Source organism: Chryseobacterium wanjuense (assembly GCF_900111495.1).
GTDB classification, from domain to species: domain Bacteria; phylum Bacteroidota; class Bacteroidia; order Flavobacteriales; family Weeksellaceae; genus Chryseobacterium; species Chryseobacterium wanjuense.
The window spans coordinates 1-57,671 of the sequence record NZ_FOIU01000003.1; the positions used below are offsets into that span (position 1 = coordinate 1).

Sequence of the window (57,671 nt, forward strand, 5' to 3'; positions counted from 1 at the left end):
TTTTGATAATTTTTTGTTGTGTTGTCATAATACTTAATCTGTTTTAAAGTTATTTAATTTGATTATAACTGTCAGATTAAGTATTGACTAATTCATATAAATAGATATTAAAGTTTGCTCTCTTTATAGGTTCTGATGTTCCTTATTTTACTGTTAAAGCTGATTCCAATTCCATAAATGTCAGGATTATCAATTCTAAACTTTTCTGCATAATCTTTAACTAAAATTTGGTCTAAAGCTTCTTGAGAATCATCAGAATCCTCTGAAAATTTGAATTCCATTATATATATTTTACGACTAAATCGTATAACTGCATCTATCCTTCCAATATTTGTTGATTCCTCCGGAACAATATCAAATCCAAGTAGTTTCAAAATCAAAAAGACATTTGCATGATAATAGCCTTCTGTCTGTTTAACAATCTCGTAAGAAACGTTTGCAAAAATGGATTTTAGATCAGTAATGAAATCGTCTATATTGTGTTTTATTAATTGATATCTCAACTTTTGATATAGTAAAACATTTTCATCCTCTAGATCATAAATTTCAATGGCATATTCAAAAGCTGATAAGATCTTTTCTATATACATCACAAAGCTGGAAATAATCCAATCGGTATCTTCACCGTCATAAAGGCTATCTACAAGATGCCTGTCTCCATTAATGTCATCAATAAATCTTTGTAAATAAAAAAGTAAGTTTTGCGGTGTAGCAAATCTATGAGGTATTAATTGTTCGAAGTTGAGATTTTCCTCAATATTGGAATGAATATTATTCAGAAAATTAAGAATTTCATCTCCCTTTGGAAGCCTATAAATCCCAAATTCTCTCTGTTCGTTTACTGCCCTGTAAAAATCAGTGAACTCAAAAATATTATACGTGAAAAATTTATGTAGATACTGCTCTACCCTTTCAATTTTTGTCATTGGTTTATTAGCTTATTAGTAGATTTAGATTTTACCAGTCCATATTTGCTGCATTGTCAAAGATTCCCTGCAAATGATCACAAAATTTTTCCATTGTGTCATTATCATGCATAGCAGATTCATACATCCCATTGCTTGCATAAGGTAAAATTGTGACCAACCCATGGCCTTGTGTATAGGTGAGAGCCGGTTTTAAATTGGAGCTATTTACATCAGAGATAAAAGATTCTATCAAACCTATCACTTCATGGTCTTTAAATTCCAGTGTACCTCTAAAAGAAAACCTATTTTTGGTCTTATTGAAATCCATTCTTACAGGTACAGCACCTGCACCGGAATGAAAATAGAATGCATTACCTTCTTTTCCAAATGCACCGTGAGCCACAAAGTTCCTAACTTGATTTCTAATTAAAAGTAATTCATCATAATATTCTTTTAGCTTATCGTCAGATATGACCGTATTAAATTTAGTTTTCCATTCAGCATCAATTAATTTTGTAACCTCCTCACCTGTTTTTATCTTTTGTGTAATGACCGCAAGATGAATGAACAAATGTTCTGTCCAGCTAAAAAAGGATTCAATTGTAGAAATTGCTAGCCATCTGACATTTGGTCTTACTTTATGATATTCTTTCGAGGCAAGTATCAAATGATTATCTTTCCAAATACTTTCCTTCGATAATTTACTTAGTTTTTTATTTGCTGCTTTATAAAGCTTCAAAAAATAATTAAACCTTTCAAATAAATATCCATTGTTATTTACAATATTTATTGCAGAATTCCTGATAGCCTCTTCAGCTAAATAATTAAAGTATGGTCTGGAGGATTTTATAGCGCCATTAATTTTCTTAGTAATGATTCGAGCATCCTCTTCATCTTCTTTATTTTGAATAAAAACACCCACTCCCATTTTCCTATGCTCAATTAAAAATGCTTTTCCATTGAAATCAATTGGAATAGACCAAGCAAGCTTCTCGAATCTTCCTGCATCTCTGAAACCTAATAAATTTACAAATAAAAAATAAACTAAGTAGTAATCATGAATCTCTCTTCCTGCATCACTTCTTTCAGCAAAAAATAAAAGTTCTTCGTTTGCTTTTGTATTTACATCGACTGGCTTTATGGGAGATAAAATCTTTAAGGCATTTTCTTTATATTTTTCAATATCCATACTCTATTTTATGTGTAGTTAAGTATTTTCAGCTTTCTGCGATTTTTTATTCTATTGCTACATTTATATAATCAAATTCAAGTTTCAAATTCTGTTTTAAATATTCGATATATTTTATATCATTATCGTTTGCCGGGTACTGTCCCACGATAATATGCTTCCTAGGTCTTTCATCTCTATCATTGAGTGAATAAAGTAATATCTGCCCCAGTGCTTCCTTTACGCATTGAGAAGCATATGATGATGATTTGACCTCATAAAAAGAAACATAATCCGGCTGGATGAGTTTTACATCAATGAAATTCTCCTCAATTAGAACATTTTTCCTACCATACGTGTCGGAGAGTAATTTTACTAATGCTTCCTGAATTTTGTTATGCTTCTGCTGTGCCACGTATGAAGCTCCTCCCTTTCTTACCTGCGTTTCAATATTTCTCGATCCTGTCGCCCTCCTCTTTGTCCTCATTTCTTTTATTCGAATGGTTCTTCCTGCAATTTCAATTTTATCATCTTCAGTACCAAACTCGTCGTATAACTTTCTCATAAAACTATATACATCAAGATCTGCCGGTTTATTCAACATCATTACATTCTGAATGTCTGAAATTTTGGTATTACGATCTGCTTTTAGACCAAAAAAATGTGCTATTTTAAGCAAAACATCACGTTTAAATATTGGGATAAGCCTTTCATTAGAGTACAAAAACGCGACTTTCCATTTAAACAGGTCAGGTAAAAGGATATTATCAATCAGATCAAATTTCCCGCATTCCGAAAATTTTATAATATTAATCAGGTCATTTCTAGTATTCTCAAATGCAGTTTTTCTACTAACCCCATATGCCTTCAGCCAGGAATATTTTTCATCATTTTTATAGTTTTTTGGTCTTTTAGTTAAATCTTTCCTTTCATATATTCCGAATTTAATAGAAGTCATTCCTTTAATGCTTCCAAGTATTCTCGTTCTTGTTTCTATCCACTGACAAAATGTGTCTTTATTTCCAAGCCCTACATATTCTTCCAAAGTCATATCTAAGACATTTTCAACAGTCCATCTTGCTAAAAAGAGATCAAGAAGTTCTTTACATTCCTCTATGTTCATGTTTCTAATTTTAAAATAATGCATCGCTTTAAAACCTAAGAACGTTCCAATCTAAAGTTATATCTTTGTTTTTATTTAATTTTTCTACCTTATTAATTATTGATTTTCGATGGGCAACGCCACACATAAACACTGCCTTGTCAAATTGGTTGGTTTTACAGTATGAATAAATATTGTCAAGCATCTCATCTTCGTACAAATCAATAGAATTGATTGCATCTTTGTTTAATGCGGTATCACTTAAAATAATGTTTTCCAATTTGCGCATATCTTCCTGAAGCTGTATACTTACATCACTATTAAGGAACTGAAAACCATATTTTGCCGATAATACATTAAAGTTTTCTATTTTTCTTTGTAACTCTATATTTTGAGTTGCTATTTCATATTTTTCATTAAATACGTCGGACATTCCACTATCCAGCACAGGAACATATTTAAAGGTAGATTTGTACTGATATTTTTGGATTGCTTCGATCTCAAGTTTATTATGCAAAATCCCAAAGTCGGAAAATAAATGTTCTTGATTGTTCGAATAAGTTTCTCTTAAGGCTTCTAAAAAAATAACTTCAGGATGTATTTGTTCAACTATTTTACAAAGTTCATCAGCATTACACTGTCCATTTTGTTTATGTGTGGTACTGATGTAAATAATTTCATACATATTCTCCAAGGTTATAATAATGTAAATTATATTCTAATTAATAAAAAAAGGCCTCGAATGTCTCGAAGCACTAAACAGCTACTACTTATGAAAGCTATTGCCAACAAAAAGTTAATTTAAAAGAAACTATTTCAAAATATCAGAATTTGATTTGTTTACTTAGAATTCAACAGATTACTGTAAAGATCATTATCAATTGTATATCCTAAATCTTCAAAATGTTTTACATAGTTTTTCGCAGTATCAATTGTATGCATATTCACTTCTGGAAATTTCTTTTGTATTTCTGCAACATTCATTGTAATGTCGTTTTCATAATCTCCCGAAATTCCGATAAAGAATTGGCAGATTTTATTCTTGTTGTCTCTAACGACAATATCATAATTTGGCATATGGATATTTTTTTAGTTATATATCAAACTTAAGAAATATTATAATAAGTCAATTACGGTTTTCCGTAAAAGAGAAAATGTTTAACATGAATTTTTTAAAAATCACAGTTTAGCCGAAGGCAAGAATCTTTATTGTTCCAAGCCTAGTAACGCAAGAAAATCGGTCAACTTTATAGCCTTACCGTCAAAACCACACTTATTGAAAGAATCAATTATATTTTGATCTTCTGTTACTAAAACAACATCCTCACCCTGTGGATTATAAAGAGTTCCAAATATTAAAGAAATATCTAGGATAGTATTCCAGCGTTTATCTTTCAAATCACTAATTGCAATAACTCCGTTTCCGATGTTGTCCAATAATAATTCATTCATTACAAGAGCCGGACAAAAATCTTTCATGAACTTAACAACCGTTCGAAAAAACCCTTCATCCTTTTGATAGGTTTCTTTTACATTAAAATATGCTCGATCAATCATACTTTGTGCAACTAAAAATGACAATTCCCCTTTTCTCAAACTAGCCAAAAATTTTCGCCTTTGTTCTCTCTTGACTTTGCCTTCAAAGTAAGCCCAATCCACATTTCCTTCATTGATAGATTTGATGTAGTTTTCGTAGTTTTGTCTAATCATCTCTTTTTCAAAATCTAATTGATTGCCAACCGCTTCAATGGCATCATCAATATTATCTTCAGGTGTAATTGGATCATTTCCTGCAAGTTTTTGTGCTAGTGTTATCGTTTGGGAATACATTTTCAGAAAATTTTCTTCTTTTCCAAAAAGATAGTTCCCTAGAATTACATCCATTGGCGGAGTAAATTTAACGTGTAAATTATTGTTTGTTTTTTCGGTAGACAAGTTAACTAATAGTGTCAGACCTTTTCTACATTCATCTTTTTCAATTGGATGAGCATCATTATAATGATTTATAAGTTCCATTGCTGGAATTATAGGAAATGTTATAATTATTGATTTATCTTTAGCTGCCTCGATTATTTCTTTTTGTAATGAATCAATTTCCTCTGGGGGTTTTATCTCTAATCAAGTTTCGATAAATGTTTGTATCTAGTATAATTTTCATAGTATATTAATTGTTTTGTTAATTCTAAAATTACAAAATATTACTTTATAACGAGCATACAATGAAAGCATTAAATAAGTGGAGAAGAAGTTATCTTTTACTAATTTACCAAACCTGCTAAAGAAGAACAACATCACTTGGCATTTACTTAAGAATATTAGTATTCCAAACAAAAATTACCTAAAATTTGTATTGAATAAATGTTGATGAAGCCAAAAATTTAGTTAAGATCAGAACTGTCATCTGAATTTAAATAACAGAAAATGAATTTATCCATTAAATAAATCATAACTTTTATTAATTCAGATTTAAATAATACTTTGTATCCGTTAAAAATTTGTTTTTGAGAAAACATACCTTCTTTTGCCAAAGAAAAAACAGTGTAAATAAAATCTGAACAGTTTTTTCTCTCTAATTTAAAAATAAACTTAGAAAAATCCATCTCAAATAATTTTGAAGATGGATTTTTGTTTTAAATATTAAAATTTACATAAAAAAAAACTATAAACCTATGAGTAGTATTTTCTGTTTTAAGAAAATACATAACTTTCATTAGATTATCTATTAATATCAAACTATTAATTAAATCTTCATTAAACAGTAAAAATAGTTGAAGCCAACTAAGATCTAAATATATCTATTTGATTATTACATTTACCAAAAAAAAATTATATTGCAAAAAACTTTACCACTGTAAGTGATTAAAAGTTAAAATTGGAATTACCAATTCTTGTTTAATTTGGCTAAAAACGGATTAAATCATTGACAAAAATATTTTTATAGAAGCTCGTCAAGGTCAGATGACAGGATTATTTAATTCTACAATTCTTTCTAAATCTCCCACCAAATGTTTCGATATATCTTCGGTTATGGGTACAAATTCATTGCAAACCCTCATCCACAAAGGGTTTGCAGTTTTATATTTTTAATTTTCCTTGAGCGTTAAATTTTAACCGTGTAAAAATTCGTGTAAAATGAAAACGTATCACTCCCCCTTAAAAGTATATCCTATGTCGTGGGATAAAAGAAATGCTACCAACTTAAAAAAGATTGGGAAATAAGGTACATTTACTTCTGTGATGAATATCCACAAGGTAAAATTATCAGATTCAAAGGTATAAATCACTGTAAATCCCTTTCTGAAAAGCAGGATCACACTAGAATGTTAATGGAAAATGAAATTCTAGCACTATCTTGTAGAATTAATGATTGACGTTTATGCAGGTGATAATCTGTGGGATTTTAAATAAAGGGCAGTACGGTTCAGATAGGGAAAAAGAAGAATCAGCAACAGAAATGCTGCCAGTAGCCATATCATCATTTCATAATAATCCATGGCAAAACTTACATGATTCTGGACATTCATTCTTCCCACCAACAGTTTATTGGAAGCCTTTACAGCATGGTCTTCAAGCATTCCTCCGGCCGAAAGCTTAGAGCCTGTTTATGAACAAAGTCTTTTACAAAAGGATCCACAGCACTCAAGTGATCCTGAAAAGCATTGTAATGACTGCTCTTTTCATAAAGTTCAAAAAAATTGATCAGCGCTATACTGATACAAAATTCAAAATATCGTATTGCCGTTGCCGAAGAGCCGATGGACGCCGGAACTAATGATATGATAAAAATAATAGATGCTTACCAAACCTTTTCATGATCTTTATCAAGCCTCATTAAAATAAAAGAGTTTTTTATCTTTTATTAAAAATAAATTTATATATTTGCCCTATAAAATCAGTTACAATGTTTTCCAAAACCTGCGAGTATGCTTTAAGAGCTTTAATTTATATTGCCCAGCAGTCTAAAAATGACAGCAGGGTCGGAATTAAAGACATTTCAAAGAGCATTAATTCTCCTGAGCATTTTATCGCGAAAATCCTTCAGGATCTGAGCAGAAAAGGATTTGTACAATCTGCAAAGGGACCGAATGGAGGTTTCTATATGGATGAGAAAAACCTGGGCACCAATATTGCTGATATTGTTAGGGAAATTGACGGTGATAAACTGTTTTCCGGATGCGGACTCGGGCTCGATCAATGCTCTGAAATTCATCCCTGTCCTCTCCATAACCAGTTTAAAAGTATCAGACAGGATCTTCGCATTATGCTTGAAACATCCAAAGTACAAATGTTTGTAGATAACCTGGATTTAAAATTGACCTACCTTAAGGCATAAAAAAATTTAAATCAATAAAAGATAAAAAGGTATTAATATATTAAATAATCCAAAAAAATGAAACTCTATCTTAAAAACCCTGTTATACTCATGTTATTCTGCCTTATGGCAGGAATGTTTATAACAGTAAGCTTTGTAGAAACTCCTCTGAAGTTTCAGGTAGAGGGAATAACACTTTCAACAGCTTTGGGGTTGGGGAAACTGATGTTCGGAATCTCTACAAAAATACAGGCCCTATTTCTGACCCTGATTCTGATCTTCATGACAATCAGCCAGAGCCACTATACAAAATTGGATTTTACAATCACCATTGTTTTACTTTCTATCCTGGTCTTAGAACAGTTTTGGATGCTTCCGGTTTTAGATGAACGGGCAGATCTCATTTCGTCCGGTAAGCCACTGGCTCCTACTCCGCTGCATGATTATTTTATTTATGCCGAAACAGCAAAAGCCATCATTCTGATCCTGGCTGTTGTATTACAATTTAGAACCCAACCCAATGAAAACAGATCCTATTGAAAAAATGTCCGCCCACTGGCTGCTGGCCAAGATCGGTAAAAAAGTCCTTCGTCCGGGAGGTTTAGCGCTTACCCTAGAGATGCTGGCTATGCTGAATATTACCCCCGATGATCGTGTAGTCGAATTTGCTCCGGGTCTTGGTTTTACCGCAAAACTCACTCTGGAAAAAAATCCGGCATCTTATATAGGCATTGATGCCGAACAGGAGTCTGTAAACCTGTTGAAAAAGAATTTCAAACATACTTCTGCACAATTTCAACTGGGAAATGCGGCACAGAGTTCACTAGCTGATCAATCCGCCGATAAAGTATATGGTGAAGCTATGCTGAGCATGCATGCCGATCACAGAAAATCTGAGATTATTCAGAAAGCTTCAAGAATCCTGAGACCTAAGGGCTTTTATGCCATCCATGAGCTGGCCCTCGCTCCTGACAGTCTGGATGAAAATGTAAAATTACAGATTCAGAAGGAGCTCGCTTTAACCCTGAAGGTAAATACCCGCCCACTCACCATTCCTGAATGGACTCATTTACTGGAAAAAGAGGGATTTAAGGTTTTAAAAACAGAAACAGCACCGATGCACCTGTTGGAAATTAAAAGAATAATCAGCGATGAAGGCTTTTCCGGATTCCTGAAAATCGCGGGAAATGTAGTCATGCAGCCTAAAATCCGTTGCAGGATAATGCAAATGAGAAAAACATTCAAAAAATTTGAGAACAACCTTTGTGCGGTGTCCATTCTTGCACAAAAAGTATAAATCATTATCAATTATTATGAAAGCACAACTTATAAATATAGCAATGATTTTGAGCGTATTAGCAATAAACTTATCATGCTCTGACAAAAGCGGAACAACTCCTATACCAGTACCTGGACCTTCCACAGGACAGGCGCCGTCTCAACCTGTCAGTACCCTCGAACCGGCTGTTGCCCCAAACACTTCCGGTGATCCCGGCCTTACATTGATTAAAAGAGCTGATTGCCTTGCCTGTCATAAAATAGATGCCAAATTAATCGGGCCTTCTTACCAGGATGTAGCTGTAAAATACACCGAAAAAGATATTGATCAGCTGGCTCAGAAAATCATTGACGGAGGAAAAGGCAACTGGGGGGATATTCCGATGACGCCTCATGAAGGATTAAGCAAAGACGACGCTCAACAGATGGTAAAGTACATTCTTTCGCTCAAAAAGTAATCAAAAAAATTTAAAATAATAAAAGACAAAAAAGTATTATATTATGAATACAAGAACAGATTTAATAGGAAATATGGTAGCAGAAGACTTCAGAACCGCTGCTATCTTTAAAAGACACGGAATCGATTTCTGCTGCAAAGGCGGAAGAACGATAGAAGAGGCCTGCAGCAACAAGAAACTCGATCCTGAAAAAATTTATGCAGAACTGGAGGCAATCCCAAAAAACGAAGGCTCTTCCATCGATTTCAACAGCTGGCCACTGGACCTTCTGGCAGATTATATTGAGAAAACGCACCATCGTTATGTAGAAGAGAAAACTCCTGTCTTGCAGGCCTTCCTGGATAAACTATGTAAAGTTCACGGGGGCAGGCATCCTGAATTATTCGAGATCAACACCTTATTTAATGAATCAGCCCACGACCTGGCCGCTCATATGAAAAAAGAAGAGCTTATTCTGTTTCCTTTTGTAAGAAATATGATTAAAGCTAAAATATCAGGCAGCCATCTGTCACAACCAGCGTTCGGCACCGTGGAAAACCCGGTGAATATGATGCAGCATGAGCATACTGTGGAAGGAGAACGCTTCAGAAAAATAGCGGAGATCACAGATGAATATCTTCCCCCTGCCGATGCCTGCAACACATACAAAGTAGCCTTTGCCATGCTCCAGGATTTTGAAAATGATCTGCACAAGCATATTCATCTGGAAAACAATATTCTTTTCCCAAAGGCCATTCAGCTGGAAAAAGAATTTACTGTTGAATCTTAAAAACTTCTCCGAATGACACCTAAAAAACTTTGGATAGGACTTGCTATTGTGATGATTGCCTCATTTGCAGTTCTTATATTTTACGGAACCGAAATCTATAGAAAAGTTCCTCCGATTCCGGATCAAATAGTAAGTGCGGACGGTACAGTGATTGCCACGGGGCAGGACATTAAAGATGGTCAGAATGTATGGCAGTCTATTGGAGGACAGACCGTGGGAAGCATCTGGGGACATGGCGCTTATATTGCCCCTGACTGGACTGCCGATTATCTTCATCGGGAAGCGGTTCTTCTGCTTGACGAACTGGCCAAAAAGGAAGGTAAGACATACAAAGAACTTCCTGATGATGAACAGGCAAAGTATCAGGTACTGCTGAAAAAGGAGCTCCGTACCAATACTTTCAATAAAAATAAAAATGAGATCGTCTTTTCTCCTGAAAGAGCAAAAGTACAAAAGCAACTTTCTCAATACTACTCCAGATTATTCATGAATGATCCTTCCATGTCGGAACTGCGTGATCAGTATGCCATTCCCAAAAATACCATCAAAGATCGCGGAAGGATGGCCAGAATGAATGCCTTTTTTGCATGGAGTACCTGGGTTTGCATCACAGAAAGACCCGGAGATGATGTCACCTATACCAACAACTGGCCTCATGATGAGGCTGTAGGAAATGTTCCACCTCCATCGCTTCACCTGTGGTCAGGATTCAGTGTATTGTTACTGTTGGCTTGTGTTGGACTTCTGGTATTTTATCACGCAAGGAATAAAGAGGAAGAAATCAACGAAGCGCTTCCTCTTGAAGATCCTCTGCGGAATATGAAGCCTACTCCATCTATGAAAGCTACTTTAAAATATATCTGGGTGGTTGCCTTACTAATCCTAGTTCAGATGCTTGCCGGAGTCATTACAGCCCATTATGGAGTCGAAGGAAGTGGTTTCTACGGCATTCCTTTAGATCAGTTTCTTCCTCAATCTGTTTCCAGAAGCTGGCATGTCCAACTGGCAATATTCTGGATTGCTACCTCATGGCTGGCTACGGGATTGTATATAGCACCAGCGGTTTCAGGATATGAGCCCAAATATCAGAAATTGGGTGTCAATGTATTGTTTGGAGCGTTACTGATCGTTGTGTTAGGATCTTTAACCGGGCAATGGCTGGGAGTGATGCAAAAATTAGGGTTGGTAGATAACTTTTTATGGGGACATCAGGGATATGAGTATGTAGAACTGGGGAGAATCTGGCAGATTTTATTGCTGATCGGGCTGATTCTCTGGCTGATTTTGATGGTAAGAGCATTACTTCCTGCTTTAAGACGTAAAGACGGAGACCGCCACTTACTCCTTTTGTTTACTCTTTCTTCTGTAGCAATTGCCATGTTCTATGGCGCCGGTCTGATGTATGGAAGGCAAACTCATATGGCTATTGCCGAATATTGGAGATGGTGGGTTGTACACCTTTGGGTAGAAGGTTTCTTTGAAGTTTTTGCTACCGTAGTGGCGGCATTCTTATTTACAAGATTGGGATTATTACGCCTGAAATCCGCTACCAATGCCGTATTATTTTCTACTATTATTTTCCTTGGCGGAGGTATTTTAGGTACTTTCCATCACCTGTATTTCAGCGCTACGCCTACTGCTGTGCTTGCTTTGGGGGCTACCTTCAGTGCATTGGAAATTGTACCTCTTGTCCTGATTGGTTATGAAGCCTATCAGAATTATCAGCTCAGCAAATCTACAAAATGGATTCAGGCTTACAAATGGCCAATATATTGTTTTATCGCCATGTGCTTCTGGAATTTCCTAGGAGCAGGAATCTTCGGATTTGCCATCAATCCTCCGATTGCCCTGTATTATATCCAAGGATTAAACACAACGGCCGTTCATGGCCATGCTGCCCTGTTCGGCGTATATGGAATTTTAGGAATCGGATTAATGATGTTTGTCCTCAGAGGTCTGTACCCGGACCGCCAATGGAATGACAAATTAATTGGTTGGGCTTTCTGGCTGACCAATATCGGATTATTGGTTATGGTGACGATAAGCCTTCTTCCTATAGGTATTATGCAATCGGTAGCCTCTATTAAAGAAGGATACTGGTATGCCCGTTCCGCAGAATTTATGCAGACGGATATCATGCATTTCTTAAGATGGATGCGGGTTCCCGGGGATATTTTACTAGCTGCCGGAGAATTTTTGCTGGTTGTTTTTATCATCGGGTTAAAATTCGGCTGGTCACTGAAAGAAAAACGATAATATAATCTTTACTTTAAACCTCATAAGTTTCTGAAATCTATGAGGTTTAGTTTTCTTTTTTATTTTAATTAAAAAATCATGAAACGTAACCAAAATATAATTCTTCTTTCACGGGATCATCATTTCGGATTGCTTTGCAGCTGGAAAATCAGACAAGGACTGAAGAAGGAAATTGAAACGGACAGAATTAAAAAGTATATTCTTCACTTCTGGCACAATTATCTGGAAGAACATTTCAGAGAAGAAGAACAGATCCTTTGTGCTTATCTTGAGGATGAATATACTGAACGCATCCGGTCAGAACATGCTCAGATAAAGGTACTGGCTTCTCAAATCGAACACTCGGAAGATACCCGTCTGCTTTCTGATTTTGCGGAACTTCTTGAACAACATATCCGTTTTGAAGAACGGAACTGGTTTCCCCATTTGGAGGAAAAACTTAACAATGCTGTTCTGAACTGGATCGGAAAAGAACTGGATCATATTCACCCTGAGAAAAAAGAGGTGTATGCTGATGAGTTCTGGAAATAACTTCTATTAATATTATATCTTTAAACTATAATTCCGGAAAAAGTTTTAAAGCAGTATGGATGCATTATTGAGGTAATGGTATTTATTTGAACTGCTTTCTAAAAGTGATGGGTGAGACCCAGCGCTTTTTGTAAAAAAACGGATAAAATAGGCATCATCCTTGTAATTCAGATTATAGCAATTTCTTTACGGTAATTGAGATGTGAGCCAGAAACCTTTTACTTTCAAGAATAATATGATTTTTTATAATTTCATTGGGAGTTTCCTTACTGACAAATCCTATTTTTTACTTAAGTTTTTAAGAGTAATGAAAAGCAGGTCTGCATAATCAGCAACTGTATGGAGTTCTTTGCTTCTCGATCAGCTTACTGAACTTTCTCAAAAACTGTACATTTGCCTGCTGCTCAACATCAACCAATTGATGCCGCTCCTTTCAAATTCTTGTAGATTTCAATATAATCATTTTTAAAAGTATTCACAACACTTCCTCCGTATTTGAATCTTCAAGCTCCATTTCAGACTAGATTTCCCCTATGATCCTTTGGATGTCAGCAGACTGCTCTTGATTCAAATTAATAGATGGGATTTCAAAGACATTATTGTATAATATTCCATCACAGGCTACTTCCTGGTCATGGATTTCTACACAGTAAAAGTCTTTATTAAAATTCATGAGTTGCCCTCCAATTGTTTCGAAAGGTTTTAATACCACATTTGGATTGATAAATAACAACGAATCAGTTTGCATTTATATTTCTTGAAAATCAACCTGTATGATAGCATTTTCAGGAATAAAAAGAATTTTGATATGATCAGCCTATGGCTGTCAATAATTGGTCTCCTAAAAATGATTGCTAAATTCTACGTTGCCAAATTGTTTGTAAGAAAATTCTTTGATCATTTAATAGCTAAAAAACAATGGTAATTATAATTCCCAAAAATTGAGTCTTCCGTTACTCTCGTTAATTCTTCCAAGGATTTCATTCCTCTGTACGAGTTTCCTTTTAAATTTAATTTTGGAAACCATACCGAAACGATATAATGTTTAAGCATGTTGCTACAATTTCGCTCCGTACGCCACTTTTTCCAGGCAAACCAACTCGGAAGGCAAATTCTCCTGATTCGTCATAAAACCCGCATGTTTGCATAAATTATTTGTTTAATTTACACACTTTTAAGAAAAGAAAACAGACATTATTAGCTTTTAATATCATATGAATATACATTATAGGGTATAATTCTCCTAGCTAAGTTTTGCGAAGCCCAACATCCTAATAATACTGGAAAGAATAACACATATCCGTTAGGTGCTAGATTACACACCAGGAAAAGTGCAGTTAAAGGAGCATAAATAGATGCTGATAAAGTAGCGGCAGCCCCAACCAACACAAAATTTACATAAATTAAAGATGTTCCAAAAAAAGTATTGCAAAAAAGAGCAAAGGTAAGTCCCAAGAATGCACCTGCAACAATACTAGGCGCAAAAACACCACCATCTCCTCCAGCGCCAAGAGTTAGAGCAGAAGCTAATGGTTTTAATAAAATTAGAAAAAGAAGAAAAAGAAAGGAGTAACTCTTGGGATGGTTGAGAATTTCCGATAATGAATGATAACTATCGCCATACAAAAACGGAAAACAAAATATTAGCCCACCTACAATTAAAGCTCCTAAATTTACCCTCAAAAAATTATTGGAAATTCCTGAAAAAAAATCTTTAATCTTAATAACTAAAACTGTAAAATAAACAGATAAAACACCTCCTAATAAACTTAAGATTACAAAAAACGGAAGCGCAGTCCATTTCCATCCAGTAATTTCAAAAGAGAGTAATGGTTCACTTTTTATAAAACAAAGAAAAATAGCGGAAATGATAGCAGATGCAGTACAGCTTATAAAAAGTGTTTTATTAAACTTTCTTGCAATTACTTCCATAGCAAAAAGCCACCCAGCAATTGGACTTCCAAATAAAATACTTACCCCAGCAACAACCCCAGCACTAATAAGTTCCAATTTATAAATATTTGCAGAAAAATGTTTTTCGTATATCGTATTTCCTAGAGTTGCTGTTGCAACGACCGTAGATACTTCAATTCCTGTGGAACCGCCGAAGATTACAGTAAGAAATCCATTAAAATAATGTGATGGAATCTTGAAAAGAGGTAGATGATTTTTTCTTTGATCAAGAGTTTTGTAAATTTCGGTGATTCCTTTATTTTTTCTATTCAAAAAAAAGTATTTTCTTAAAAAGTAGATTGCTGTAATCCCAATCGTTGGCAGAAAAATAAAAATTAAGGTATTTTCTTCTTCTGCAAAATGAAATATGAGCTTTTGAAAATATTCAGTAATTAACTTTAATGAGTATCCTAGAAAAGAAGCGCAGATACTTATTATGATAGAAATTAAAATTAATCTGAAATAATGGTGTCTTTGTATGCTTTTTCTTTTCATTACCAATATAAATTCAATTTTTTCACAAAATTAGGTGCTGGATAGATGGATTCAAAAAGAAATCTATCATATTTTATCATTTAAAATCAAATTTTCTAAATATTTTTTTAAAATCAAAGGATGGCAATGCTGCTCATCTTTAGCACCATAGACCAAAGTGATGATATCTTGTTTTTTATTTCGATTTAGAAATTCTTTTCCGGGATCTTTTTCTTTGAGCTCGATTTCGTATTTTTCTGAAAAGCTCTTCCAAAGTTTTGGATCGTGATGAAACCACTTTCGGAGTTCCGTGGAAGGAGCAAGCTCTTTATTCCATTCCTCTATATGGGCATTTTCTCTAGAGATTCCTCGAGGCCATAACCTATCAACTAATACACGGTATCCATCTGTAGGGGAATAAGTTTCATAGATTCTTTTAAGTTTTATTTTCATTCAATGTATTATTAATGTTAGGTAGATTTTAAAATTATCATAAAATTTCTTTCTTGAGAAGACTAATAAAATTGGACAAATACAATTATCTAAAGACTAAAATTTGTAACAATATAAAAAGCGGCCCAAGCTATAAATACCAAAGCAATAACCCAAACCCAAACTGGAATCGTTCGTGGATTTTCACTTCCTTTTATAATGAAACTTTGATTTCTACCTGTATCATATGCATTGAGCATTAATGGCAATGTCCCGTTGACAGTTTCATTGTCAGATAACCCCTCCATATGAATAATCGGTCCATTGCGCACATTAAAATGTATGATTTTCAGACCTTCTTTATTATCAAATCTGCTAATAATTTTTAAAGTATGTTCTCCGTCCGACAATTTCGTAGTATCGAGATTGAAAACAATAGGAGTCTGAAGTTCTGCAATAGGATTCGATTCCTCATCTATATATATAAAGACTATGGCATTATGTTTAGACATTTTCTAAGATTTAAAAATCCAATATATTATTTTTGATATGCTTTTTGTTATTCTCGTTTGGTTTGATTAAAAATTTGAAAGAATAAAAAAATGTTCCTAGGGTAATTATTGCAATAATTATTACAATAGCCCAATCCCAGTTTGATTCCGGGCCAGTACCATGTGTAAAATCCTGTGTTATTTTGGGTTGCTGAAGCTTACACGCATCGCAAGCCTGAAAATATCCAGTCCAAAAGACAAAAACAGGAAATATAAGCTTTAATTTTTTCATTTTATTTTATTTTATTTTATTTTATTTTATTTTATCCATGATTATTTTTATTTCCTCAACTGTTACTTTCTTCCCATTATTTCCCCAGCTTGTCCTTTCATGGTTAATGAGAGCAGTCACATCTTCAGGTTTGAAATTAGCATTGGTTCCTACCGCTGGCATTTCTCCAAATTGAGGAGCCAGACCATTATATCCTTTCATAATAATCGTAACATAGAGTTCCAGATTATCTCCTAACACTACTTTGTCGCCTTTCAATGGTGGAAATGCTCCTGGAACTCCTTCCCCAGTTGCTTGGTGACAGGTAGCGCAATTGGCTATGAATAAAGCTTCTCCATCAGGAAGATTATCTCCTCCTGCATTTCCTTCAGCTTTTTTCTCTTCTTTTTTGTATAGAAATTCTCTTGCAGGAATACTCTTTGGAAGTTCGGTCTGTTTAAGACTGAGAAGATATGCAACAAGATCACTGGCATCTTTTGATGGAACAATTTTTCCTTTAATTCCTTTTTTAAATGCATCAGGAAGACTTATTTCCTTATCTCCAGGATCAAGCTGATCTTTAACTATAAATAGCCATTTATAAGAAGGCATTATAGATTGAGGAACTACAGCTCTGGGATTGAACAGATGAGAGTATTGCCAATCTTTACTGGATTGCCGGGCTCCAATATTGGTAAGGTCGGGACCTGTTCTTTCTGTTCCCATGAGGGTAGCAGTATTCTGAAAAAGATTGATCCTTTTGTTTCTGGCATAATCTACAGCCAGGCTTGGACGGTTACCGAATACCTGATCCATGTCTACATTACGAACCTGCTGGGTATGACATGCTACGCAGCCTTCACGGATATAAATTGATTTCCCACGGCTTTCTTCTTCTGTAAATGGTTTACTTCCTTGTAAAGGTTGATATACTTTTTGGTTATTCAACGCAGGAAATATGCATATAAATAGGGTCAGAAAAAGGAAAAACGCCAATGCTGAGGAAAAAAGTTTCTTATGGTCACTAAAAAAATCCATTATGCTTTTACTTGTTTATTGTGAATGATTTCTAAAATATCGCCTGGTGTCTGAGGTAGTTTTATTTCTTTTTTGGGCTTTATCATTCTGTAAAAATTATATGCGAAGATGATATGTGACAACCACATCATTGTTCCTCCGATTGCTCTCCACAACCAAAAGGGTATCATATGTACAACCCCTTCAATAAATGGTTTCTTCTCAATCCACATCACTCCTTTTTCTGTAGAACCTATCATTAATGAAACGGTATATACTAAAACACCAACCAAAGCTAACCAAAAATGTAATCCTACAGTAATACTTGGTGGTTCATAAGAAGTAAGTCTCGGTACTAAGGTATAAGTGAAAGACCATAGCATGAACGTAATAATCCCATACATCGTTAAATGCGAATGGGCTACTGTAAAATCAGTAAAATGCCATAATAAGTTGGTTGTTCTAAACGCCTCTGCTGTACCTTGTAGTGAGCCTGTAAAATAAAAAATAATAGAAACTACATAAAAAGGTAACACATAGCTCAATTTAAGGCGATGCCAAGATCCTCGAATAGTCATCATAAAATTAATGCTCCCTGCAGCTACGGGAATCACCATTCCCACGCTCGCAACAATAGCAATGGTTTGCATCCACCAAGGAATGGCACTAAAAATAAAGTGATGAGTTCCAATAAGAGTATAAAATAAAATCTGTGTCCAAAACGCAAGTATACTCAAACTATAAGAATACACCGGACTGTTCAACTCTTGTGGAAGAAAATAATACATTAATCCCAAATTGAAAAACATAAACCACATCCCCACTCCCTGATGCATAAAATAACCCTGCGTTATGGTTTCTCCCAAACCGTCTTGCCAAAATGGAAGATAAGCAACCACCAATATGACTACAACAAACATCATAGCCGAGACTACATACCAATTGGAAACATAGATTTCTTCTGTTTTTCGGAACGCGATCGTATTGATATGATTATAAATACTAATTATAATTCCTGTAGCAAAAAGTAACATAACTGGCCAGATATATTCCCTGTACTCTCCGCCACTATTATTGATTCCCGCCATTAAGCAAACGCTACCAAGAAATACAGCAGAATTCATTAATATTAAAGTCACATATCCTATCTTAAGATTGAAAATTTTTGTATTTCCCACCCTTGGAATGACATAATATGAGAAACCTACCATTGCCATAGATGCCCATCCCCAAAAAACCATATTGGTATGTACGGGTCTAAGCCTTCCGAAACTCAACCAGCTGATATGGTCAGCATCCGGAGCGACAAATTTTATTCCAAGATATTCACCAACCGTGGTTCCCATAAAAAGCCAGAATACACTAGTGCCAAGAAACCAAAGGATTAATTTTTTTTCCTCATCCGGAATTTTAATATTCCTTCCCTCCTCTCTTTTGGTTTGCAGAAAACGGATTTCATGAATTTCATTTGCTTGGTCTATTAACCCACGCGGGTCTTTTACTTGCTTATTTGCGGAAAGTTCGTTTCCTGAAAGTTGGAATTCAAGTTCTTTTTTTCGTTCCTCCAACGCAGAAATTTCGCCTGGCTGCAGATGACTCAGATGCTCATATATCCTTTTAAGTTCTTTTTTTTTCAATGTATCAGAAATCATCCGATTTACTCTTATTAAAATAAGAATAAGTGCAAAAATGATGGGAATCAAAAAAAGAACAATTGTAATTTGTAAACCAGGCTCATTAAGAAGTTCGTTCATAGTATAAGTTTTAAGAAACAACTTTATTTACTTAAAACTACTTTGAATGCTTAATTTTCTATTATGATTGAAATCACAACTGGTTAGTTTATTTAATAGTAAATTAATCCTTTTTTTATCTTCAGCAGATTATTTTTTTCCATTAATTTAATAGTTCGTATAACAGTTTCTACACGCAATCCGGTTAGATTTGCCATCTGTTGGCGGGTTAACGGAACAATATATTCGGAATTTAAACCATTTTCTATGCAATAGATATTCTTAAAATAATTCATTAAAGTTTTAAGTCTCGTAGTAGGGTCATTAGAAAATATATGTTGAGACATGATCATTTTATAATATAACCTGCGTGAAAGGCTTTTGTTAATTTCTATCGCATATTTAGGATATTCAGTCAACAGTTTAAAAAAATCTTTGGAAGAAATCTGTATAATATCACAATCTGTTAAGGCTATGGCATTAGTTGGATACTTTTCATTAATAAATAATAAGACTTCGCCAAATCCTTGTGGTGCATTGATAATATTCTGAATGAATTCTTTTCCATCTTCACTGTAATTATTAAGCTTGACCGTTCCTGATATAATTTGAAAATAACTCTTACAGGTTGAATTTTCCTCATAGATAAAATCTCCACTACTATACTGCGTGATATTGTAATTATAATCTTTTATATGTTTTTCAGAAATCATTTCTATTAATCGTAATTTATTAAATTTATAATACTATTGAATGATTTTTAATACTTATTATAATATTGCTTTCGGAAGGCCTCGGGGGTAAATGATGTATATTTTTTAAAAAATTTTACAAAGTAAGACGGGTCTGAATAATTTAATGCTTCAGCAATATTTGTAATTGATAAATCAAAATTCACCAAAAGTCTTTTAGCTTCCAGAATAATCCTATTTCTAATAATTTCACCAGCTGATAGGTTAATTTGTTGCTTACATATAAAGTTCAATTGGTTAGGTGTTATATTTAGAGAAGTTGCATAATCTTTGGGTAATTTATATTGATGAAAATTAGTTTCTAAAATCTCTATAAACTGCTTTAATATTAAAGAATTATAATTCGTGTCAATAAATATAGTTTTGGAGATAGTATCTTTTCCAGCAAGTGCACAAATTTGAAGTATTAAGGATGCAATCATTATTTGTGACCAAGATTGAATGTCTGTCATTTCTTCAATAATATCTTCAAAACAAACTTTCAACTTACGTTGGTTTTCCTTTGAAATATTTACCATCTGGTCACTTTCAAATAAATTAAAAAATGGAAATTGATCAATTAACGAAGAATTGATCTTCAACTGATCAAAAAAAGTAGTGGAAAAATTAATTACATAACCTTCTGCATTTTCATCCAATCTCCAACTATGAACCTGTCCCGGACGCATAAAAAAAATCTTTTCTGGAGCAACGTCGTATGTTTTGAAGTCGATTAAATTTTCACCATATCCTTTTACAAAATAGGTAACATGATAAAAAGAATGGCGATGAACTTTTGTTGTTCCAGGATTTTGATCTAAAAATTCTGAAAATCTATCAATGGTAAATACTTCATTAATTGAATTACACGTCGACAGACCTTCAATTTCAAATGTTGGATAAACCTCCTTCATACTTTATTGCTGTAATATTTTAATCATCATAAAAATAGCTATTTTTTCGATGATTAACACCATAAATAAATGATAGTGGTATATTAACTTTGAACATAATGGAAACACAGAAATTTTACTATGATAACACCATAGTACGTGCATTTTTATATGCAACAATAGTTTTTGCCTTAATAGGATTCGTCTTTGGACTGACTGCGGCTCTGCTTTTGTTTTACCCTGAACTGCCTGAATTCATTTTTGGGACAGATGACCAATCTATCCATATCTTGAGAGACGGAGGTATCCAAGCATTGATAGATACTAATGGAGCCTTCGGATTTGGTAGAATAAGAATGTTGCATACAAATACTGTAATCTTTGCATTTGTTTGTAACAGCTTTTTTATTGGGGTATACTACTCTGTACCTCGCCTTTTAAAAACAGAAATGTTTAACAAAACATTAAGTTGGATTCATTTTTGGACGTGGCAGTTAATGGTCGTAGTAACCTTTATTACTTTCTTCATGGGAATCAATACATCAAAGGAATATGCGGAACATGAATGGCCAATCGACATACTTCTTACTTTTTCATGGGTAATTTTTGGACTTAATATGTTCGGAACCATCACAAAAAGAAGAGTTAGACATCTATATGTTGCAATTTGGTTTTATTTGGGAACTTGGATTGCAGTAGCAATGCTTTACATATTCAATAACCTTGAAGTTCCCTTATCATTTACGGGGTGGAAATCATATTCTGCGTATGCTGGAGTAAAAGATGCTATTGTACAATGGTGGTATGGTCACAACGCAGTTGCATTTATTTTAACCACTCCAATTTTGGGATTAATGTATTATTTTCTTCCAAAAGCAGCCGAACGGCCTGTTTTTTCGTATAAGCTCTCAATTATTCATTTCTGGTCGTTAATTTTTGTGTATATCTGGGCAGGACCACATCATCTTCAATATACAGCAATACCAGCATGGGCACAAGCTGTAGGTACTGGTTTTTCAATTATGCTGATTGCCCCATCATGGGGAGGAATGCTGAATGGACTATTGACTCTGAGAGGATCTTGGGATAAAGTACGAGAAAATCCTATTTTAAAATTCTTTGTCGTTGCAGTTACTTGTTATGGTATGGCAACTTTTGAGGGACCACTACTGGCGACTAAAAACATCAACAAAATTGGTCACTTTACCGATTGGGTGATAGGTCATGTTCACCTTGGAGCATTAGGATGGAATGGTTTTATGGCTTTTGGAATGATCTACTACCTTATTCCAATCCTATGGAGAACAAAAATATGGTCTGTTAAGCTGGCGAACTGGCATTTCTGGTTGGGAACTTTGGGAATTATTTTCTACGCAGTACCAATGTATATTTCAGGATTTACACAAGGATTAATGTGGAAACAATTTAACCCAGACGGGACATTATTATGGAAGAACTGGTTAGATACAGTAACAGCAATTATCCCTTATTTTAAAATGAGATTTTTAGGTGGGTTATTTTACTTTTCAGGTGCTATCTTAATGGTCATTAACCTTGCGGCTACTATTAGAAAAGGCTCTTTCCAAAAAGAAGTACCGGCAGAAGCACCAGCCTTAGCTAATATTAATAATAAAAGAAAAGAAGGAGAAGGTATACATCTTTGGTTGGAAAGATTGCCCGTCTTATTCACAGTGCTATCTTTTATTGCAGTCTCAGTTGGAGGGGCTGTAGAAATTATACCAACTTTAATGCTTAAACAAAATGTACCGACAATTTCAGCTGTAAAACCATATTCTCCTTTAGAATTAGAAGGTAGAGATTTATACATCCGCGAAGGCTGTAATGCCTGTCACTCTCAAATTGTAAGACCATTCCGAGATGAGATTGTAAGATTTAACGGCAAAAACGGCCAGTATTCTAAGGCAGGGGAATTTGTTTATGACAGACCATTCCTTTGGGGGTCAAAAAGAACAGGGCCAGATTTACATAGAGAAGGTGGTAAAAACCCAAGTTCTTGGCATTATAAACATATGTATAATCCTAGGTCCACATCGGCCGGTTCTATTATGCCTCGTTATCCATGGCTAATAGCCAATAATTTAGACCGATCTAAAATGATCGATAAGCTAAAATTCATGAAAAATACATTTGATGTACCTTACACAAAAGCCCAAATTGATTCAGCTGATAAATGGGCCGACAATCAGGCATCTATAATAGTGAAAGACATTTTTTCGGAGGCTACAGACTTGAAAGAAGCCTACGCCAAAAGGCCACAAGGTGAACTAGAAAAGAAAGAAATTATAGCCCTTATAGCCTATCTGCAAAGATTAGGTACAGATATAAAAACAAGCGATATAAAAACAGCTGGTAACAATTAAATATACATGAAATGATTCCTCAAAACTTTAAAGACATTTTAGCAAATACTGATTATGCAGGATTTTATCAAACGTTATCCATGATTATTTTTTTATTATTTTTCGTTATTCTCATACTTTATGTTTTCACAAGACCAAAAAAATTCTATCATGAAGCAGAGCGTGCTCCCCTCCGTGATGATCAATAAAAATTACAATTTATATATACTAACACTGAAATGTCAGAAATAAATGAAGAAGTCGTTCGCGGCGGACAGGGGCAAGTTTTAAACCCTGAGACCTATAGAGATTCTATAGGAACAATGGAACAATCAGGGAAGAGAAAATGGGTTTTTCCCAAAAAACCAAAGGGTAAATACACTAATTACAGAGATTTAGTAAGTTATACTCTTTTGATTATATACTTTGTCATTCCATTTATTAAAATTAATGGAAACCCTTTCTTTTTGTTAAATGTCATTAATGGAGAATATTTTATTGCGGGGCAACCTTTCTATCCGCAGGATTTTTTTATTCTTACCCTAGGTGCTATTGCTTCTCTTATTTTCATTATTGTTTTTACTATTGCCTTTGGAAGAATTTTTTGTGGTTGGATATGCCCTCAAACAATTTTTATGGAATCGGTCTTTCGAAAAATAGAGTTTTGGATTGAGGGTGATCGCAATAAACAAATGAGACTTGAACGCCAGGAGTGGAATACTGAAAAAATTTGGAAAAGGACTCTAAAGTGGTCTATTTATATTATCATTTCTCTCATCATCACTCACGTTATGTTTATGTATATTGTTGGTTACGAAAAAGTGTTTAAAATTATCTCAGAAGGACCATTTGAGAACATCACCAACTTTATTGTTATGATTCTTTTTACAGCCACTTTTTATTTTGTATTTGCATGGTTTCGAGAGCAGGTTTGCACACTGGTTTGTCCATATGGAAGGTTACAAGGTGTACTAATTGATAAGGAAACTATTAATGTATTTTATGATTTCAAAAGAGGTGAAAACCGCTCTAAATGGAGAAATGGGGAAGACAGAAAAGTTACAGGAAAAGGTGATTGTATCGATTGTTATCAATGTGTTTCAGTTTGTCCTACCGGAATCGATATTAGAGACGGACAGCAATTGGAATGCGTAAATTGTACTGCATGCATAGATGCATGTGACGAAATAATGGAAAAAGTAGGTTTGCCCAAAGGTTTGATCAGATACGCATCAGAAAGAGAGATTGAGACCGGGACTCCTTATAAGTTTACTAGCAGAATGAAAGGTTTTGCAGCAATTCTGATATTGCTGATCGGGTTCCTTGGATTCCTTCTGTCAAGTAGAGGTGATATGGAAGCGAAGTTTATCAAACCTGCAGGTAGTACATTTTTTGTAAGAGAAGGAAAAATTATCAATACGTATAATTACACATTTCTCAATAAGACAAATAATAAAAAAATTGTTACTATAAAAGTTATCGAACCGGCACATGCTGAAATTAATTATAGTGCTTCTAGTAAAATAGTCGTAGATCGTGATAAAATATCAAAAGGAACCATCAACATCAGCTTTCCAGAATCACAAATGAATCTTTCCAAACAGAATATTACTATAGGTGTATATGATTTAAATGGGAAGTTAATTGATTCTTATCAGACTTACTTTGAAGGGCCATTTAAATTACAAATACCTTAAAAGTCATCATAGCAAACACAGCTAATATTAAAAGTGTTTTAAACTATAGCTTTAGTTATTAATTTATCACCTATTCAGACATACATTTAAAAAGATGAAACTGGATAGGTGCTCTTTTTTAATAAACTACATTAATTTAGTTTAAAATGTTTCAACAACTTGATGTAATTGTCAGATTGAACAAATCGTATTTTCTCAACATAAAAAAACTTGTTTTAATCACAATATTCCATACTCATCAACAAAGAATTAGATACTTTTTTTAAGATAAAACATATTCGCATTGTTTATAACTGTTAAATTACAATTCTTTACCAGACAACCTGTTCAGTAATTTGTTTTAAAGAATCAAGACTATTGTTCAGTGTACAAATTTATTTGTGTTTTGTCATAAACGAAAAAGAAATTTTGATCATTGTTTCGATTGATAATGAAAAAATAAAAGTCAAAAGAATTAATACGCAAATAGAATTTTGATATAATAGCAGAATCTAGATCTTTATGCAAGATCGTGATTGAAAAGTCAAAATTTTGTTTACAATATCTACAAACTATTGTTTCAAAGGTCAAAGACTTGATGGAAGATGAAAATCCGTTTTTACGAACAAAAACACAAGAAAATTGATTCATATAAAAACTATAACCTGTCTTCTTATATGCCTGTTTACTATCTTAGATTTTTTTTGAAAAGTAGCCCATAGTAATCCACCGAAAAAATAATAAAAGCTATTCTAAAAATTTCTTAAGCTATTAAAGGCTCAAAATATAGAATAACTCTTAATTTATTCACTTTCGGTCATAAGATTGTATTACGTAATCTTATGATTAATTTTAATTAATTTGTTGAAAATTAATCATAAGTGATAAAATATTTTATTATTATTTATTCCAAAAACATAATTTCCGAATTTCTCTATTCCTTTTCTAATTTTCTTGAACAATTCCGAGAATTCAATAATGTTTTCATCTACGCGAATTGAAGTAGTTATTCCTTTTATATTGTTATTTGGATTTGATATTGCAAAAACATAAATTATTTCAGAATTATCGTCATAACATTTATATATTTTATCAACTTTGAACCCAGAAGCTGGAATTTCAGAACCTTCTGTTTTAATATTTTGTATTAAATTTAAATATTCCGTTAGTTCATTTTGTAAAAGATACCCACTGTCTAGGAGTTCTGATATAGTTTCACTAAAAATTCTTATTTCCTCCATACTTGTTTTATTCTTAGTCCCAGGTGCCTTGCATCGAAATACTTAAACTATCGTTTTCAATTTCCATATCAATAGGGAAAACAATTTTATAGTCATCCATATCAATATCACACCTTCCAATATATCCTGAAATCCCGCCCCAAAGCTCCAGGTGGTAATTTTTCCCGTATAGGTTCATGCTTGGCGAAGGATACATTTTTAGAGTTGCCGGCAATGGTAATGTACTTGGATATTCTTCAGTTTGCGCAATCGACTCTGGTAAATCATCAGAAAAAGCTTTTATATACAGCTTTTGTTCGGGTAAATTCTTTGAATATTCAAGAAGCTTCACTGTTTTCAGATGAAAAGTATTGTCATCATTATTACAGGAAAAAAGACCATTTAATATCAAAAGAATAATTAATATATGTTTTAATTTCATAATATAAGTATTGATTAAAAAGTTTAAGCCGGTGAAAGTCTTCGGGATCTAAGATATACACGAGTCCTATTAACATACGGGAATATTGCAATAAGTACCATAATGATTAATAAGAAAATAGCCATCATCTCATAATAATCCATAGCAAAACGGATCTGTGTTTGCATAGTAAGATTTTTAATAAGTAATTTCTCAGAAGCTTTAGAAGATATTCCCTCCAGCATACCTTTGGTACTAAGTTTTGTATTTTGCTTATGCAAAAAGTTTTTTACCATAGGATCTATTTTTGTTAAATGATCCTGAAAAGCATTATAATGCATACTTTTTCTGAAAAGCTCGAAATAATTTATAATAGCAATACTTACAGCATAACCAAAATACCTTATAGCTAATGCAGCAGCAGCAGCAGATGGACCTAACGAGACTGGTACAGAGGCAATAATATAAACAATTGTGGGTACCATAATAAAACCTACACCCATTCCCTGAAGAAATAATGGTAGAAAATAATTAAATTCATCAGCTTGTATATCAAAAAGATAATACATCCTTACGTGGAAAACAAACAATAAACAAAATCCTAATAACCAAATATTTCTGATTCTTTTTTTCTGCAGAATCATCGCAGCAGAAATAATAACTCCAGCTATTATCCCTAAAATATTAAAAACATTCATGTAAGAGAGGTAAAAAGGATCAAACTTCAATACTCCCGTGAAATAGCTATTGGTAATACCTGACGCAAACCGACAGATATACATAACAAAAAGCACAACTAAACCTACTTTACAATTTCGATAAGAAAAAATACGTAAATTGATATAGGGTCGCTTCAATGATTTCTGACGAAATATAGAAATAATTAACAGAATTATTATAGCTAATACACTACCGGAAATCCTGACATCATCAAGCCAATAGTACTCTTGTCCAAATATGGTAATATAACCTATAAGTGACAGAATAGCACTGTACATTACAAAGCTTTGCCAATCCAATTTGTATAAAGGAAATTTAACGTGTAACCGAAAAGAATTCATTCCTGTTATTATAAACAGTAAACCCGGAAAGAAGGAGAATATTGCAGACTTAAAAACGATGTTAAAGTTGTAAGAATCTATTAATTCCGCGGTAACCAAATTGTTGAAAGGCAAAGCACAGAGCAAAGTTCCAAAAAATACTGAAAAACCAATTTCTCTCGCACGTTCACTTTTCAACCTTGTAAACATTAAAGATAAAGAGATATTCACATTGGATGCAAACAACATTCCTTGTATAAACCTTACGGGAAATAATATATAAACATCTTTTGTAATGTAACATACCAAACAAGCAAGCATTTGCAGAGTAGTAAAAATTATAAAATATTCTTTCGCAGCTAGAAAAGTAAAGAACCTTCTTTCCAGAGAATAAAATCCTACGTATCCGGCGTAAAAAAGAGCTACTGCAAACTGCATATCTGCGGGTTCACTTCCATAATAGCCTGCTGCTGCATTGATGTTAGCTAGAGGAAGAAAGAAAATCACAATTCCAGGTAGGGTCATACTGAAAAGTACTATTTTCACCATCCAGTCAGGAATCCAAGATTTAAATATTGGGATTGCTGTCTTCATTTAACTATGCTTTTTAGACGCGAATACGTTAACATTCATACCTACCTTTAAAACATCTATTTCTTTCCTCGAACCATCTACTCGTATTCTTATGGGTATACGTTGAACAATTTTAACATAATTACCTGTAGAGTTATCAGGTGGGAGTAACGAGAAACTAGAACCCGTAGCAGGTGAAAGAGAAATAATAGTTCCTTTAAACTCTTTATTAGGATATGCATCTGCGATAATTTTTACTTCATCACCTATTCTCATATCTTTAATTTGAGTTTCTTTATAGTTTGCAACGACCCATTTATCTGTATCGTCATTTACAATAAAAGCAAGAGTTTCTCCTGCATCAATCATTTGACCCACTTCAACTGTACGTCTTCCCATTCTGCCATTATAAGGAGCTGTAATATACGTATAAGTAACATCTAATTTATGTCTATTTAGCAATGATTTCAACCTTTGAATTTCAGCTTTTACAACATTTCTTTCTGCGCGAATATCTTCTATTTTTGAAACTGATGCAGCGTAGTTTTCTTGAGATGATCTATATTCACTTTTATCTACATCAAGTTGTGCCTGAACTTTTTCGACTTGTTGTTTAGTAGCAGATTCTTCATTATATAGTTTCAGATATCTATCATAATCCAATCCTTGTTTCCATACCTTCGCTTTATTTGCAGCAATCTGTGCTTGAGAAGAAGAAGCTTCATTTTCCAATGTATTAATTGTACTTCCTAAAACGACAAGCTGAGCCTCAGCTTTTGCAAGAGATGCTTGCGTTTGTTCTTGTTGAAGAACATATTCTCTATTATCAATCACCAAAATTGTGTCTCCCTTTTTTACGTTTTGATTTTCTTCAAACTTAACATCAACTATAAAGCCTCCAGCCCTAGAAATAACAGGATTAACATACTCTTGTATTTGTGCATCATTTGTTTGCTCATATTTATAATAATCCATTAAGGATCCTCCCCCCCAAACTATAAGCCCCAAAAGAATTAAACTTGCAATCCACCCTGTAATTTTAGTAACAAATCTATCAGTTACCGTATATTTTTTTTTCATGATTTATAAAATACCTATAATGTTTTGTAGTAAGTAATATTTGTTCTGTGCCATTATTTTTGCTGCTTCAAGCTCGAACTTTGTCTGTAGAAGCTGTACATCTGCATCTAACAAATCTGTAATTAAAGAAGTCTGATTAAAGTAAGTATTTTTAATAATTCTTGCATTTTCTTTCGCATGAGCCTGATTAGCCTCAGCAACTTTTATCTGTTCTAAAGCCTCCTGATACCTCAGGTAAGCTTCTTTTACTTGTTGTCTTACCTTATCTTCGGTATTTTTATAACTTTCTTCTTCTTTTTCAAACTCTATTTTGGCAGCTCTTACCTTATGGGTATTATGATAAAAAGATGATAAATTGAAAGATGCTCTTAACCCTATTACCCCCAAAGAATACCAATATGGATTGTAAGGAAATAAGAAAATTTGTGGATTTGCATAATAAAATTCTCCATACATTCCAATTTTGGGTCTTACATTAGCTTTAATTTGATCTATTTTTATTTTACTGAGCTCTGTTTTGTGTTCTGAAATGTGATAATCAAATGAATGTTCTAAGGCCGTTTTTAAATATTCTTCGTAGGAGGTGGTATTGTTCCAAATGTAAGCCGGTTCGTCTGGAACTACAATTTGTTCGTCAGGAGCTCCCATAATAATATTCAGTTTTTGAGTAGCAATAAGAATATCATTTTCTATCGTAATTAATGCCATTTCACGTCTGGAGAGCTCAAGCTCTATTCTCAAAACGTCACTCTTTAGTACAACACCGTTTTTTAATAAGCTACGTATTTCTTTCAGCTGTTTTTTTTGGTCTTCAATATCCTCTTTTATAAGTTTTCTGAAAATTAATATTTTTTGTAAGTCTAAATACAAAGCAGCCGTCTTGTAGTGAATATCAGAAACAGTTTGCTCTCTGTTAATTTCAGAAATCTCGTGAAGTATTTTTTCTTCTTTAATTTGTAGATTAAGTTTATTTCCATTATAGAGATTAAGATAAAAATCAGCACCTGCTCTGTAGAGTGTATGTATTACTTCATGTTGACTTGGTTTTGAAAATAAGCCATTTTCATAAATCGGTATATTGCTTGCTTTTTCTGCACTTCCTTTTATCTGCACTTCGGGAAGCCGCTCCGCTCTAAGATCTTTTACTTCTTCAGCAGAAATACCCACTTCCAAATGTTTTATTTTAATATCGCGACTGTGTTCCTCTGCTTTGTTCCAAGCGTCTTTTAGTGAGAGTTTTAATGTGTCTGCATTCCAAACAGAACTCTGGGCCCAAGTCGAAAAAGTTATTCCAAACATTAGAAATCCAGTGAGATAATTTTTCATTGAAAATTTTAGAATCATTGTATTGCAAATCTACATCCTTTACATAAAAAAAATTTATCGACAATAGTCATTCTTTTCATGATTCCGGCCAAATTCATTATCTTTGTTTTCAATAAATACAACATTAGTATGGGATTAATTAATTCACTACCAGATATTGATAAGAACGATAAAAGTGTATTTGTAATGCATGAAAAATCTGAAAAATTGATCCCGGTTCATAGACATACCAAAGGACAACTTAGTTATGTTGAAGGAGGTATCGCTTATATTACTATAAATAATCGGACATATGTTGTTCCCGCAAGACATTTCTTCTGGATTCCGCAGGGTTTGGAACATATTTTACAAATTGGTCATTCTGCAACAGTATTACGATCATTATATTTCTTTGCTCATGACGATTTGTCTGATCCTTTTTTCAGTCGTCTTGGTATTTATCCTGCCACAGAACTTTTAATACAAATGATCAAGTATACTGAAATATGGGATGAGAGACATGTAATATCTACTGATGAAAATTTTGAATTTTTAGTAGCATTAAAAAAAATTCTACCCAAAACCCATCAACAACCCTTGCCCATTATTCTTCCTGCCACCAAAAACAAGATGACTAGGAATATTGTTTCTTATCTTGAATGTACAATAGAAGAAAAACACAGTCTTGCTAGTATAAGTAAAAAATTTGGATTGAGTGAACGCTCTCTATCGCGTCTTTTTAAAACAGATTTGGATATTTCTTTTCTCCAATACTTAAAAACTTTAAGAATTATTAAGGCCATTGAACTTCTTCTTAATACAAATAAGTCCATTAATGAAATTGCATATAACGTGGGTTATAATTCTGTAAGCTCATTTAGTGATACTTTCCGCGAATTTACCAGATCGAGACCTTCAGATTTAAGGAAATTAAATAATTGAAATACTATACCTGAAAAATATTCAAAAATAAAAATATTTCAACGGACAGTACCCTGCAAATAATTAAATTTTAATAAGACATTTTTAGCATACTCAATATATTAACTAATTCTTCTTTTTTTGGGAGTATTTTCCAGGTAATATTTCAGAAATTCTTTCCAAATCTTCCACCAAATGTTTCGATATTTCTTCGGTTATGGGTACAAGACCGGAAAGAGGTGATAATTCACTTTCTTTCCGGTTTTTTTTAGCTCCTAACTCGTTATTAATCTGATAAATATAAGACAATAGAACATTAGCCTTGGTGGTTCGATAATGATTTTCAAAAAACTCTAATTTTTCGGGGAACATCGAACCAACTATTTTACGTTTTACCTCAATATCCCCGTCAGCATAGACTTTAGACAGGTTTACAAGGTTCGACAATGCTTGGTCTAGTAGTTTTGGAAAATCTATTTTCTTCTTATCTTCTACTTTAGATGGTTTGCTCTCTAACTTATCAATCTGATCTTTGCAATCAACCTTGATTTCTAGGTATTCGTCATTATCAATAACATCTTCTAGCAATTTTTTAAGAGCATCTTTAAAAATGACCTAATAATCTCTGCCTCTTCAGTGCTTAATTCAATTCCCTCCTCCTCCTTAAAAATTTTGGGCAATAATATACTTTAATGTACCAAATTATTTTTTTAATGCAACCGGAATTGCTAAAACAAATATTTCTAATACCCTCATATTTTGTAAAACTGGGCACGGGTTACTTTTTAATATGCATTACCTTAATTTGGGCAATTATAGATTTTTGAGCATAAAATTATGTTTCTTATTAAGATGAAGATTAAGATTGTTTGAGCAAACACTTTTATTTAATTGCCGTATTATTATTCAACTAAGCATTTGGTACATCTAAGTATATCATTACCTTTCAAATTTTTGAAATTGCACATTGAAAACAAGAGATTTCTTAACCTCTTGTTTTTGGATTGAGTATTCATTTTGTTTTTTACAACCATTGAATAATACTATTGCTAATACAATAACACTATTTTTTATTTTTAGTTGAAGATAGACAATTTTCATATGTTTCAATTAATGCTTCTGCCACAATTTTTGGATCTTGTTGATGGATTCCGTGACTGTAAAGTGGCAATAAAATCAATCTACTGTGTTGGTTATTTTTTATCATTTCCGCATAATGATCAATTCTAAGATAATCTAATTCTTTCCACCAAGGAATTAGATTGATACCCAAGTTCAAATTTTTATTCATTTCTATTTCATAATCTTCTATATGCTTATTATAAGAAATCATTACGGTTATGGGAATATCTTTGAGTGGTGATAAAGATGTGTATCTTTTAAAGAATACAGGTGTACTTTCATTCTTTTCCCTTTCAACTTCAAATCTAAATCCATTTGAGATTGAGGTGTCTTTTAGTATATAATCGTAGTTTTTTATAAATAATTCTCTGTACCCCGTCTTGCTCAAAGTGCTTAATTTTACTTTATCATCTTCTGCCTGCGTTAGCATAAAATCTGTTGGATCTATGAAGAACAAACCGCAGACATCATTCGGATAAATTGAGGCATATAATCGAATAAAAGGTCCACCAATGGAATGACCTACCAATAAATAAGGCGGCTTAATTTCTAATTTTGTTAATAAATCGTGAAGTCTTTTTATTACGTCTGCATCAGTTTTTAGGGAAGTATCGATTTCAGAGTCTGCAATTCCGTTTCTATCATAAACAATACCTGCAAATTTTTTTTGAACGAATGAAAGTAAACCACCATAACCGCCGCCGCCAGAACCAAGTCCTGCTTCAAAAACTACAACTGGCTCATTGTCTTTTCTGTCTTCAAGACCGAAAACTTTATATGCCATTTTTTTATTGTTAATTGATACAAATTTTCTTTCAGATGTTTGCGAAAAGACCAAGTTATTTGAAAAGAAAATTATGAATATAAAAATTATTATTGATTTCATCACTTTTTATTACTAATGTCTGTTTTTAAAATTACCGCTAACGTCCAAATTTACGCAATGCGTCAATATGCACTATACACAATTGCGCTAATGTTATTTTAATTGTAATTAACCATCTACTAATCAATAAGTTAAAATTTATCATATTTGGATAAACGCATAAATTTAAAATGAATAAGAATGACGTTGAAGATTTTGCTACAATATTTTACACCGCAGCGTAAGCAAAAACAGCTTTACAGCAAAGAAAATTGCTATAAAGAATGTCTCCCTTCTTTAATTAAAGTATTTGGATATCGGTTCCCGGAACCGATAACGTTTCAGATCGTTTTCAATGAGAACATATAGATGATGGGAGTTTGCAAAACACAAATGATAAAATCTTTTCTCTGTTCTTTCTCATCATTTTTGTAAAAGTGATATGAATTGCGGGAACAAAATGAAGGAGAAAAGATATATAAAGAGTCTAAATTAGAATTCTTCCGCTATCATTGACTCTCTTACTCCTGCGGCAGTACTTCCCATATTAGAAAGCGTACAGGTAAATCTTATAATTACACCTGTAGAACTGTCATAAACATGATATACATTGTATTCATTAGAACCGCCTACAACATTAGCGGCATTTAAAGCTGTCCATACATTTGGTGTAAATGTGGTTACGTTTCTATCTTGCCAAACGGTACTACCACCCCCTGCTCCTGCATATTCGGTATCCCAGACATTAAACTGTCTTGCAACACCGGTATTTACTTTGATCTGCCAGTATCCTTGCAAAAATGTTGTGGCATTATATCCTGCATATCTGAAAGAGTAATTTCCTGATCCTGTTGTAAGTACAACTGCAGAATTGGGGGCAATAAGACGCTGCTTCGTTACAGACACTCCGGAGGATTCTGAGGTTCCTGAAATAACATTTCCGCTGGCATCGGTTGCAAGTACAGTAGCAGAAGGCAACTGTGTTATTTTCACTCCCGAAACTCCCGTTGTGCGGCTGTTTACCTCAAAGTTATTGGTCGGAGCGGTTGTTCCTACTCCTAATCTTCCCTGTTGTGTTACAACGACATCATTTGTCTGCTGTGCTACTGTTGGGGCGCCTGTTGCAGGATTATCTTTAGCCCCATCAATATGAAATTCTGTTTGGGGGTTTGGTGTATTAATACCTATTTGAGCCTGAACGGTGCAAACAAATATAACAGAAGCGAATAAGGAAACTTTTTTTTTCATATGAATTATTTATAAATTTATTAATTATCAGCTACCTTACATTCATTGTAGATCGATTGGTATGCTATCTCTAACTATTATAATAATACGTTTATAGTACGTTCCCGCTGTTAGGTACACTATATTTGAAGTATAGAGAAAGTCCATCATTAGGGTCACGCGAACTTCCTGAACTGAAAATGCTGGCTTACTTTTGTTGTTGGACTTTTGTTCAGATTGTATGCAAGGTAAGCAGCGCAGCCTGTCGGTAAATCTCAAAAAATGTTATTAATATTGACTTAGGTTTTAATATGTATTGATCACACAATTCACAAATTCACCGTAGGTAAAATTTAAAATCAATTCATGCATAGCATCTCTATTAGGAGAGGAAAGAACTCCATGAAACCCAAGAGTTCCAGTTGTTAGAAACGGAGCGTCTACGACTTGCCAAACATTATAGTTGGTTGGAGTAAATGTAAAATTGGATGCGTAACCATTGTTTATCTTCTCGCCTGTTGTTGGTACTATACCATAACCAATTCTGGCATATCGATAGATGATATTAGAAGTGGGAGGATTGAGTAATCTCATTTCAAAGTTATAACTTATTCCTGATTGTCTTACTCTGAACTCCAGAAAGCCTCCAACACTAGTTGTTTTTGTTATATCAGGAAGTCCTAAATATCTTAATTTGTCAGTTGTATGCCCTTGTGTATTTGTGATAACTTGGAGCGATGCCCAAATTGGATTGGCCGGTGTTCCTGTATTTATGGTAAGTCCGGGGGTAATCTGGTCACCACCTATTCCTGCTGTTGTAGTATTATATATAATAAGGCCAGTGGCAGGGGAAGGAATAGTGGCAGCATCAGTTCTTGAAGAAAGTGCTATTCTAGGTACCAAAACACCCTTGTTGTTTGATACGATATCCAGCATTGCTGATTGGTTCGGAACTGTAGTATTAATTCCTATTTGAGAGAAAAACAATTGAGTACATAGGAAACATAATAATAAACTGGTTTTTTTCATTATTCTGTATAATTTAGATATGATTTATAAATCTGCTAAGAATATTTTGCTGAATATTTTTGTGTCATTTGCTGTGAATAAGATCTCAATAATGATCTACAAACGGTGTAAAAGTAGATCAATAGAGCATCATCCGGAAGACAATACCTTGCTGTTTTCAGGAAAACGACCAACCATAAAAGACTTATAAATAAATGTTTTTCAATGATTTAAAAAGATTTTTTTTTTAATTTTATAACAAACCCTTTTTTCAAAGATAAAAAGTTGTTCCGAAATGAATTTTAATGTTTAAAAACAGAAACATGGCCAAAGAATCGGCCATGTGAGTTAGAGATAGACAAGTTTTTCAACTATCGCCGGCTAAGCAATTAATAACTATAAATTCAATACTAAAGCCTAAAGTAATATATCAAGAAGTAAATTTTCTAATAAAATCATCTCTCAAAAATAAACTATAAAAGTTTAATATTCAATAATTTACAATCACATCTTACCTTATCTTTTTCCTGAAAACGATAAGGCATTTTCTTTTATAATCCCCAATAATATGATACTTTTATCAGATAAAGCATCGATTTAAATTAAGAAATATGAGAACACTATTGGCTACGACGCTGCTAAGCTTTGGAAGTTTGGCCTTTGCCCAAGTCGGCATAAACATATCAAATCCACATGCATCTTCTGCATTAGAAATTAGTTCTGGAAATAAAGGTTTCCTGCCACCAAGAATGACGCTTATCTCTAATACAGATGGCACAACAATCCCTAATCCCGCTACAGGGTTAACGGTTTATCATAATGGTAATGCAGCCATGGATGCTGGTCTTTATACAAATGTTGGAACACCAATTGCTCCCAACTGGACTCGAGGAGCTATCATAAACGAATATCAAGGAAGTTTGATAAAAAAAATCAAGTATGAAGGTACATCTCCTGATGCAACCAAAACTGTTCAGATTGGTCCTGTAGAATTCCGATTCAGTCCAGCAAGTTATACAGTTCCGGAAATGCGTTTTCTTTCGACACTTACTTCAAATACTTTAGTAAACTATCATTCCGGTCAGTTTGTACACAGCACCGCATCTCCGCCTACTATTGCTTATCAAAGTCAAAATAGAACATACACTGCAGCCAATTGGAATGTATGGCAAAATGTAGCCTTTCATGCAACAGATGGATTAAACACATTAGAACGTAATGAAATATGGCTGTCGATTCAAAATGACCCTGATGCAATCTATTGTGTAGAATTTGTTATTCTGAACAAAGGAACTTCTAATATCTATTCTATAATAGCAACAAGATATTAATTATAATCAATAGAGCACCATCAGTATCCGGACGTTTCGTCTTATAACTTTATTTTTGAAAAACTTTTGCATTTTTCGCAATTAGTTTGATTTGACTCATCTTCCGTATGCAAAGTAATAACAGTGCGACATCCCCAATTAGTCAAGGGCGAAACATCTTCGTGTATACTCCAGCTAAATGTATTTTTTTTGCATTTTTGACTAATATGTTCAGCCATAGAATTATATATTTTGGCCAGTATTCTTTCACATAAGGGATTGAACTGGATTTTGTAGGGTTATGATCATACAAATGAAGATAGGTATGGGGAAATGCAAAATTTTTTATTTCAGCTCTGTTGAATGTATCAAAAAATAGAATATCCTTTGTTTGCTAGTTGATCTAATTTATTTGTTTAAAGTGGGAGAATTGACATTTTTATACAAACATGATCTGGTACATTTAATTATATCGTTGTCTAAAGTAAGATGAAAATAGTTTTTACCTTATAAACACTAATAAGTCATGAGAAAAAATTCTGCACGGCTTATTTTATGAATCTAACTAATTTTTTTTGGGATAAACTGTCGATTTACTATTTCAAATATTTCTCTTTCAAAACTGTAATCTCTCTTGGTCCGATCCCCATTTCGACCTGAAAAAAATTTTCTACACTTCCATATTTTTTGTTAATCGCTGCGAAAAAGTTTCTTATTAATTCAGGTCTCAGTTCCATTTGCTGTTTGATTTCTGTTTCTGTCATTCCCGACATTTTGGATAGTCCGGAATACATGGTTTTCATAGTCGGATTTTTGGCTAAATAAAAATTAGAAGCGACATAATCGTTTTCAATCATATCTTGTGGAACCCCCAGAACTTTCAAAAATAAAGCGGACGCCATCCCTGTTCTGTCTCGACCGCCCGTACAATGAAAAAGTAATGCTTCATCGGGTTTTAACGTTAATAATTGAACAAATAAAGATCTGTATCTTTCCCCGAAATATGGAATTCCGCCATCGCCATACATATCAAAAAGGAAGTTTTTGTCTTTCAGTAATTTTGCCATATCCTGAGCAGTCGGAAGATTATTACTACCTGCCGGACAAAGAATATAGCTTGTATTTTCCGGAAGCCTGTCCTGTGCTTTTTTGGCTTCTTTAACCCCTCTGAAATCTACAACAGTAACGATTTTTTTAGCCTTAAAGGTTTTTAAATCTTTATCAGTAAGCTTGTCAATGGCATCACTTCTGAAAACTTTCCCCAAAGCCACTTCTTTTCCATCAGTTGTTTTATAGCCTCCCGTATCTCTGAAATTATATGCCCCTTCCATTTTTACCACTCTGCGAAGACTGTCTTTAATTTGTGCATTTGCTGTTGCTCCAAAAGCGGCAATTGCCAATGCTAATACTATTTTTTTCATAAATAAAATTTTAAAATATTTGCCAACGAACCCCCATTTGCCCTCTGCTTCCGTACCATTCGTTTGATGTTATTCTTTTTTTGTTGTCGCCCATATAAAGTCTTAAACTTTCGTTGCTCAGGTTGTTTAACTCAATGAATAATTTCACTTTTTTGCTGATGTCATAACTTGCCGAAAAATCGATTGTAAAATTTTTATCAGACCAGATATAATAATTAGGACCTAAATTTTGATTAATTGTTTCCACAGATTTTCCTCTGTAATTTCCTGCAAGTCGTACCATTACTTTATTGCTTTCATAATAAAGAATCGCGTTGAAAAGATTTTTAGACTGATTCGGAAGCGTGGTTTTATCAAAATACTGAACTCCATTTGCTGTTCTCGGAACATCAACGCTTGAATCGATGAATGTATAATTAAATTCAACTCCAAAACCGCTCCAGAATCCCGGTAAAAAATCAAGACGTTTATTGATCCCCATCTCAAATCCTAACAAATTGGAATCCTGAAGATTTTTCGCTTGGGTGACCATATAATCGGTTCCGTTAAGATTCATCATAGAGGTATCTGAAAATACAATGTCTGAGATTTTTTTGTAAAAGACACCTCCTGAAAGAATACCTATATTGTTGAAATAATATTCACCCATCATGTCAAAATTATGACTGAAAGTCGGCTGCAGATCAGGATTTCCCCTTGTAATTTTGTTCGGGTTTGAAGTATTGTCAATGCTCGATCCCGGAGACATATCTCCGAAATTCGGTCTGATGAATGATCTGGTATAAGCAAACCTTACATTTGCTTTTGGTGAAAAATTATACCGTAAATGAAGCATCGGAAGAAAAGCATTATAGTTACTTTCCACAATAGATTCACTGATTACTGTTGCGGCGGGAGTTCCTGATTTGGTTGCTTTTGCTCCGTTTAAAGTTAATCTTGTGGTTTCATTTCTGAAACCTCCGATGATTTTGAACTTATCGCTTGCTTTGATTTCAGCCATTGCGTACGCTGCAAAGACATTTTCTTCTCCTGTGTAAACACTTGTTGCATTGGTTTCTGCATTTGAAAAATCTTTAAAACCATTCTTCTGCAAAAATTCTGGAGAATACATCTGAAAAAGCTGATCTTTTGTCGGCGGATTCATGATGTACTGGCTGTAATCTCCATTCATACCATTGAGGAAAGTGGTTCCTTTTGGTGGCTCATTTGTTGTTAATTGAGACAACGTCAGCAAAGCTGGAGAATTCGGAATTCCTAAAGATGCATTTGGAAGGAAAACTGCGGTGTATCCATACGTACTGTTTCTGTCTTTTTCACGGTATTTTGCTCCAATTTTTAATGAAATATTCGGATTTATATCATATTTTAAATTAACTCTGGCGATTTTATCTCTTTCATTATTGTCCAATTTTGCAATAACCAATTGAGAAAGCAATAATTTATTTGCACCCATCACTTCATTCGGATTGGCTGCATCAGAGCTGTAATCCAGGTACTCACCTCCTATTCCATTGGGTGAATCGAAGCCCCAATATCGTTTTCCGTCGTTTGATAAATTGGCAAATCCTCCCGTTATTTTTTGTCTGAAAGTCGCAATCGGAAGTCCTTTAATATCATTAGTCGGCGGGGTATCAAGAAAATATTTTGCCTGATAATCGCTTAGCATCCAGTCGATATTTAATTTTGAAGACAAGCTGTGTTCACCGCCCAATTCCATTCCGTATAATTCTGTCTGATAGTGAGAATACCTAAAATTGTACTGATAACGGCTGTTGGTATAATCTACATAAGATTCGTAAACAGGACGAATATCATCAAACTTATTAAACATTCCACGGAAATAAATTTTATTATTGGCATTAAATTTATATTCCAGTCCACCATTCAGACCGATCGTTCTTCTCGTTCCCATATATCGTTTCATCATGATCGTGCTGATGGATTTTTTCTGATCATCATTTGCTAAGCCCGTATTGTAAGTCACATCAAATGAATCTGCTCCCCATTGTCTGTCCCAAATTGCACCGGAAAGAATCACTCCCAATTTATTTTTGAAAAAACGGTCTCCGTAAACAATTGAGCCATTATACGTTGCATTTTGAGAGAAAGTATTATACCCTCCCGCGCCACTTATACTTAATGTTTTCTTTGCAGGAGCAGTTCTTGTAATAAAATTGATACTTCCACCGATCGCATCACCGTCCATATCAGGTGTAACGGCTTTTGAAACCTGCACAAACTGAATCAGTTCGGAAGGAATAACATCCAAAACAAAAGATCTGTTTCCTAAAACATTCGCGCTGGGAAGACGATTTCCGTTGAACAATGCAGAAGTCCAGGAAAAAGGAGTTCCGCGAACGGTCGCCTGATCTGCTTCACCGTGATACCTTGCAACAGCCACTCCCTGAACTCTTTGTACAGCTTCTGCAGCATTTCTGTCCGGAAGTTTTCCAATCGCATCGGCAGCAATAACTTCCATGATAGCATTATTATTTTTCTTGATTTCATAAGCTTTGGCCTGTGTTAAAGCATTAGGCTTTGAAATCACGACCTGCTCAATATCTTTTACTTTATCCTTGTTTTTCTTTTCTTCGGGAGCAATAGTGATATAACCGATATCGTTGGTTCCTTCTTTTATTGTGACCGGGAAGATTTTCGTTTCATAGCCGATATATTCAACTTTGATGTTTATTTCGCCTAATTGGGGTGAAAGAAGATTAAAATCTCCGTCTAATGATGAAACAGCTTTAGCCTCGGCATCTACAATCGAAATATTAGCTCCCGGAAGCGCTCCGTTTGTTTTGCCGACCACAGTACCTTTAATAGTCTGTGCATGAATGGTTCCAAAAGAAGCCATCAGGAAAAATGCAGAAATCTGTATGATTCGAGATTTTTGTTTTGAAAAACCAATAGAATTATTCATAGGAATTTTTTTATGGCAAAATTGGGTGAATCGAAATCCACATTCGTCCAGAAGAAAAAACCATATTCAGACAACGTATCACTCGTTGGATCGGTACTATTAAACCATTAATTTTCAGCAATTTAAAATAATTAAATTATTTGTTATTTATTTATGAACCCAATATTAAATCGGAAATTCATTTTTTAATAGATAAATAATAGACTCCTGAATGATACAATGAAGATTTTGCATTTATTTTGTGGAAACATAAGGAAGGATGCAATATATAGTTATCATTGGGGCTTTTCAAGCGTTGGTGGCGCTTTGGCTTTTACAGTTCAGAGAGAGAAAATCACCCTCAAATTACTTGTTTATCTGTCTGCTTTCTGCGATTGCTGTTCATCTCATTATCAAGTTTGTTATTTTTAATTTTATTCCTGACAAAAGTATCAGACAGCAGATGAATACTTTTATTGGTGCGTCTTATGGCCCGTTGATCTATCTGTATGCTTTAAGTAAAACAAAAAAAGAATTTTCCGTTACGAGTAAATGGTATGCTTTTATTCCACTATTTATTTTGATGATCGGTTATTTGACGGTTTCCTGTGTATTTTTTGTACTCAATCATGTTGATCAGAAACTGCTTGACCTTTACAATGATTTCAGTTTGATCGTTCTTTTTACGGTTAACTTATACTATCCTTTAAAAAGCATTGTCATCATTAATAAAAATCAATTTAAAACCCTTGAAAAGACTGAATACAATGCAATTGCACGAATTTCTCACTGTATTCTTTTTATGGAATGCGGAGTGATAATTTCAAAAACATTGCTTTATCTTTATCCTGAAGAATCTCAGCTCATTAATATTTCGATAAGAACAGTAGCTTACTTTCTATTGCTGGTGATCTGTCTTATAATTGTGAGAAAAAGCCTTACAACGGAAATCAGCCATTTTCAGGAAATCAGTTCTCAACATAATTTCAAAATCCCTGTTAATCAATATTTTGATAAAGAAAAGCCATCATTAAATACAGTTGATTATGAAATAAAATTCAGTGAACTTTGGCAGAAAATGGATCAGTCTGTGAGGCAAAAACAGTTGTACAGAGACTGTGACCTGAATCTGGATCAATTGGCGTTAAAAACTGAGATCAACAAGTACCAAATAAGCGAAATGCTGAATGGGTACAAGCACAAGCCTTTTTATCGCTACATCAACGAATACCGAATTGAATATTTTAAAAATATGGTTGAAAAAGCCATCCAGGAAAATAGAAATATTAATTTTTTATCGTTTGCTTATGAAGCCGGATTTAAATCAAAATCTTCATTTAACCGTTATTTTAAGGACATAATCGGTAAAACCCCTTCTGAATATTATAAAAACTTAATTACTATAAACAAGCAACAGACTTTTGAAATCAATATTTAAAGTTGGAGACTTGTTATTTAATATCTGAAATTTGAGAAATTCTCTCTAAATCTTCAACCAAATATTTCGATATTTCTTCGTTTAGGGGTACAGAGGAAAAATAGCGCCAACAAAAGACAGTTGGTGCCATTTTAATTTTAATTGAATAAACATTAAAAACAGTATGATAATGCACAGTTTTCTAATCATTTTGTTACTTTTAAAAATTACCTATAACGTTTAGGCTTGACGAAAGCGGGTAATTGAAGTTGATATTTACACTAATGTATAAAAGCTTAATAAAATTTCTAACCTTGAACCCTGTACAAATCGCAACTTATTTTTGATGTAATATTTTACTCACCATTTCATTGATTGCGTTTTCAACTACTTTTGGGTTATCCTGATTGATATAATGACCACTATTGGGAACTAAAATTTGTTTGCTGTCTGTTGAAAGAAGTAAAAAATCTTTTTGCATTTTATCCCACGCACTGATCATTTCAAGTTTTAATTTTTTGTCTTGAATAGAAGAATCATAACGCTTTGGATCTGCAGCGGTCAGTACCAAAAGAGGGATATTACCGAAAGACTCTATTTTTTCAGCTTCTTTTTTGACAGAACTCATGTGATCCTGTTCTTCCAACACCGCATCTGCACTTTTATAAAGCAAAGCGGGCATGATGGAATTTTGATATTTATATTGTTTTTCAGCAGGAAACATACCTTTAAACATTAATCTTGCCAACCCAAAAGCATTGGCAAATTTCAAAAAACCACCTGGCAATCCCTGATTGACCATTTTGAACAGTTCCGGTGATAGATATTTTTTATCATCAGGACATTGACTATCCACCAATATTACGCCTGCAACATCTTGAGGATACTGATTGACGAAAAACCGGACAGGTGTTCCTCCAAACGAATGTCCAACCAGAATATAAGGCTTGGGTACGTTGGATTTTTCGAGCAGGAGATGCAGTTCTTCAGCCATCTTTTCACCTGATTTTGGATTCTGGCCACGTTCGCTCCATAATATTCCTGACCTGTCATATGAAAAACTGGTGTAAGAAATAGGTAACTTTTGTTGAATATGGTACCATTGCAGATGTCCGGCAGGATCGAATGCCGTTTCAAAAACAACAGTCGGCCCTCCATTTCCTTTTTTGTAATAATGCAACCGGTGATTGTCAACTTCCACAAAATTGCCGTCGGGTTTGATTTTTTCAGCATCATTCCGGGATATCCTTTCAAAGATAAATCCTGCAATAAGCAATAATATAACCAATGTAACTAAGCCTAATCCTATCCGTTTAATCCATTTAAAAAAAGCCTTCATATATATTTTGTTTTTTATTATCCCATATGTTTGGTATGGATTTTTAAAGAGATCATCTGCAAATGAGGTATTTTACAGCAGTGTACCTTCAGAGTTTTTGTATTGCGTAGCGGCATAAATATTTGTATAAAGTTTTATGCTACTGCATCATTTTGAAGGGTTAATTTTCAGATTTCGAAAATAGCCATCTGTTCCTACATCGACAAATAAGCCTACGCCGCCCGTCGCATCCGAGCCTTGTTTAAGGTCATTCACGATAAGGCAAGGGTATTTGTTCTTATTTAAAAAAAGCTTAGCCTGGCTGCCTTTCACTTCAATTTTTATGGTGATCCATTCATCCAGGCCCATATCAGCATACGACTCATATTTCTCTGGATCCTCTCTTCTAAGGCGGTCGTATTTAAAATTTGGGTAAGAAAAGTATTGAATCGAATGATTGCGCCTCACCTGATCTTCGGCTCTACCATTCGCTGGGCGTATATATATGGATTCAAATTTGGAATTCATGTCGTCAATCCTGAATGCCAATCCAATAAACCCACGGTCGCTGGGAGCAGCCGTAGGGAGCAGCCGGCTTAGAACTTCTACTTCGATACTGCCATTTTTGAATTTTGTATTCTTTATTTTAACAAATGTAGGTTCGTCCGCTTCTTTCACCGCACTGTCTTTTACGACCCTAACAACTTTTTTACCTTTCAGGTTTACCATTTGCATAGAAACTTTATGAGGTACAAGATTGCTTTTGTCCAAAATTATTTTTTGGCTGTATGCACTTTGTGAGACTAATAGGAAAAGAAATAAGATTGTTCTTAATTTTTTCATACTTGTTACTATTAATGAGTTTATGACTGTTATGATTACAACTTATCTTTTAAAAAGTCCGGCATTTAGATTCGAACCCAATGAACCTTCTGCCAATTGTAGGTAATTGCGTTTACTCTGATCTTTTTCAATGATCACGTTTCCGGTAGTCTGTACGTTTTTCATTTCCAGAAAATCGGTAGGAGTGGGAATACTGTCGCTCAACGGCCCGCTTCCGTATCCTGCCAGTTTATTATAATTCACAAAAATACAGTCAGAAGCCTTATACCGGCGTGCACTTCCTTTTTCCCTGATCCACACTGTGCTGGTGTTGGCGATAATGTTATGATGAAAGTCGAAGTCATCACCGTTGGTCCCTTGGGTAGTCCAGACCCCTGCAAAATAGCCGCCATAGACCAACGAATATTGCATAGCACTGCGAATACCGTTCTTTCCTTCATTTTTCCAGAAGACAACAGGAATTTTACAGTTGAAGAAAACACAATGGTCAATAACTAAACCATAGCCATTGGCGATCACTCCTACATGTAAAGGCAGTACATCTGCATTCCCGGCAAACAGACATTGTGTTACAAGCAGATCGTTCAGTTTTTTTCCGTCGCGCCAGATGGGGTATGAACGACGCAAATTATTGGCATCGAGATACGTATAATCGGGGCTGCCTGTAAACCGCAGACCTGCAATGGTAACGTGGCTTACCTCGGGTTGGATGCCTCTCGCTTCTTCTCCCCCCACACCAGGCTCAGGAGGTACAATGGTCATAACGACCGGCATTTTTTTCGGTGTCCAGTCTGCATCATCGGGCATCACTTCAGCACGGATCGTTAGACGGTTGGTAAAAGTATATTTATCATTGTTAAAAATGACTGTTTCGGTGATCAGGTGAGTACCTTCTGAAAGAATGATTGTTGTTTCTCCCTGATCTTTATTTAGATTAACGCGTCTGGCGGCTTCTGAAAGCGACTTCAGAGGTTGTGTATTTGTTCCCGAATTTATATCATTGCCGGTCAGGGGATTAACATATAATTGTTCTGCCTTTACACAAAACAGGTTCATTAGAAAAAATAGAAGACTAAATGTTACAGATTTTATCATTTCCCTTTTTTTGGCAAATTTAGGAACATTCGTATCTTACAAAATGGTCATTTTATAATCAAAATTGTCAATTCATATATTCTTTCGGTATTGCAAAGGTGTGGTATAGGTAAATTTTTTGAAAAAACGGTTAAAGTTGGAAGGATCTGAAAATCCAAATTCATAGCAGATCTCTTTTGCAGATTTATTCTGGTGCAACGCTTTCTTTATTTCTGAAATGAGTTTGTGATGAATCATTTGCTGTGCTGATAATCCGCTGAATTGCCTACAGATTTTATTAAGGAACCCAGAACTTACATTAAGCATTTTAGTATAGTCTTCAACGGTTTGATCTTCTAAAAATTTCTTTTCCAGTAAAGAGCGGAATCTGTAGAAGTCTGCATGGATGTAAGTGTCCCGCTGAACGTTATATATCCGAGCATAATAGCGGTTGAGAATGATAAGTAACTGATAAAGTACTGACCGGATCAAATGATTGCTGTCATTCTGAATTTGTCTGAACTCCCGTTCTATTTCCCGTAAAAGCTCAAGGCATTTTCCAAATGACGCTTGATCGATCTTTATATCAGCGGGATGAGAATACTGATGAAAGTATTGAAACCGGTACAGAAACAGCTCATCTGAAAAGAAGAGGTGAAGAAAATCTTTTTCAAAGAACAGCGTATAGCCTTTTATCTTTTCTTCAATTTCCCAGCGGCGAACCTGCCCGGGACTGATAAAAATGATGGTTCCGGGAGTTATAGACATTATCGTTCCATTCAGTGAAAGTGTTCCCGATCCTTCTTCGATGAAAACAATTTCGTAAAAACTGAGCTGATGTACAGTGCGGTCCAGTACATAATTCTTCAATGTTTCAATACGTCCAAGATCCAACAATAATTCCGCCCCGTATTTATGTGGCAGAAAATGATACGTTTTAATTTGAGCGGCTGTTACCATCTTTGAAAATTTTTACAATAGAACGCTTGTGTTAAAAATACAAACTTTTGTTTAGCTCAAAGATAGGTGATTATATGCTTAACTGTACCAGTAGAATCCTTATCTAAATTATGAGTTTTAATATTAAATATAAAATAAACTAACCTCAACAAACTCTCTTTACAGATTCCAAGCTCCTCGGCTACTGAAGAAACATTACCTCTTTTCTCACTTAATGAAACTGCTTAAATCTTAAATTGACTCCGTCGAATCTTCGATTTCTAAATTGTAATTTTTTCTAACTTTTTTCATAACATTAAAGTTAAAGAGTATAAGAATCCTGTCCTAACAAAGGTAGCAACTCCAGAAAATTAAAAAAATAAAAGTTAGAAAAAATCTCACATTTTGTTTGTATACTACTCTACTTTTTGGACTCCCGATATTTAATGATTTGTTCTGTCCAGGTTGGCCCATCGATGTAAAACATTCCGTCTTTGTAATGTACGGGTTCGATTCCCATTTGCGGACCAAGCTCCCAAGGCTGAAAAGTCTGGCTGTACGGGTATGGTCTTTTTTCGTACATAAAATAATGACAGGAATTCCATAGATTTCCGTCAGGACCGATGAACAAAGCATTATGACCTGTTTCCTGATACGGATCCTCTGTATCGGTAAAAAACAGATTTTCGTAGCCATTTTCTTTTGCCATCTCAATTCTATAGCCTTTTTTCCTTGTTCCGAAAATTGGTTCAGGTGATGCCAGTTCCCAAGGCCCGAGAGGTGATTTTGATTTTAATAATCCTACTTCATAACCTCTTGTCCAGGTGGAGAAAAACATAAAATACGTTCCTTCTTTTTTAATAACGAAAGGTCCTTCGATTCCGCCAACCATCCATTCCGGCCAGCCAGGCTGTTTTTTATCCAAAAACTTTTGAATAGGCGTTGTTAACTTTCCTGTTTTTAAATCAATTTTAGCCTGAAAAAGTCCATTCCCGCTGCAGTATAAATAAACCTGACCATCTTCGTCTTCAAATAAAGTGGAATCATTATTATATTGTGGTGTCAAAGGACCATTGACCAATTTATACGGCCCCGTCACTTTATCTGCCGAAAATAACCAGATGCTGTGCGTCGCCATTCCTTTCGGATCTTCTTTGGTAACCTTCCCGCTATTTACAGTAAGCCAGTATTTTCCTTGAATAAAATGAATTTCAGGAGCCCAGAATCTTCCGTTGTAAGGGGTGTCTTTCGGCAGCTTTTTGGCGTCAATGATAAAAGAATGCTGTTTCCAGTTGATCAAATCTTTTGAAACCAACATTCGGACACCCGGATTAGAGCCAGTCCAGACAGGATTTGAAGTTCCCACACAATACCACATATCATCTACTTTAATAATAAAATGATCCCGCATTGAAATGGCAGAATCTCTGGTGATAGGATTGGTATATCGAAATTCTTTCTGTAATGAAATTTTGCTTTTTTCAACTTGAGCAAAACCATTATTCAAAGCAAAAATGAATAATGAAAACGTTAGAATATTTTTAAAAATCTTCATAATTTTATCTTTTATATGGACTTTCATTCATTTTTAAATATGTTTCTTCGTAGCCTCCGTTGTCGATGACTATTTTATACAGTACAACTCCCGGATCTAGCGGTTCAACTGTTAAAATCTGTAGGCTATTTTTATTCGGAGGAAGTGTAAATGTTTCAACTTTTTCTACCAATCTCGCCGCAGCTGCAGGGTACATTTTGGTATAATTATTCGCCCAGGTTAAATCCTGATTGATACCGATGGTTTTTGGGTCGTTTTTATCAAAATAAGCTTTAACGCTGTGTCCTCCTTTTTTGAACGGAAGCGTAGAATCAAAGAAGAAATGTACTTTTACAGTGGAAGGATTATTTTTTAATTTAAACTGATAACTAATAGCTGATCCGTTTGTTTTTTCGGTATAAGGCATTAAGGAAATTCCGGAAAGTGTTCTTCCCAAATCCGGAATAACCGTCCATTTTGTATTGGCAGGAGCTTTAACATCAAAGAAATGTTCAGCTTCCATAGTCACTACGCCATTCTTCTCTTCAAAAATATACCCTCCGGTTTTTGCTTCTGCAGGAGTGATTCTGTAAACGGTTGGCTTAATGTTTCCTTCTTTGGGTTCGTCCCAGGATTTGTAGCCGATGTGCGTCTGATCCATCATATGATTCCATTTTCCTCCGGAGATATTCAGGTTGTAATCTTTGGTGTATTCGGCATCTCTGGTGAAACATTCATCGGCATAATCTGCCCAGTAATTTGCTTTCTGATCTTTTTCTTCTGCCAATTTATGATTCATTGCAACGGCGTAATACATGTCGTAGAGATTGGCCATTGCACGAACCGGATGTAAAATAATCTGTTTGTACGTATCTTGGTAGGTCTTATCCAAAATCATAAACTGTCTCAAAGCCCTCGTCTCCAAAGCCAGATAAGCATCTCTTACTTGCAAAAACTCCCCACTTTGAAGATTATATGTTTTGTGATTCATCATTTCCGCGGAAACTCTTGAATTATATTTACAATACAGGTTGATGATTTCTGCAATTTCTTTGGCATTATTTTTTCCAAATTGATCTTCTGCAAATTTCACCGAGTAATAATCCAGGTTTTCCTGTGTAAAAGAAGTTGGATTCCACGCCATATTCAGGAAGAAATCCATTGGATATTCATTTGGTTTTAGATCTCCGACATTCAAGATCCAGATTTTATCTACTCCATAACTGTAAGTCAGCTGCAGCTGTTCCCACATGTGCGGAATCTACGCCATATTCAGCCATTGGTAGGCTCTTGGCGCGCCATGTAAATCAACGTGGTAGTACATTCCGTAACCTCCAGGATGTTTTCTGCCATTGAGGTAAGGCAATCGGCGCACATTTCCCCAATTGTCGTCACAAAGTAGAATCGTCATATCGTCCGGAACTTTCATTCCCTGATCGTAGTAATCTAAAACTTCACTGTATAAAGCCCAAAGCTGAGGTGTTTCTTTAGCCTGTTTTTTTGTTACTTTCTGAATAATTTTTCTCTGGTCAAGCATAATTTGCTCCAATAATTTGAAATTGGCTTCCGCACTTCCCAGGTCGCTCATCGGTTCGTCGCCGTCTCCACGCATTCCCATTGTCACAAGATTATCATAATTTTTGTTCCGGCTGAATCCTTCTTCCCAAAATTTCAGGAGACCTTCTTTATTGGTGTGGTAATTCCATTCACCGTTTCCGTATTCTTTTCTATGATTTCCCCATTCTTTCTGAGCCCGCATCATCGGCTCGTGGTGAGAAGTCCCCATGACGATTCCGTATTCATCGGCAACTTTCGGATTAAGCGGATCATCTTCGTTAAAGGCTTTCCCCCACATTGCAGGCCACAAATAATTGGCTCTGAGACGAAGGAGAAGCTCAAACATGTGTGAATACATTTTGCTGTTGATGCCTCCGAATTTGGTTCTTGCCCAGGTTCCGAAAGCAGGTTCTTCATCATTAATGAAAATACCGCGATACTTTACTTTAGGCTCACCTGAAGCATAATACCCAGGAACAACATACGCCGAAGAACGTTTCTGAACAGGGACATCATTCCAATAGTGCCATGGAGAAACGCCTAATTGTTTTGATAATTCATAGATTCCGTAAATCGTTCCTCTCCTGTCGCTTCCTGCGATAATGAGTTGTTGTTTTTTAGATTTAGATTTTATGTTTTCCTCAGTGGTAATCACGAAACTTTCCCATTTGCCTTTTAAATCTTTAGCATTGATCTTTTTGGAGGAAATAAGTTTGTCAATCAATTTATTTGTTCCTATAGTCCCGATAATGATTTCAAATTCTCCGGAAATTTCTGAGGTTGAAAGATCGGGTAATTTTCCTGTCACTTTCTGAATGTCAGACTGCAAATCTTTCACTGCACGAATGACCGCAACATTTTCAGATTTATCATAAAATAAATTTGCTGTTTTCCCATCAGATGAAACAATCGGAAAACCGTTGTCATTTGAAATAATATTCTCTGTGAGTCCAGATGTTTGCTGGGCAAAGACGTTTCCGTTTTGCCACAAACAGAATATAAAGTATAAATGAAAAATTTTATATAAAGTTTTTCTTAGCATATTATTTTTTTATTACTTGTATTATTTACACTTATTAATTTAGAGAAAAAAATAATATCTAACGAAACTATTTTTTTTACTCACAAATATAAATTTACAGCGTCTTTTAATGTAATATACATTAATCTAATATTTTTATCAATATCTCTTTTATACGCGTTATATGTATATTAAAGACACCATTAAGACGAAGGTGAAGTTTACACTGAAGTAATTTTACTTAATTTATATTTCTAAATGAATGCCCGTATTTTATTCAGGCATTTTCTATTTATGCTTTGACTTAAAAATATTAATTAATTTTGTCAATACTAGTTTTAATTTTCAGCATTTCATATTTTGATAAAGCGTCCTTGTCATCAGGTTCTTTTTCAATATAAATTTTTAAAAACTCAATAGCTTTTTCTTTTTGGTTTGAAATTCTGTATGCCTCACTCATATTGTAATAGCCGTAAGAAGAGTCTGGAAAATTGTTGATGTTTAACTTAAATAAATCTATCGCCTGATTATATTTTTTCTCAAATAATAATTTATACCCATATCTCTCAATAAGATTTTCTTTAAGCGGGTATTTTTTTGAGCTGTTTTTAATTTTCATCATGGCAGCCTCATATCCTTTGTTACAGACTTCTTTAATGACATCTTTGGTGTAAAAAAAGCTTTCAATAGCTGGTGTGGAACCTCCTATTTCTCTTTTGACGAGGTTACTTATTTCCCAGTAATTTTCAACTTCTCCATTGGTAAGAATTACTACAGTATACCCTAAATCCGGAAAAATCATCAATTCGTTCGCAATCCCGAAATGTCCGCCGGTATGCCCAATGATACGATGTCCGTTTATTTTGTTTTCTATAATTCCATAGCTGTACATTCCTTCTCTGTACTTCACTTTGCCGGAAGTATAAAGTTCTGTGTTTTTTTTGTTTAATAAAATATTATTCTGCAAAGCATTGGCAAATTTCAATAAATCATCAGCCGTAGCGTAGCCACCACCGGCAGGAGTTCCTTTTACCACATTCGAGAAAATATTGTTCTTCCATTGGCCCGGTTTTTCCAGTGACATTGTATATCCAGTAGCCAAATTCGGGATTGCTTCATCCAGCTCGTAAGCGTCTGTGTCCATCATTTTGGTAGGTTTATAGATATTTTCTTTTACAAAATCAAAGTAGCTTTTACCTGTTATTTTTTCAATAATCAACCCTAAAACCATATACCCGGAATTGCTGTACAGGAAATCCGAACCGGGAGCAAAAGCGAGTTTCTGATTTACAAATAACGGAAGATAATCTTCTACAGTCTTGAATTTTTCTTTCGCTAATTTGTCGTGTTCTGCCCAGAAATTTCCCATTCCGGAAGTGTGGGTTAACAACTGATGTATCGTTACCGAATCAGCAACCGGTTTATTGGGATAATCGGTGAGATATTTCCCTACTTTATCCTGAAGTGAAATTTTTCCAGCTTCAGCCAACTGCATTATAACCATAGCCGTGAACATTTTATTCATTGAAGCCAAGTTGAATTTTGTATCTGTTTTATTACGAATACTGTCCGCCAGATTGGCAAACCCGAAAGCTTCTTTATAGATTGACTGCCCGTTTTTCGCAATAAGAACAACCCCGCTCAGATAATTCTCTTTTTCGAGTATTTTTAACTGTTGGTTAATTTTATTAATGTCAGGTTTTTGTGCCCATACAAATTGAATATGTATCAGGCAAAATAAAAGAATAAGAGTTGATAATTTGGTTTTATAGTGTTCCATTTCAACGTTTTTTTTAACGGATAAACAAAATTAGTCTCTGTTTATACACAAACATTGTAAAAATGTAAACCATTATTGAAAAAGCCAGAGATTACTTAGTTTTGTATCGACGCTTTTAAAGAATAAAGTGGGATTGATTCTCGTTAAATCTTTAAAATCTTTATTAAAATGCGGCTGGTCAAAAAACGATCCGTTATTTGAAAGTTCAATAAACTTTTCATTAGACTTATACTTTTCGATAATACCTTTAAAACGATGGATTTTCCTGTAATCGGAAGGAGATTTTCCGATATTTTTATAAAACATTTTATGAAAATACTGCCGCGATATATTCAATTTATCTGCAATATCACCGATTTTAGTGCCGTTTTTAATTTCATTTAAAACATCTTCTATAATTTCAAAATCTTTGTTCCGGAATTTTGATAACCAATAATTTTCCAATGCTGAACTTTGGTTTTCTTTATTTTCAATGCTCAGAATCCTTTCCATTTCATTCAAATAATCGGGATGTGGCTGGAAATCCGGGACATTGTCTTTACCGATTTCAAACGAAATATCATCAGAAAAATGTAAAATACCCAACGGCTTGAAATACATAGTGATCTCGTTCACTGGTTTTTCATAAAAAATCTCAACGGGAAAAGAAATATTGTAGTAAAAATTTGAATCAATCTTTTTGCTGTCAGATGGAAGCACAGAGATTTTGTTGTTCTCTGAGATGACTGTGGCGTTTTTACAGACGGTTACAACAGAGTTATTGCTGGGGAAAGTCCAGTATTTATTTGACTTAAGGGAGTCTTTTTCTGATATAAAATAATACCCTTCAATATATTTTTTCAGAATTTCGTTTTTGGGTTTGAAAAATTGAACTTCCATTTTTATATTGAATATAATTTACAATTTAAGTAAATAATTATTTAGCTAAAATAAAAAAGAATCAGCACATTACCGATTCTTCGCTTTATATAATCTTTAGAATAATTAAACGCAACTATATATTTGAATGTACCAACCCAAAAAATAGAATTTTATTTGTTTTTATAACATATCTAGTTTACTTGTATAAGAGTGGCAGAATTGACATTTTTATAAAAATATGATCTGGTACATTCAAGTATATTATCACCTTGAATTTTATCTCCATTTGTCTTACACTGCAGCACACTTCATTGCAATTTATTCAATTGGAAATCAACACACTATTATGTGCAGTGCAAATGCAGTGCATGCTTTTTTTGCCTGATGATTACTTTTGTGAATCAGTTTCATAAAAAATAAATTTTACATGAATATTTTACATGAAACCGAAAAGAAAACATAAACACACAAAAAAATTATTTTACAATGAAAAAAAAAATGACTGTCCCTTCAGAGGGTATTTCTTTTACTCTTATTCATACCCAAAACGTAAAAGTAGGAATTGATACAATTCAGCCCGGATCAGCTTTAGATGTGATTGAAACAACTAAAGATGTATCTATAAAGGCTTCACTTTTAAATATTCTTAAATTTCTGATTTTACCTTCCGAATTTTTGAAACAATCGAAGAATTCTATTTGTTTATTATCGAATTAAATTAAAAATCAAAAGTTTTTAAAGAGTAGAAAAATAAATACACTTTAAAAGTCACTTGATTTAGTCCCTCAATTTATTGATGATAATAGTCTTGAACGGTTCTATTACACAGCTGATGAACAAAGGTATAATTCATATACTCTTATGAATTATACCAATTTTTAATCTAAAATAACCCTATAAAATATACTGACATGAAAACTTTATCTTTATTAGTTTTAACATTTTTTTTCAGTGTTTCTTATTCTCAGACCGGAAATGTGGGTATCAATACTATCAATCCGGGAAGTTCTCTCACGATTAACGGTTCCATTGCAGGACAATACAAGAATGTACAGACTTCGATGGCACTTGGAGTAAATGATTTTTATATGGCATACAGCGGATCTTCTGACGGAATATTCACCTTACCAGCCGCTGTGGCTGCAACTCCCGCCTCGGGAAATATCCTCGGAAGAATTTATTATATAAAAAATGTAGGTACAGGCCGGCTTACCATCTCGGCAAGCGGATCTGAACTCATCGACAATCAATCTGGAGCAGGTGTCTCAAGTGTGACCCTTACACCAGGAGGATATACCATGTTCATAAGTAAAGGAACTCTTACAGGAACAACGTGGGAAGTAGCACTATTACTCAATAAAACAACGCCTACTATTGCTGCTTTGGGAGCAACTAATCCCGTTACGTTCACTGGTACGGCTTTTACAGATTTTAATAACAGTATTCCTCAAATCATTCCTTTTTCATCAGGTGACGTCATTGTAAACCAGGGTGGTTCTGCGACGTGGAATGATGGCAGTGACTATTGGCAGATCATCGAATCAGGAGTTTATAAAATAGAAGGTTATTCTTATTTCAGAAGCGGAACAGCAGTTTCAGGAACAGATCCGTTCACCGGGATCAATCTTAATATTACTAAAAACGGAACTGCATTAAGTGACATTATTGGCGGAAACAGGGCAAATCTTGATAATCAGACAGCTTCCCAGGGCAGCTCACCGATCAATGTCAGCTGTATTGTTCATCTTAACGCAGGAGATAGGGTGTATCTGACCATGAACTGGGGAGCATATAATAAGCCGACCACCAATGTATCTATTCTGGCACCCAACTCTTTAAAGGAAAACAGAAATTTTTCTTTACAACAATTATCTACACCGTAAGTCTTTTAAACACACTCTTACCTAAAACAACGTAAATACCTTACAATGAAAAAACAATTTATAAAAACCATTTGTTTCTTAGTATCATCCTTTTCTTTTGCCCAAATAGGCATCAATGAAATAAATCCCTCTGCAACACTTGACATTAAATCCAAGGGAAATACAGGCTCAACAAAAGCCCTTGAAATTAATAATTCATCCGGCACAGAAATGTTCACCGTCTTAGATAACGGAAATGTAGGAATAAATGTAGCTGCTCCCGCAGCAAAGCTGCATACCAATGGGCAAATACGCTATGAAAACCTTCCTCAGTTTACAGGGAGTGTCTCTCCACTCGCAATAGACGCAAATGGATATGTGGGAACCTACATTCCTACTGCAGCCTATTCATATATAACAATAAATGCAGCACAGACGCTGAGCAATTTTTCTCTATACAGCAACAGTATTTTTTACAGCATACCTTTTACCACTACCGGAATTACAGATAATGCTCTGGCAGTTACTGCCGGACAAGATGCTTCAGCTACTTTGACACGTACTTCAGGGGCAACAGCTTCGGCGGCCCAGGTAGCTTACATCACCATTCCAAATCCCGGTATCTACAAATTAAATCTAAACTACTATACAAGCTGTACGGGAACGAGATCTTCAAGCTCCGGAGGTGCTAATCTTTTAGGAATAGGCACCGGAATCTATCTTGCGTCTTCCGGAAACACAAACTATCAGGAATTAACGACAATAAGGCACAATGCATTTCCCTTACGTCAGGACACCGGAGCTTTGATAACGACAGCAGCATATAACTACCCGTTTGCCCATAATATTTTTTCAGTTATACAAACTACCTCGGCCAATCAGAAGGTTGCCTTTTTTGTAAACTGGGGAACCGGCGACCAGTTCAATACAAATGTCTGCAGTCTTTCGGCGCCGAGCGGAATTGATAAAAGAGTTACATTAATCATTTCAAAGTTATAAGACATGAAAAAATTACTTACAATCATCTTTTTAGCAGTTTTTTCTGTTGCTTTTGGGCAGAATACCGGCCTTAATACGGCAAACCCATCTGCCATGCTTGATATTGTCTCAAAAGGAAATACGGCTGCCACTAATGCTTTAAACATTAATAACTCAGCTGCAGCCCGACTATTAAGAATGACGGATCAGGGGCATTTAGGAATTAATACAAATTCTCCGACTGCAGTACTTCATGTCAATTCATCAGGAACTGCTAATGTAAAACATGACAATCTTCCTGTTCTCGATGCTACAGGCTTTACCCCGCCATTCAACACTTTTGGAGTCAATTCGGATGGAAATGGTGTAAATTTGGGAGGCACAGTGAAATATTTGTACTATCAAAATGGAGATATTTATCCCCCTACATACAATGCAACAACGAATACGGGAGGTTTTTCACTGTACACAACTAACCAATATACCAATCTATCCATTAAAAATGATGCTGGTCTTAAAGGAAACACCATTGGTTTTACATTCGGAACCGATGCGTCAGCCACGATAAACGGGCAATCCGCAAACAATGTAAACTATATTATTATTCCGGAACCGGGTGTTTATCTTTTTGAGTTTTATGGAACAGCAAGATGCAACAGGTATAACAATACCCAAAATTACACCTTCACGGGGCAAATGCAGGTCAATACAATATTTGCAACGGCTTCAGGAACCTCATACAGCACAAATACTATTTTCCGCGGACTCATGAGCGGCATGAGAAGTGATAACGGAAGCACCCATGTAAATACGTATAGTATTGCCAATCCGCAAACTCTTACAGTTGCTTTGCCTACAACCCAGCCGAATCAAAAGATAGCTTTATTTTTCCAATATGAAAGTGGAGAGACCAATCAATTTACCAACAATGAGTGCTATTTTAATGTTCCGGCAGGAGCAAATTTCAGCTATTATTTTATTGTAACTAAAATATAATATATATTAATTTTCTACGATATATTGAAGTTTTAAAAGTTATTATCTTGTAAGATAGCTATTTCAAACATTTTTACCGTTTATTTGTATCACACTCACCTAATAAATTACAATGAAAATTAATGTGTTTTCAGTATTACCAATAATATCGGCAGGGCTGCTTCTCTCCTGCTCCACTACAAAAGATATGATAAAACATGAAAATGTAGAGCCTCTATATCTTGAAATCAACAAAATGGCTCAGGAACTTACTGCAGCTCACA

Annotated in this window: 54 protein-coding genes and 2 pseudogenes (1 of these 56 running past the window's edge); 18 read left to right on the plus strand and 38 right to left on the minus strand. The window is 34.4% G+C overall.

All coding sequences use genetic code 11. The features are described 5' to 3' along the window. Positions 1–107 precede the first annotated feature (107 nt). The 8 genes from BMX24_RS16485 to BMX24_RS21290 form a co-directional block, all read right to left on the minus strand. Positions 108–926, minus strand: coding sequence for a PD-(D/E)XK nuclease domain-containing protein (locus BMX24_RS16485; protein WP_062676312.1), 819 nt, complete (start codon positions 924–926; stop codon positions 108–110). Between the two features lie 31 nt (positions 927–957). Continuing rightward, positions 958–2,097 (minus strand): hypothetical protein, encoded by a 1,140-nt coding sequence (locus tag BMX24_RS16490; protein WP_062676313.1) that lies wholly within the window; start codon positions 2,095–2,097, stop codon positions 958–960. Positions 2,098–2,143: 46 nt separating this feature from the next. After that, positions 2,144–3,199: a hypothetical protein gene (locus BMX24_RS16495; RefSeq protein WP_062676314.1), complete on the minus strand. Its 1,056-nt coding sequence runs from the start codon at positions 3,197–3,199 to the stop codon at positions 2,144–2,146. 28 nt (positions 3,200–3,227) lie between these two features. After that, positions 3,228–3,863 carry a hypothetical protein gene (locus BMX24_RS16500; protein ID WP_062676315.1) on the minus strand — a complete coding sequence of 212 codons (636 nt, stop codon included), beginning with the start codon at positions 3,861–3,863 and terminating at the stop codon, positions 3,228–3,230. Between the two features lie 155 nt (positions 3,864–4,018). After that, positions 4,019–4,255 carry a hypothetical protein gene (locus BMX24_RS16505; RefSeq protein WP_062676316.1) on the minus strand — a complete coding sequence of 79 codons (237 nt, stop codon included), beginning with the start codon at positions 4,253–4,255 and terminating at the stop codon, positions 4,019–4,021. Positions 4,256–4,384: 129 nt separating this feature from the next. Further along, complete coding sequence (locus tag BMX24_RS16510) at positions 4,385–5,194, minus strand: hypothetical protein (RefSeq protein ID WP_062676317.1); 810 nt, start codon at positions 5,192–5,194, stop codon at positions 4,385–4,387. 362 nt (positions 5,195–5,556) lie between these two features. Beyond that, positions 5,557–5,778, minus strand: coding sequence for a hypothetical protein (locus BMX24_RS16515; RefSeq protein ID WP_062676318.1), 222 nt, complete (start codon positions 5,776–5,778; stop codon positions 5,557–5,559). A gap of 774 nt (positions 5,779–6,552) precedes the next feature. After that, positions 6,553–6,753, minus strand: coding sequence for a hypothetical protein (locus BMX24_RS21290; RefSeq protein ID WP_062676319.1), 201 nt, complete (start codon positions 6,751–6,753; stop codon positions 6,553–6,555). A 326-nt stretch (positions 6,754–7,079) separates the two neighbouring features. On the opposite strand from BMX24_RS21290, the gene BMX24_RS16525 reads away from it, so the two are divergent. The 7 genes from BMX24_RS16525 to BMX24_RS16555 all read left to right on the plus strand — a co-directional run bounded on the left by BMX24_RS16525 (position 7,080) and on the right by BMX24_RS16555 (position 12,782). Further along, complete coding sequence (locus tag BMX24_RS16525) at positions 7,080–7,511, plus strand: RrF2 family transcriptional regulator (protein WP_062676320.1); 432 nt, start codon at positions 7,080–7,082, stop codon at positions 7,509–7,511. Positions 7,512–7,568: 57 nt separating this feature from the next. After that, positions 7,569–8,030 (plus strand): hypothetical protein, encoded by a 462-nt coding sequence (locus BMX24_RS16530; RefSeq protein WP_062676321.1) that lies wholly within the window; start codon positions 7,569–7,571, stop codon positions 8,028–8,030. Continuing rightward, positions 8,011–8,787 carry a class I SAM-dependent methyltransferase gene (locus BMX24_RS16535; RefSeq protein WP_062676322.1) on the plus strand — a complete coding sequence of 259 codons (777 nt, stop codon included), beginning with the start codon at positions 8,011–8,013 and terminating at the stop codon, positions 8,785–8,787. Before BMX24_RS16530 ends, BMX24_RS16535 begins: the two co-directional genes overlap by 20 nt. Before the next feature lie 16 nt (positions 8,788–8,803). Next, positions 8,804–9,226 carry a c-type cytochrome gene (locus tag BMX24_RS16540; protein ID WP_062676323.1) on the plus strand — a complete coding sequence of 141 codons (423 nt, stop codon included), beginning with the start codon at positions 8,804–8,806 and terminating at the stop codon, positions 9,224–9,226. 43 nt (positions 9,227–9,269) lie between these two features. After that, positions 9,270–9,995 carry an iron-sulfur cluster repair di-iron protein gene (ric, locus tag BMX24_RS16545; protein ID WP_062676324.1) on the plus strand — a complete coding sequence of 242 codons (726 nt, stop codon included), beginning with the start codon at positions 9,270–9,272 and terminating at the stop codon, positions 9,993–9,995. A gap of 12 nt (positions 9,996–10,007) precedes the next feature. Beyond that, a complete protein-coding gene (locus BMX24_RS16550; RefSeq protein ID WP_062676325.1) occupies positions 10,008–12,251 on the plus strand; it encodes a nitric-oxide reductase large subunit in 2,244 nt (747 codons plus the stop codon). Positions 12,252–12,329: 78 nt separating this feature from the next. After that, a complete protein-coding gene (locus BMX24_RS16555; protein ID WP_062676326.1) occupies positions 12,330–12,782 on the plus strand; it encodes a hemerythrin domain-containing protein in 453 nt (150 codons plus the stop codon). A 520-nt stretch (positions 12,783–13,302) separates the two neighbouring features. On the opposite strand, the gene BMX24_RS16560 is transcribed toward BMX24_RS16555, so the two are convergent. The 10 genes and pseudogenes from BMX24_RS16560 to BMX24_RS16605 all read right to left on the minus strand — a co-directional run bounded on the left by BMX24_RS16560 (position 13,303) and on the right by BMX24_RS16605 (position 20,798). Then, complete coding sequence (locus BMX24_RS16560) at positions 13,303–13,530, minus strand: hypothetical protein (RefSeq protein ID WP_062676327.1); 228 nt, start codon at positions 13,528–13,530, stop codon at positions 13,303–13,305. A gap of 149 nt (positions 13,531–13,679) precedes the next feature. Continuing rightward, positions 13,680–13,930: pseudogene (locus BMX24_RS16565) on the minus strand (glutaminase); the annotation flags it as partial. Between the two features lie 49 nt (positions 13,931–13,979). After that, positions 13,980–15,230, minus strand: coding sequence for a chloride channel protein (locus BMX24_RS16570; RefSeq protein ID WP_062676328.1), 1,251 nt, complete (start codon positions 15,228–15,230; stop codon positions 13,980–13,982). Between the two features lie 66 nt (positions 15,231–15,296). Continuing rightward, complete coding sequence (locus tag BMX24_RS16575; protein ID WP_089794768.1) at positions 15,297–15,662, minus strand: DUF488 domain-containing protein; 366 nt, start codon at positions 15,660–15,662, stop codon at positions 15,297–15,299. A gap of 89 nt (positions 15,663–15,751) precedes the next feature. Next, positions 15,752–16,153: a hypothetical protein gene (locus BMX24_RS16580; RefSeq protein ID WP_062676330.1), complete on the minus strand. Its 402-nt coding sequence runs from the start codon at positions 16,151–16,153 to the stop codon at positions 15,752–15,754. Between the two features lie 10 nt (positions 16,154–16,163). Next, positions 16,164–16,424, minus strand: a complete 261-nt coding sequence (locus tag BMX24_RS16585; protein WP_062676331.1) for a hypothetical protein — start codon at positions 16,422–16,424, stop codon at positions 16,164–16,166. 21 nt (positions 16,425–16,445) lie between these two features. Next, complete coding sequence (locus BMX24_RS16590) at positions 16,446–17,441, minus strand: cbb3-type cytochrome c oxidase subunit II (RefSeq protein WP_062676332.1); 996 nt, start codon at positions 17,439–17,441, stop codon at positions 16,446–16,448. Beyond that, positions 17,441–19,174 carry a cbb3-type cytochrome c oxidase subunit I gene (locus tag BMX24_RS16595; protein ID WP_062676333.1) on the minus strand — a complete coding sequence of 578 codons (1,734 nt, stop codon included), beginning with the start codon at positions 19,172–19,174 and terminating at the stop codon, positions 17,441–17,443. Before BMX24_RS16595 ends, BMX24_RS16590 begins: the two co-directional genes overlap by 1 nt. Positions 19,175–19,266: 92 nt before the next feature. Next, positions 19,267–19,866 (minus strand): Crp/Fnr family transcriptional regulator, encoded by a 600-nt coding sequence (locus BMX24_RS16600; protein WP_062676334.1) that lies wholly within the window; start codon positions 19,864–19,866, stop codon positions 19,267–19,269. 47 nt (positions 19,867–19,913) lie between these two features. Continuing rightward, entirely contained in the window at positions 19,914–20,798 is an 885-nt protein-coding gene (locus BMX24_RS16605; protein WP_062676335.1) for an AraC family transcriptional regulator, read from the minus strand. A gap of 98 nt (positions 20,799–20,896) precedes the next feature. Here BMX24_RS16605 and ccoN point away from each other — a divergent pair, with 98 nt between their 5' ends. The 3 genes from ccoN to ccoG are packed head-to-tail and all read left to right on the plus strand — an operon-like array spanning position 20,897 to position 24,834. After that, positions 20,897–23,158, plus strand: coding sequence for a cytochrome-c oxidase, cbb3-type subunit I (gene ccoN / locus BMX24_RS16610; RefSeq protein ID WP_062676336.1), 2,262 nt, complete (start codon positions 20,897–20,899; stop codon positions 23,156–23,158). An 11-nt stretch (positions 23,159–23,169) separates the two neighbouring features. Beyond that, on the plus strand, positions 23,170–23,346 hold the full coding sequence (locus BMX24_RS16615; protein ID WP_082798858.1) for a cbb3-type cytochrome c oxidase subunit 3: 177 nt from the start codon (positions 23,170–23,172) through the stop codon (positions 23,344–23,346). Positions 23,347–23,376: 30 nt separating this feature from the next. Then, complete coding sequence (gene ccoG / locus BMX24_RS16620) at positions 23,377–24,834, plus strand: cytochrome c oxidase accessory protein CcoG (protein WP_062676337.1); 1,458 nt, start codon at positions 23,377–23,379, stop codon at positions 24,832–24,834. 854 nt (positions 24,835–25,688) lie between these two features. On the opposite strand, the gene BMX24_RS16625 is transcribed toward ccoG, so the two are convergent. From BMX24_RS16625 to BMX24_RS16645, 5 genes are read right to left on the minus strand one after another with little or no spacing between them, the layout of a single operon-like run. Further along, entirely contained in the window at positions 25,689–26,054 is a 366-nt protein-coding gene (locus BMX24_RS16625; protein ID WP_062676338.1) for a hypothetical protein, read from the minus strand. Between the two features lie 13 nt (positions 26,055–26,067). Beyond that, complete coding sequence (locus BMX24_RS16630) at positions 26,068–26,475, minus strand: hypothetical protein (protein ID WP_062676339.1); 408 nt, start codon at positions 26,473–26,475, stop codon at positions 26,068–26,070. A 23-nt stretch (positions 26,476–26,498) separates the two neighbouring features. Beyond that, a complete protein-coding gene (locus tag BMX24_RS16635; protein WP_062676340.1) occupies positions 26,499–28,088 on the minus strand; it encodes an efflux MFS transporter permease in 1,590 nt (529 codons plus the stop codon). Then, positions 28,089–29,147 carry an HlyD family secretion protein gene (locus tag BMX24_RS16640; protein ID WP_062676341.1) on the minus strand — a complete coding sequence of 353 codons (1,059 nt, stop codon included), beginning with the start codon at positions 29,145–29,147 and terminating at the stop codon, positions 28,089–28,091. A gap of 3 nt (positions 29,148–29,150) precedes the next feature. Further along, the gene (locus tag BMX24_RS16645) at positions 29,151–30,473 is read right to left on the minus strand and encodes a TolC family protein (RefSeq protein WP_062676342.1); all 1,323 of its coding nucleotides are present in this window, start codon (positions 30,471–30,473) and stop codon (positions 29,151–29,153) included. A gap of 129 nt (positions 30,474–30,602) precedes the next feature. Between BMX24_RS16645 and BMX24_RS16650 the strand changes: the two genes are divergently transcribed. Beyond that, positions 30,603–31,394: an AraC family transcriptional regulator gene (locus BMX24_RS16650; RefSeq protein WP_062676471.1), complete on the plus strand. Its 792-nt coding sequence runs from the start codon at positions 30,603–30,605 to the stop codon at positions 31,392–31,394. Between the two features lie 105 nt (positions 31,395–31,499). Here BMX24_RS16650 and BMX24_RS16655 read toward each other — a convergent pair whose 3' ends face one another. The 4 genes from BMX24_RS16655 to BMX24_RS16670 form a co-directional block, all read right to left on the minus strand. After that, complete coding sequence (locus BMX24_RS16655) at positions 31,500–31,961, minus strand: hypothetical protein (protein WP_089794770.1); 462 nt, start codon at positions 31,959–31,961, stop codon at positions 31,500–31,502. Positions 31,962–32,436: 475 nt separating this feature from the next. Then, a complete protein-coding gene (locus tag BMX24_RS16660) occupies positions 32,437–33,381 on the minus strand; it encodes an alpha/beta fold hydrolase (protein ID WP_089794772.1) in 945 nt (314 codons plus the stop codon). A 471-nt stretch (positions 33,382–33,852) separates the two neighbouring features. Further along, on the minus strand, positions 33,853–34,608 hold the full coding sequence (locus tag BMX24_RS16665; protein ID WP_089794774.1) for a hypothetical protein: 756 nt from the start codon (positions 34,606–34,608) through the stop codon (positions 33,853–33,855). A gap of 285 nt (positions 34,609–34,893) precedes the next feature. Then, entirely contained in the window at positions 34,894–35,616 is a 723-nt protein-coding gene (locus BMX24_RS16670) for a hypothetical protein (protein WP_089794777.1), read from the minus strand. 728 nt (positions 35,617–36,344) lie between these two features. Between BMX24_RS16670 and BMX24_RS16675 the strand changes: the two genes are divergently transcribed. Next, complete coding sequence (locus BMX24_RS16675) at positions 36,345–36,926, plus strand: hypothetical protein (RefSeq protein ID WP_139176868.1); 582 nt, start codon at positions 36,345–36,347, stop codon at positions 36,924–36,926. A gap of 575 nt (positions 36,927–37,501) precedes the next feature. Here BMX24_RS16675 and BMX24_RS16680 read toward each other — a convergent pair. Together BMX24_RS16680 and BMX24_RS16685 are read right to left on the minus strand one after the other, a co-directional pair. Beyond that, complete coding sequence (locus BMX24_RS16680; protein WP_089794781.1) at positions 37,502–38,326, minus strand: tyrosine-protein phosphatase; 825 nt, start codon at positions 38,324–38,326, stop codon at positions 37,502–37,504. Positions 38,327–38,336: 10 nt separating this feature from the next. Next, a complete protein-coding gene (locus BMX24_RS16685) occupies positions 38,337–41,249 on the minus strand; it encodes a TonB-dependent receptor (protein ID WP_089794784.1) in 2,913 nt (970 codons plus the stop codon). Between the two features lie 259 nt (positions 41,250–41,508). Between BMX24_RS16685 and BMX24_RS16690 the strand changes: the two genes are divergently transcribed. Then, a complete protein-coding gene (locus BMX24_RS16690) occupies positions 41,509–42,666 on the plus strand; it encodes a helix-turn-helix domain-containing protein (RefSeq protein WP_089794785.1) in 1,158 nt (385 codons plus the stop codon). Positions 42,667–42,982: 316 nt separating this feature from the next. On the opposite strand, the gene BMX24_RS16695 is transcribed toward BMX24_RS16690, so the two are convergent. The 9 genes and pseudogenes from BMX24_RS16695 to BMX24_RS16735 form a co-directional block, all read right to left on the minus strand. Continuing rightward, on the minus strand, positions 42,983–43,984 hold the full coding sequence (locus BMX24_RS16695) for an alpha/beta hydrolase (protein ID WP_089794787.1): 1,002 nt from the start codon (positions 43,982–43,984) through the stop codon (positions 42,983–42,985). A 147-nt stretch (positions 43,985–44,131) separates the two neighbouring features. Further along, positions 44,132–44,806 (minus strand): 3-keto-alpha-glucoside-1,2-lyase-like domain-containing protein, encoded by a 675-nt coding sequence (locus tag BMX24_RS16700; protein WP_170835733.1) that lies wholly within the window; start codon positions 44,804–44,806, stop codon positions 44,132–44,134. Positions 44,807–44,848: 42 nt separating this feature from the next. After that, positions 44,849–45,901 carry a hypothetical protein gene (locus tag BMX24_RS16705; protein ID WP_089794790.1) on the minus strand — a complete coding sequence of 351 codons (1,053 nt, stop codon included), beginning with the start codon at positions 45,899–45,901 and terminating at the stop codon, positions 44,849–44,851. Positions 45,902–45,973: 72 nt separating this feature from the next. Continuing rightward, positions 45,974–46,840 (minus strand): helix-turn-helix domain-containing protein, encoded by an 867-nt coding sequence (locus BMX24_RS16710; RefSeq protein ID WP_089794791.1) that lies wholly within the window; start codon positions 46,838–46,840, stop codon positions 45,974–45,976. Between the two features lie 400 nt (positions 46,841–47,240). Next, positions 47,241–48,374, minus strand: coding sequence for a glycoside hydrolase family 43 protein (locus tag BMX24_RS16715; protein ID WP_170835734.1), 1,134 nt, complete (start codon positions 48,372–48,374; stop codon positions 47,241–47,243). 4 nt (positions 48,375–48,378) lie between these two features. Next, the gene (locus tag BMX24_RS21375) at positions 48,379–49,347 is read right to left on the minus strand and encodes a hypothetical protein (protein WP_317040898.1); all 969 of its coding nucleotides are present in this window, start codon (positions 49,345–49,347) and stop codon (positions 48,379–48,381) included. Positions 49,348–49,359: 12 nt separating this feature from the next. After that, positions 49,360–50,952, minus strand: a pseudogene (locus BMX24_RS16725) (glycosyl hydrolase 115 family protein); the annotation flags it as partial. A 292-nt stretch (positions 50,953–51,244) separates the two neighbouring features. Continuing rightward, a complete protein-coding gene (locus tag BMX24_RS16730; protein WP_089794800.1) occupies positions 51,245–52,711 on the minus strand; it encodes a serine hydrolase in 1,467 nt (488 codons plus the stop codon). 72 nt (positions 52,712–52,783) lie between these two features. Continuing rightward, positions 52,784–53,590, minus strand: a complete 807-nt coding sequence (locus BMX24_RS16735) for a helix-turn-helix domain-containing protein (RefSeq protein ID WP_089794802.1) — start codon at positions 53,588–53,590, stop codon at positions 52,784–52,786. Between the two features lie 468 nt (positions 53,591–54,058). Here BMX24_RS16735 and BMX24_RS16740 point away from each other — a divergent pair, with 468 nt between their 5' ends. The 5 genes from BMX24_RS16740 to BMX24_RS16760 all read left to right on the plus strand — a co-directional run. Then, positions 54,059–54,289: a hypothetical protein gene (locus BMX24_RS16740; protein ID WP_089794804.1), complete on the plus strand. Its 231-nt coding sequence runs from the start codon at positions 54,059–54,061 to the stop codon at positions 54,287–54,289. Positions 54,290–54,483: 194 nt separating this feature from the next. Further along, a complete protein-coding gene (locus BMX24_RS16745; RefSeq protein ID WP_089794806.1) occupies positions 54,484–55,455 on the plus strand; it encodes a hypothetical protein in 972 nt (323 codons plus the stop codon). Positions 55,456–55,500: 45 nt separating this feature from the next. Continuing rightward, positions 55,501–56,433, plus strand: coding sequence for a hypothetical protein (locus BMX24_RS16750; RefSeq protein WP_089794808.1), 933 nt, complete (start codon positions 55,501–55,503; stop codon positions 56,431–56,433). A 3-nt stretch (positions 56,434–56,436) separates the two neighbouring features. Beyond that, positions 56,437–57,408 (plus strand): hypothetical protein, encoded by a 972-nt coding sequence (locus tag BMX24_RS16755; RefSeq protein ID WP_089794810.1) that lies wholly within the window; start codon positions 56,437–56,439, stop codon positions 57,406–57,408. A 187-nt stretch (positions 57,409–57,595) separates the two neighbouring features. Then, positions 57,596–57,671, plus strand: the start of a protein-coding gene (locus tag BMX24_RS16760; RefSeq protein WP_170835735.1) for a serine hydrolase domain-containing protein. Its footprint extends 239 nt past the window's final position; the window shows 76 of its 315 coding nt (coding positions 1–76); it begins with the start codon at positions 57,596–57,598; the stop codon falls past the right edge of the window.

What these genes read in the sequence shown, in the direction of transcription:
- BMX24_RS16515 (WP_062676318.1), bottom strand. Translation starts at nt 5,778, where the DNA reads ATGGATTTTTCTAAGTTTATTTTTAAATTAGAGAGAAAAAACTGTTCA.
- BMX24_RS16500 (WP_062676315.1), bottom strand. Translation starts at nt 3,863, where the DNA reads ATGTATGAAATTATTTACATCAGTACCACACATAAACAAAATGGACAG.
- BMX24_RS16535 (WP_062676322.1), top strand. Translation starts at nt 8,011, where the DNA reads ATGAAAACAGATCCTATTGAAAAAATGTCCGCCCACTGGCTGCTGGCC.
- BMX24_RS16580 (WP_062676330.1), bottom strand. Translation starts at nt 16,153, where the DNA reads ATGTCTAAACATAATGCCATAGTCTTTATATATATAGATGAGGAATCG.
- BMX24_RS16490 (WP_062676313.1), bottom strand. Translation starts at nt 2,097, where the DNA reads ATGGATATTGAAAAATATAAAGAAAATGCCTTAAAGATTTTATCTCCC.
- BMX24_RS16670 (WP_089794777.1), bottom strand. Translation starts at nt 35,616, where the DNA reads ATGAAAAAAACCAGTTTATTATTATGTTTCCTATGTACTCAATTGTTT.
- BMX24_RS16740 (WP_089794804.1), top strand. Translation starts at nt 54,059, where the DNA reads ATGAAAAAAAAAATGACTGTCCCTTCAGAGGGTATTTCTTTTACTCTT.
- BMX24_RS16570 (WP_062676328.1), bottom strand. Translation starts at nt 15,230, where the DNA reads ATGAAAAGAAAAAGCATACAAAGACACCATTATTTCAGATTAATTTTA.
- BMX24_RS16485 (WP_062676312.1), bottom strand. Translation starts at nt 926, where the DNA reads ATGACAAAAATTGAAAGGGTAGAGCAGTATCTACATAAATTTTTCACG.
- ccoN (WP_062676336.1), top strand. Translation starts at nt 20,897, where the DNA reads ATGGAAACACAGAAATTTTACTATGATAACACCATAGTACGTGCATTT.
- BMX24_RS16550 (WP_062676325.1), top strand. Translation starts at nt 10,008, where the DNA reads ATGACACCTAAAAAACTTTGGATAGGACTTGCTATTGTGATGATTGCC.
- BMX24_RS16705 (WP_089794790.1), bottom strand. Translation starts at nt 45,901, where the DNA reads ATGATAAAATCTGTAACATTTAGTCTTCTATTTTTTCTAATGAACCTG.
- BMX24_RS16630 (WP_062676339.1), bottom strand. Translation starts at nt 26,475, where the DNA reads ATGAAATTAAAACATATATTAATTATTCTTTTGATATTAAATGGTCTT.
- BMX24_RS16730 (WP_089794800.1), bottom strand. Translation starts at nt 52,711, where the DNA reads ATGGAACACTATAAAACCAAATTATCAACTCTTATTCTTTTATTTTGC.
- BMX24_RS16650 (WP_062676471.1), top strand. Translation starts at nt 30,603, where the DNA reads ATGGGATTAATTAATTCACTACCAGATATTGATAAGAACGATAAAAGT.
- BMX24_RS16525 (WP_062676320.1), top strand. Translation starts at nt 7,080, where the DNA reads ATGTTTTCCAAAACCTGCGAGTATGCTTTAAGAGCTTTAATTTATATT.
- BMX24_RS16555 (WP_062676326.1), top strand. Translation starts at nt 12,330, where the DNA reads ATGAAACGTAACCAAAATATAATTCTTCTTTCACGGGATCATCATTTC.
- BMX24_RS16755 (WP_089794810.1), top strand. Translation starts at nt 56,437, where the DNA reads ATGAAAAAATTACTTACAATCATCTTTTTAGCAGTTTTTTCTGTTGCT.
- ric (WP_062676324.1), top strand. Translation starts at nt 9,270, where the DNA reads ATGAATACAAGAACAGATTTAATAGGAAATATGGTAGCAGAAGACTTC.
- BMX24_RS16690 (WP_089794785.1), top strand. Translation starts at nt 41,509, where the DNA reads ATGCAATATATAGTTATCATTGGGGCTTTTCAAGCGTTGGTGGCGCTT.
- BMX24_RS16595 (WP_062676333.1), bottom strand. Translation starts at nt 19,174, where the DNA reads ATGAACGAACTTCTTAATGAGCCTGGTTTACAAATTACAATTGTTCTT.
- BMX24_RS16575 (WP_089794768.1), bottom strand. Translation starts at nt 15,662, where the DNA reads ATGAAAATAAAACTTAAAAGAATCTATGAAACTTATTCCCCTACAGAT.
- BMX24_RS16645 (WP_062676342.1), bottom strand. Translation starts at nt 30,473, where the DNA reads ATGAAAAATTATCTCACTGGATTTCTAATGTTTGGAATAACTTTTTCG.
- BMX24_RS16590 (WP_062676332.1), bottom strand. Translation starts at nt 17,441, where the DNA reads ATGGATTTTTTTAGTGACCATAAGAAACTTTTTTCCTCAGCATTGGCG.
- BMX24_RS16735 (WP_089794802.1), bottom strand. Translation starts at nt 53,590, where the DNA reads ATGGAAGTTCAATTTTTCAAACCCAAAAACGAAATTCTGAAAAAATAT.
- BMX24_RS21290 (WP_062676319.1), bottom strand. Translation starts at nt 6,753, where the DNA reads ATGCTTGAAGACCATGCTGTAAAGGCTTCCAATAAACTGTTGGTGGGA.
- BMX24_RS16615 (WP_082798858.1), top strand. Translation starts at nt 23,170, where the DNA reads ATGATTCCTCAAAACTTTAAAGACATTTTAGCAAATACTGATTATGCA.
- BMX24_RS16640 (WP_062676341.1), bottom strand. Translation starts at nt 29,147, where the DNA reads ATGAAAAAAAAATATACGGTAACTGATAGATTTGTTACTAAAATTACA.
- BMX24_RS16665 (WP_089794774.1), bottom strand. Translation starts at nt 34,608, where the DNA reads ATGAAAAAAAAAGTTTCCTTATTCGCTTCTGTTATATTTGTTTGCACC.
- BMX24_RS16710 (WP_089794791.1), bottom strand. Translation starts at nt 46,840, where the DNA reads ATGGTAACAGCCGCTCAAATTAAAACGTATCATTTTCTGCCACATAAA.
- ccoG (WP_062676337.1), top strand. Translation starts at nt 23,377, where the DNA reads ATGTCAGAAATAAATGAAGAAGTCGTTCGCGGCGGACAGGGGCAAGTT.
- BMX24_RS16695 (WP_089794787.1), bottom strand. Translation starts at nt 43,984, where the DNA reads ATGAAGGCTTTTTTTAAATGGATTAAACGGATAGGATTAGGCTTAGTT.
- BMX24_RS16685 (WP_089794784.1), bottom strand. Translation starts at nt 41,249, where the DNA reads ATGAATAATTCTATTGGTTTTTCAAAACAAAAATCTCGAATCATACAG.
- BMX24_RS21375 (WP_317040898.1), bottom strand. Translation starts at nt 49,347, where the DNA reads ATGATGAATCACAAAACATATAATCTTCAAAGTGGGGAGTTTTTGCAA.
- BMX24_RS16530 (WP_062676321.1), top strand. Translation starts at nt 7,569, where the DNA reads ATGAAACTCTATCTTAAAAACCCTGTTATACTCATGTTATTCTGCCTT.
- BMX24_RS16745 (WP_089794806.1), top strand. Translation starts at nt 54,484, where the DNA reads ATGAAAACTTTATCTTTATTAGTTTTAACATTTTTTTTCAGTGTTTCT.
- BMX24_RS16715 (WP_170835734.1), bottom strand. Translation starts at nt 48,374, where the DNA reads ATGAAGATTTTTAAAAATATTCTAACGTTTTCATTATTCATTTTTGCT.
- BMX24_RS16540 (WP_062676323.1), top strand. Translation starts at nt 8,804, where the DNA reads ATGAAAGCACAACTTATAAATATAGCAATGATTTTGAGCGTATTAGCA.
- BMX24_RS16660 (WP_089794772.1), bottom strand. Translation starts at nt 33,381, where the DNA reads ATGAAATCAATAATAATTTTTATATTCATAATTTTCTTTTCAAATAAC.
- BMX24_RS16680 (WP_089794781.1), bottom strand. Translation starts at nt 38,326, where the DNA reads ATGAAAAAAATAGTATTAGCATTGGCAATTGCCGCTTTTGGAGCAACA.
- BMX24_RS16605 (WP_062676335.1), bottom strand. Translation starts at nt 20,798, where the DNA reads ATGAAGGAGGTTTATCCAACATTTGAAATTGAAGGTCTGTCGACGTGT.
- BMX24_RS16505 (WP_062676316.1), bottom strand. Translation starts at nt 4,255, where the DNA reads ATGCCAAATTATGATATTGTCGTTAGAGACAACAAGAATAAAATCTGC.
- BMX24_RS16600 (WP_062676334.1), bottom strand. Translation starts at nt 19,866, where the DNA reads ATGATTTCTGAAAAACATATAAAAGATTATAATTACAATATCACGCAG.
- BMX24_RS16560 (WP_062676327.1), bottom strand. Translation starts at nt 13,530, where the DNA reads ATGCAAACTGATTCGTTGTTATTTATCAATCCAAATGTGGTATTAAAA.
- BMX24_RS16495 (WP_062676314.1), bottom strand. Translation starts at nt 3,199, where the DNA reads ATGAACATAGAGGAATGTAAAGAACTTCTTGATCTCTTTTTAGCAAGA.
- BMX24_RS16675 (WP_139176868.1), top strand. Translation starts at nt 36,345, where the DNA reads ATGACGCTTATCTCTAATACAGATGGCACAACAATCCCTAATCCCGCT.
- BMX24_RS16510 (WP_062676317.1), bottom strand. Translation starts at nt 5,194, where the DNA reads ATGGAACTTATAAATCATTATAATGATGCTCATCCAATTGAAAAAGAT.
- BMX24_RS16585 (WP_062676331.1), bottom strand. Translation starts at nt 16,424, where the DNA reads ATGAAAAAATTAAAGCTTATATTTCCTGTTTTTGTCTTTTGGACTGGA.
- BMX24_RS16750 (WP_089794808.1), top strand. Translation starts at nt 55,501, where the DNA reads ATGAAAAAACAATTTATAAAAACCATTTGTTTCTTAGTATCATCCTTT.
- BMX24_RS16700 (WP_170835733.1), bottom strand. Translation starts at nt 44,806, where the DNA reads ATGAAAAAATTAAGAACAATCTTATTTCTTTTCCTATTAGTCTCACAA.
- BMX24_RS16635 (WP_062676340.1), bottom strand. Translation starts at nt 28,088, where the DNA reads ATGAAGACAGCAATCCCAATATTTAAATCTTGGATTCCTGACTGGATG.
- BMX24_RS16625 (WP_062676338.1), bottom strand. Translation starts at nt 26,054, where the DNA reads ATGGAGGAAATAAGAATTTTTAGTGAAACTATATCAGAACTCCTAGAC.